Source organism: Streptomyces sp. NPDC052301, assembly GCF_044593395.1.
Classification (GTDB): domain Bacteria; phylum Actinomycetota; class Actinomycetes; order Streptomycetales; family Streptomycetaceae; genus Streptomyces.
Genome location: NZ_JBIUBE010000004.1, coordinates 598823 through 653617, shown reverse-complemented (window position 1 = coordinate 653617; position 54795 = coordinate 598823). Strand labels below are relative to the sequence as shown.

The 54795-nt window shown below is 71.6% G+C and carries 57 protein-coding genes and 1 pseudogene (1 of these 58 running past the window's edge); 23 read left to right on the top strand and 35 right to left on the bottom strand.

What is annotated here, in order from left to right:
* The 6 genes from ACIHEJ_RS13980 to ACIHEJ_RS13955 all read left to right on the top strand — a co-directional run.
* Positions 1–767, top strand: the 3' portion of a protein-coding gene (locus ACIHEJ_RS13980) for an IclR family transcriptional regulator (protein WP_400135034.1). 7 nt of this gene lie to the left of the window's left edge; the window shows 767 of its 774 coding nt (coding positions 8–774); its start codon lies beyond the left edge, outside the window; it ends in the stop codon at positions 765–767.
* 27 nt (positions 768–794) lie between these two features.
* Entirely contained in the window at positions 795–1265 is a 471-nt protein-coding gene (locus ACIHEJ_RS13975) for a GNAT family N-acetyltransferase (RefSeq protein ID WP_400135033.1), read from the top strand.
* A gap of 78 nt (positions 1266–1343) precedes the next feature.
* Entirely contained in the window at positions 1344–2303 is a 960-nt protein-coding gene (locus tag ACIHEJ_RS13970) for a hypothetical protein (protein WP_400135032.1), read from the top strand.
* A complete protein-coding gene (locus tag ACIHEJ_RS13965; RefSeq protein WP_400135031.1) occupies positions 2300–3544 on the top strand; it encodes a sensor histidine kinase in 1245 nt (414 codons plus the stop codon). The genes ACIHEJ_RS13970 and ACIHEJ_RS13965 overlap by 4 nt, the downstream gene beginning before the upstream one ends.
* Positions 3545–3558: 14 nt before the next feature.
* On the top strand, positions 3559–4221 hold the full coding sequence (locus ACIHEJ_RS13960) for a response regulator (RefSeq protein WP_400135030.1): 663 nt from the start codon (positions 3559–3561) through the stop codon (positions 4219–4221).
* A gap of 65 nt (positions 4222–4286) precedes the next feature.
* A complete protein-coding gene (locus ACIHEJ_RS13955) occupies positions 4287–5741 on the top strand; it encodes a peptidoglycan D,D-transpeptidase FtsI family protein (protein ID WP_400135029.1) in 1455 nt (484 codons plus the stop codon).
* A gap of 21 nt (positions 5742–5762) precedes the next feature.
* On the opposite strand, the gene ACIHEJ_RS13950 is transcribed toward ACIHEJ_RS13955, so the two are convergent.
* The gene (locus ACIHEJ_RS13950; RefSeq protein WP_400135028.1) at positions 5763–7214 is read right to left on the bottom strand and encodes an NCS2 family permease; all 1452 of its coding nucleotides are present in this window, start codon (positions 7212–7214) and stop codon (positions 5763–5765) included.
* A 165-nt stretch (positions 7215–7379) separates the two neighbouring features.
* On the opposite strand from ACIHEJ_RS13950, the gene ACIHEJ_RS13945 reads away from it, so the two are divergent.
* Positions 7380–7832: a sigma factor gene (locus ACIHEJ_RS13945; protein ID WP_400135027.1), complete on the top strand. Its 453-nt coding sequence runs from the start codon at positions 7380–7382 to the stop codon at positions 7830–7832.
* A 44-nt stretch (positions 7833–7876) separates the two neighbouring features.
* Here ACIHEJ_RS13945 and ACIHEJ_RS13940 read toward each other — a convergent pair whose 3' ends face one another.
* The gene (locus ACIHEJ_RS13940) at positions 7877–8674 is read right to left on the bottom strand and encodes an HAD family acid phosphatase (protein ID WP_400135026.1); all 798 of its coding nucleotides are present in this window, start codon (positions 8672–8674) and stop codon (positions 7877–7879) included.
* Positions 8675–8918: 244 nt separating this feature from the next.
* Here ACIHEJ_RS13940 and ACIHEJ_RS13935 point away from each other — a divergent pair, with 244 nt between their 5' ends.
* Both ACIHEJ_RS13935 and ACIHEJ_RS13930 read left to right on the top strand, forming a co-directional pair.
* The gene (locus ACIHEJ_RS13935; RefSeq protein WP_400135025.1) at positions 8919–9311 is read left to right on the top strand and encodes a hypothetical protein; all 393 of its coding nucleotides are present in this window, start codon (positions 8919–8921) and stop codon (positions 9309–9311) included.
* Positions 9308–9814 (top strand): hypothetical protein, encoded by a 507-nt coding sequence (locus ACIHEJ_RS13930; RefSeq protein ID WP_400135024.1) that lies wholly within the window; start codon positions 9308–9310, stop codon positions 9812–9814. The genes ACIHEJ_RS13935 and ACIHEJ_RS13930 overlap by 4 nt, the downstream gene beginning before the upstream one ends.
* A 155-nt stretch (positions 9815–9969) precedes the next feature.
* On the opposite strand, the pseudogene ACIHEJ_RS13925 reads toward ACIHEJ_RS13930, so the two are convergent.
* The 9 genes and pseudogenes from ACIHEJ_RS13925 to ACIHEJ_RS13885 form a co-directional block, all read right to left on the bottom strand.
* Positions 9970–10167, bottom strand: a pseudogene (locus tag ACIHEJ_RS13925) (sugar ABC transporter permease); the annotation flags it as partial.
* A 105-nt stretch (positions 10168–10272) separates the two neighbouring features.
* Positions 10273–11985: an L-arabinonate dehydratase gene (gene araD / locus ACIHEJ_RS13920; protein WP_400135023.1), complete on the bottom strand. Its 1713-nt coding sequence runs from the start codon at positions 11983–11985 to the stop codon at positions 10273–10275.
* Positions 11982–12893: a dihydrodipicolinate synthase family protein gene (locus ACIHEJ_RS13915; protein ID WP_400135022.1), complete on the bottom strand. Its 912-nt coding sequence runs from the start codon at positions 12891–12893 to the stop codon at positions 11982–11984. Before ACIHEJ_RS13915 ends, araD begins: the two co-directional genes overlap by 4 nt.
* Positions 12890–13546, bottom strand: coding sequence for a GntR family transcriptional regulator (locus ACIHEJ_RS13910; protein WP_400135021.1), 657 nt, complete (start codon positions 13544–13546; stop codon positions 12890–12892). Before ACIHEJ_RS13910 ends, ACIHEJ_RS13915 begins: the two co-directional genes overlap by 4 nt.
* Positions 13547–13689: 143 nt before the next feature.
* A complete protein-coding gene (locus tag ACIHEJ_RS13905) occupies positions 13690–14442 on the bottom strand; it encodes an MBL fold metallo-hydrolase (protein WP_400135020.1) in 753 nt (250 codons plus the stop codon).
* An 81-nt stretch (positions 14443–14523) separates the two neighbouring features.
* Complete coding sequence (locus ACIHEJ_RS13900) at positions 14524–14901, bottom strand: hypothetical protein (protein ID WP_400135019.1); 378 nt, start codon at positions 14899–14901, stop codon at positions 14524–14526.
* Between the two features lie 67 nt (positions 14902–14968).
* Positions 14969–15559, bottom strand: a complete 591-nt coding sequence (locus tag ACIHEJ_RS13895) for a TIGR03086 family metal-binding protein (RefSeq protein WP_400135018.1) — start codon at positions 15557–15559, stop codon at positions 14969–14971.
* Between the two features lie 82 nt (positions 15560–15641).
* Positions 15642–16805, bottom strand: a complete 1164-nt coding sequence (locus tag ACIHEJ_RS13890) for a hypothetical protein (RefSeq protein ID WP_400135017.1) — start codon at positions 16803–16805, stop codon at positions 15642–15644.
* Positions 16802–17743, bottom strand: coding sequence for a 5-dehydro-4-deoxyglucarate dehydratase (locus ACIHEJ_RS13885; protein WP_400135016.1), 942 nt, complete (start codon positions 17741–17743; stop codon positions 16802–16804). The genes ACIHEJ_RS13890 and ACIHEJ_RS13885 overlap by 4 nt, the downstream gene beginning before the upstream one ends.
* 213 nt (positions 17744–17956) lie before the next feature.
* On the opposite strand from ACIHEJ_RS13885, the gene ACIHEJ_RS13880 reads away from it, so the two are divergent.
* From ACIHEJ_RS13880 to ACIHEJ_RS13850, 7 genes are all read left to right on the top strand, one after another.
* The gene (locus ACIHEJ_RS13880) at positions 17957–18766 is read left to right on the top strand and encodes an NAD-dependent epimerase/dehydratase family protein (RefSeq protein WP_400135015.1); all 810 of its coding nucleotides are present in this window, start codon (positions 17957–17959) and stop codon (positions 18764–18766) included.
* A 273-nt stretch (positions 18767–19039) separates the two neighbouring features.
* Positions 19040–19810, top strand: coding sequence for a DeoR/GlpR family DNA-binding transcription regulator (locus ACIHEJ_RS13875; protein WP_400135150.1), 771 nt, complete (start codon positions 19040–19042; stop codon positions 19808–19810).
* Between the two features lie 77 nt (positions 19811–19887).
* Positions 19888–21258: an ABC transporter substrate-binding protein gene (locus tag ACIHEJ_RS13870; protein ID WP_400135014.1), complete on the top strand. Its 1371-nt coding sequence runs from the start codon at positions 19888–19890 to the stop codon at positions 21256–21258.
* Positions 21255–22190 (top strand): carbohydrate ABC transporter permease, encoded by a 936-nt coding sequence (locus ACIHEJ_RS13865; protein WP_400135013.1) that lies wholly within the window; start codon positions 21255–21257, stop codon positions 22188–22190. The genes ACIHEJ_RS13870 and ACIHEJ_RS13865 overlap by 4 nt, the downstream gene beginning before the upstream one ends.
* Positions 22187–23014, top strand: a complete 828-nt coding sequence (locus ACIHEJ_RS13860) for a carbohydrate ABC transporter permease (protein ID WP_400135012.1) — start codon at positions 22187–22189, stop codon at positions 23012–23014. The genes ACIHEJ_RS13865 and ACIHEJ_RS13860 overlap by 4 nt, the downstream gene beginning before the upstream one ends.
* Positions 23011–24000 carry a zinc-dependent alcohol dehydrogenase family protein gene (locus tag ACIHEJ_RS13855; protein ID WP_400135011.1) on the top strand — a complete coding sequence of 330 codons (990 nt, stop codon included), beginning with the start codon at positions 23011–23013 and terminating at the stop codon, positions 23998–24000. The genes ACIHEJ_RS13860 and ACIHEJ_RS13855 overlap by 4 nt, the downstream gene beginning before the upstream one ends.
* Before the next feature lie 112 nt (positions 24001–24112).
* Positions 24113–25285: a TerD family protein gene (locus ACIHEJ_RS13850; RefSeq protein ID WP_400135010.1), complete on the top strand. Its 1173-nt coding sequence runs from the start codon at positions 24113–24115 to the stop codon at positions 25283–25285.
* A gap of 46 nt (positions 25286–25331) precedes the next feature.
* On the opposite strand, the gene ACIHEJ_RS13845 is transcribed toward ACIHEJ_RS13850, so the two are convergent.
* Positions 25332–25898 carry a TetR/AcrR family transcriptional regulator gene (locus tag ACIHEJ_RS13845; protein WP_400135009.1) on the bottom strand — a complete coding sequence of 189 codons (567 nt, stop codon included), beginning with the start codon at positions 25896–25898 and terminating at the stop codon, positions 25332–25334.
* A gap of 108 nt (positions 25899–26006) precedes the next feature.
* On the opposite strand from ACIHEJ_RS13845, the gene ACIHEJ_RS13840 reads away from it, so the two are divergent.
* A complete protein-coding gene (locus ACIHEJ_RS13840; protein ID WP_400135008.1) occupies positions 26007–27449 on the top strand; it encodes an MFS transporter in 1443 nt (480 codons plus the stop codon).
* Positions 27450–27476: 27 nt separating this feature from the next.
* On the opposite strand, the gene ACIHEJ_RS13835 is transcribed toward ACIHEJ_RS13840, so the two are convergent.
* The 5 genes from ACIHEJ_RS13835 to ACIHEJ_RS13815 all read right to left on the bottom strand — a co-directional run bounded on the left by ACIHEJ_RS13835 (position 27477) and on the right by ACIHEJ_RS13815 (position 34233).
* Positions 27477–28496 carry a 1-aminocyclopropane-1-carboxylate deaminase gene (locus ACIHEJ_RS13835; protein ID WP_400135007.1) on the bottom strand — a complete coding sequence of 340 codons (1020 nt, stop codon included), beginning with the start codon at positions 28494–28496 and terminating at the stop codon, positions 27477–27479.
* Between the two features lie 13 nt (positions 28497–28509).
* A complete protein-coding gene (locus tag ACIHEJ_RS13830) occupies positions 28510–29157 on the bottom strand; it encodes a GntR family transcriptional regulator (RefSeq protein WP_400135006.1) in 648 nt (215 codons plus the stop codon).
* A gap of 94 nt (positions 29158–29251) precedes the next feature.
* Positions 29252–30832, bottom strand: a complete 1581-nt coding sequence (locus ACIHEJ_RS13825) for a TROVE domain-containing protein (RefSeq protein ID WP_400135005.1) — start codon at positions 30830–30832, stop codon at positions 29252–29254.
* Between the two features lie 356 nt (positions 30833–31188).
* Positions 31189–32643: an alkaline phosphatase PhoX gene (locus ACIHEJ_RS13820; RefSeq protein WP_400135004.1), complete on the bottom strand. Its 1455-nt coding sequence runs from the start codon at positions 32641–32643 to the stop codon at positions 31189–31191.
* Positions 32644–32805: 162 nt separating this feature from the next.
* Positions 32806–34233 (bottom strand): hypothetical protein, encoded by a 1428-nt coding sequence (locus ACIHEJ_RS13815; RefSeq protein ID WP_400135003.1) that lies wholly within the window; start codon positions 34231–34233, stop codon positions 32806–32808.
* Between the two features lie 265 nt (positions 34234–34498).
* On the opposite strand from ACIHEJ_RS13815, the gene ACIHEJ_RS13810 reads away from it, so the two are divergent.
* Positions 34499–36325, top strand: a complete 1827-nt coding sequence (locus tag ACIHEJ_RS13810) for an endonuclease/exonuclease/phosphatase family protein (RefSeq protein WP_400135002.1) — start codon at positions 34499–34501, stop codon at positions 36323–36325.
* Positions 36326–36379: 54 nt separating this feature from the next.
* Here the strand turns inward: ACIHEJ_RS13810 and ACIHEJ_RS13805 are convergent, their stop codons facing one another.
* The 3 genes from ACIHEJ_RS13805 to ACIHEJ_RS13795 all read right to left on the bottom strand — a co-directional run bounded on the left by ACIHEJ_RS13805 (position 36380) and on the right by ACIHEJ_RS13795 (position 37989).
* A complete protein-coding gene (locus tag ACIHEJ_RS13805) occupies positions 36380–36946 on the bottom strand; it encodes a DUF3618 domain-containing protein (RefSeq protein ID WP_400135001.1) in 567 nt (188 codons plus the stop codon).
* A gap of 210 nt (positions 36947–37156) precedes the next feature.
* The gene (locus ACIHEJ_RS13800; protein ID WP_400135000.1) at positions 37157–37852 is read right to left on the bottom strand and encodes a hypothetical protein; all 696 of its coding nucleotides are present in this window, start codon (positions 37850–37852) and stop codon (positions 37157–37159) included.
* Positions 37849–37989: a hypothetical protein gene (locus ACIHEJ_RS13795; RefSeq protein WP_400134999.1), complete on the bottom strand. Its 141-nt coding sequence runs from the start codon at positions 37987–37989 to the stop codon at positions 37849–37851. Before ACIHEJ_RS13795 ends, ACIHEJ_RS13800 begins: the two co-directional genes overlap by 4 nt.
* A gap of 164 nt (positions 37990–38153) precedes the next feature.
* Between ACIHEJ_RS13795 and dapA the strand changes: the two genes are divergently transcribed.
* Entirely contained in the window at positions 38154–39056 is a 903-nt protein-coding gene (gene dapA / locus ACIHEJ_RS13790; protein WP_400135149.1) for a 4-hydroxy-tetrahydrodipicolinate synthase, read from the top strand.
* Here the strand turns inward: dapA and ACIHEJ_RS13785 are convergent, their stop codons facing one another.
* Both ACIHEJ_RS13785 and ACIHEJ_RS13780 read right to left on the bottom strand, forming a co-directional pair.
* Positions 39057–40277, bottom strand: coding sequence for a WD40 repeat domain-containing protein (locus tag ACIHEJ_RS13785; protein WP_400134998.1), 1221 nt, complete (start codon positions 40275–40277; stop codon positions 39057–39059). It abuts the gene before it with no gap.
* On the bottom strand, positions 40274–40822 hold the full coding sequence (locus ACIHEJ_RS13780) for a SigE family RNA polymerase sigma factor (protein WP_400134997.1): 549 nt from the start codon (positions 40820–40822) through the stop codon (positions 40274–40276). Before ACIHEJ_RS13780 ends, ACIHEJ_RS13785 begins: the two co-directional genes overlap by 4 nt.
* Before the next feature lie 142 nt (positions 40823–40964).
* On the opposite strand from ACIHEJ_RS13780, the gene ACIHEJ_RS13775 reads away from it, so the two are divergent.
* A complete protein-coding gene (locus ACIHEJ_RS13775) occupies positions 40965–41471 on the top strand; it encodes a hypothetical protein (RefSeq protein WP_400134996.1) in 507 nt (168 codons plus the stop codon).
* A gap of 48 nt (positions 41472–41519) precedes the next feature.
* Here ACIHEJ_RS13775 and ACIHEJ_RS13770 read toward each other — a convergent pair whose 3' ends face one another.
* Positions 41520–41987 (bottom strand): STAS domain-containing protein, encoded by a 468-nt coding sequence (locus tag ACIHEJ_RS13770; RefSeq protein WP_400134995.1) that lies wholly within the window; start codon positions 41985–41987, stop codon positions 41520–41522.
* A gap of 129 nt (positions 41988–42116) precedes the next feature.
* Between ACIHEJ_RS13770 and ACIHEJ_RS13765 the strand changes: the two genes are divergently transcribed.
* Entirely contained in the window at positions 42117–42464 is a 348-nt protein-coding gene (locus ACIHEJ_RS13765) for a helix-turn-helix transcriptional regulator (protein ID WP_400134994.1), read from the top strand.
* Positions 42465–42890: 426 nt separating this feature from the next.
* Here ACIHEJ_RS13765 and ACIHEJ_RS13760 read toward each other — a convergent pair whose 3' ends face one another.
* From ACIHEJ_RS13760 to ACIHEJ_RS13705, 12 genes are all read right to left on the bottom strand, one after another.
* Positions 42891–43973 carry a MerR family transcriptional regulator gene (locus tag ACIHEJ_RS13760; RefSeq protein ID WP_400134993.1) on the bottom strand — a complete coding sequence of 361 codons (1083 nt, stop codon included), beginning with the start codon at positions 43971–43973 and terminating at the stop codon, positions 42891–42893.
* 222 nt (positions 43974–44195) lie between these two features.
* Complete coding sequence (gene dapD, locus ACIHEJ_RS13755; protein ID WP_400134992.1) at positions 44196–45182, bottom strand: 2,3,4,5-tetrahydropyridine-2,6-dicarboxylate N-succinyltransferase; 987 nt, start codon at positions 45180–45182, stop codon at positions 44196–44198.
* A 63-nt stretch (positions 45183–45245) separates the two neighbouring features.
* Entirely contained in the window at positions 45246–45782 is a 537-nt protein-coding gene (locus ACIHEJ_RS13750) for a TetR/AcrR family transcriptional regulator (protein WP_400134991.1), read from the bottom strand.
* Positions 45782–46105: a DMT family transporter gene (locus ACIHEJ_RS13745; RefSeq protein ID WP_400134990.1), complete on the bottom strand. Its 324-nt coding sequence runs from the start codon at positions 46103–46105 to the stop codon at positions 45782–45784. Before ACIHEJ_RS13745 ends, ACIHEJ_RS13750 begins: the two co-directional genes overlap by 1 nt.
* Before the next feature lie 118 nt (positions 46106–46223).
* Positions 46224–46556 carry a metal-sulfur cluster assembly factor gene (locus ACIHEJ_RS13740; protein WP_151783435.1) on the bottom strand — a complete coding sequence of 111 codons (333 nt, stop codon included), beginning with the start codon at positions 46554–46556 and terminating at the stop codon, positions 46224–46226.
* Positions 46553–47020 carry a Fe-S cluster assembly sulfur transfer protein SufU gene (gene sufU, locus ACIHEJ_RS13735; protein ID WP_400134989.1) on the bottom strand — a complete coding sequence of 156 codons (468 nt, stop codon included), beginning with the start codon at positions 47018–47020 and terminating at the stop codon, positions 46553–46555. Before sufU ends, ACIHEJ_RS13740 begins: the two co-directional genes overlap by 4 nt.
* A gap of 18 nt (positions 47021–47038) precedes the next feature.
* The gene (locus ACIHEJ_RS13730) at positions 47039–48295 is read right to left on the bottom strand and encodes a cysteine desulfurase (RefSeq protein WP_400134988.1); all 1257 of its coding nucleotides are present in this window, start codon (positions 48293–48295) and stop codon (positions 47039–47041) included.
* Positions 48292–49056, bottom strand: a complete 765-nt coding sequence (gene sufC, locus ACIHEJ_RS13725; RefSeq protein ID WP_400134987.1) for a Fe-S cluster assembly ATPase SufC — start codon at positions 49054–49056, stop codon at positions 48292–48294. The genes ACIHEJ_RS13730 and sufC overlap by 4 nt, the downstream gene beginning before the upstream one ends.
* 7 nt (positions 49057–49063) lie before the next feature.
* The gene (locus ACIHEJ_RS13720; RefSeq protein WP_400134986.1) at positions 49064–49384 is read right to left on the bottom strand and encodes a bifunctional 3-phenylpropionate/cinnamic acid dioxygenase ferredoxin subunit; all 321 of its coding nucleotides are present in this window, start codon (positions 49382–49384) and stop codon (positions 49064–49066) included.
* Positions 49381–50565: a Fe-S cluster assembly protein SufD gene (gene sufD, locus ACIHEJ_RS13715; protein WP_400134985.1), complete on the bottom strand. Its 1185-nt coding sequence runs from the start codon at positions 50563–50565 to the stop codon at positions 49381–49383. Before sufD ends, ACIHEJ_RS13720 begins: the two co-directional genes overlap by 4 nt.
* Before the next feature lie 62 nt (positions 50566–50627).
* Positions 50628–52049 carry a Fe-S cluster assembly protein SufB gene (gene sufB, locus ACIHEJ_RS13710; RefSeq protein ID WP_400134984.1) on the bottom strand — a complete coding sequence of 474 codons (1422 nt, stop codon included), beginning with the start codon at positions 52047–52049 and terminating at the stop codon, positions 50628–50630.
* On the bottom strand, positions 52046–52780 hold the full coding sequence (locus tag ACIHEJ_RS13705) for a helix-turn-helix transcriptional regulator (RefSeq protein ID WP_400134983.1): 735 nt from the start codon (positions 52778–52780) through the stop codon (positions 52046–52048). The genes sufB and ACIHEJ_RS13705 overlap by 4 nt, the downstream gene beginning before the upstream one ends.
* 184 nt (positions 52781–52964) lie before the next feature.
* On the opposite strand from ACIHEJ_RS13705, the gene ACIHEJ_RS13700 reads away from it, so the two are divergent.
* Together ACIHEJ_RS13700 and ACIHEJ_RS13695 are read left to right on the top strand one after the other, a co-directional pair.
* Positions 52965–53777, top strand: a complete 813-nt coding sequence (locus tag ACIHEJ_RS13700) for an aminoglycoside N(3)-acetyltransferase (RefSeq protein ID WP_400134982.1) — start codon at positions 52965–52967, stop codon at positions 53775–53777.
* A gap of 31 nt (positions 53778–53808) precedes the next feature.
* A complete protein-coding gene (locus ACIHEJ_RS13695) occupies positions 53809–54732 on the top strand; it encodes an ABC transporter ATP-binding protein (RefSeq protein ID WP_400134981.1) in 924 nt (307 codons plus the stop codon).
* Positions 54733–54795: the final 63 nt, after the last annotated feature.

Here is a 54795-nt window from a genome sequence, read left to right as displayed (position 1 = left end):
CAGGCGACGCAGGGGGCGGGGCGCAGGTCAAGTCCGCGGTACGGACCGTTGAGCTGCTGGAGTACTTCGCCGGCCGGCCCGGTATGCACTCCCTCGCGGCCGTGCAGGAGGCGGTGGGGTACCCCAAGTCCAGCCTGTACATGCTCCTGCGCACGCTCGTGGAGCTGGGCTGGGTGGAGACGGACGCGACGGGCACGCGGTACGGCATCGGGGTGCGGGCGCTGCTGGTGGGCACCTCGTACATCGACGGTGACGAGGTGGTGGCTGCGGCCCGGCCGACCCTGGACCGGCTCTCGGACGACACCACGGAGACCATCCACCTGGCCCGGCTCGACGGCACCAACGTGGTCTACCTGGCCACCCGCCAGTCCCAGCACTACCTGCGCCCCTTCACCCGGGTCGGGCGCCGGCTGCCGGCCCACTCCACCTCGCTCGGCAAGGCGATCCTCGCCACGTACACCGACGAACAGGTGCGCAAGCTGCTGCCGGAGACCCTGCCCGCGCTCACCGAGAACACCCTCACCGACCGGGAGAGGCTCATCGAGGAGCTGCACCAGGTCCGGGAGCAGGGCTTCGCGGTGGACCGCGAGGAGAACACGCTGGGTCTGCGCTGCTTCGGGGTGGCGATCCCGTACCGCACGCCCGCGCGTGACGCCATCAGCTGCTCGGTGCCGGTGGCCCGGCTCACCCCGGCCCACGAACAGATGATCAAGGACGCGCTGTTCGACGCACGGGACCGGCTGACGCTCGCGACCCGCAGACTCTGAGCCCCGGGACCCTTAGGCTCGGGTCCCATGGAGATCGCGCTGCGCACCGTGCAGGACAGTGACCTGCCGGTGTTCTTCCGGCAGATGACCGACCCGGAGGCCGTCCGGATGGCCGCGTTCGGCCCGGAGAACCCGTACGACCGGGACACCTTCGCGGCCCACTGGCAGCGCCTCCGGGACTCCTCCGACGTGCTGCGCACGGTCCTGGCCGACGGGGCCGTGGCCGGCAGCGCGGCGGTCTACGGCGTGGCCGGTGAACGTGAGGTGACGTACTGGATCGACCGCGTGCACTGGGGTCGGGGCGTGGCGACGGCCGCGTTGCGGGCCCTCCTCACCGAGGTGCCCGAGCGCCCGCTGTACGCCCGGGCCGCCGCCGACAACACCGCCTCGCTGCGGGTGCTGGAGAAGTGCGGCTTCCGGGAGAGCGCGCGGGCGCGGGGGTATGCGGGCGGGCGGGGCGAGGAGATCGCCGAGGTGGTCCTCATCCTGGAGGAGTGATCCTCCTCCCCCGGGCGGCGGAGCGGGTTCGTCGGGGCGCAGGAGGTGAACGTCCCGGCCAAGCGGGAGCGTTGGGGCATGACCTCCTCGACCGTCCCCCGCCCGGCCGCCGTTGCCGCCGTCTCCTCGCGCCGCCGGGCGCTGCGACTCGTCGCGATCGCCGCCTGCCTGCCGTACCTCTCCCTGAAGGTCGCCTGGATCTCCGGGAGTCACCTCGGCATCCCGGACGGCAGTCCGCTGCTGGAGCAGCGGCTGACCATGGCCCTCGCCAACGGGCTCACCGTGCTGATGGACGCGGCCGTCGTGGTGCTGGCCCTGCTGCTGACCCGCCCGTGGGGGGTGCGCGTGCCCGCCTGGCTGCTCGCGGTGCCGATGTGGATCGCCACCGGACTGCTCGCGCCGATCATGGTCGGGTTCCCGCTGCAGCTGCTCCTGAACCGGGGCGGGGGCGGCGGGGGCGACAAGCCCTTCCTGGACGGCTGGGTGTTCGCGCTGGTGTACGGCGGGTTCATCGTGCAGGGGCTGGCGCTGGGCACGCTGTTCGCCGGGTACGCCCGCACGCGCTGGGGGCGGCTGTGGCGGGGGCGGGTGCGGGAACTGCCCGCGCGGGCCGGGGCGTCCGCGCAGCGCCTGACGGCCGTGACGGTGATGTTCCTGGGGCTGGCCGCGGGCGCGGTGCGGCTGCTGTGGGCCTGCGGGGTCACGGCCGGCCGGAGCGGGGGCGGAGACCGGCTGATGGAGGCCGTGTACGTCCTCTTCCTCGCCGCCGCCGTCACCGGCGCCGGGCAGCTCGCCTTCCACCGGGGCCGCTCCCTGCCGGTCGCCGTGCCGCTCGCGCTGGCCTGGGTCGGCTCCGGCGCCGTGGCCTGCTGGGGCGGCTGGACTGCGCTGGCCACGCTGGTGACGGCCCACACCCTCGCCGACCGGCCGACACCGCTGCTGAGTCTCACCTACGCTGTGCAGATGATCGTCGGCTTCCTGGTGGCGAGCCTCACGGCCCACTTCCTCGCGGAGCGGTCCGTCAAGGCACCGCGGTGAGACGGGCGTTGAGCCCGCTGCTCGGCGGGCGGGCGCGGCGCCGCTGGGTCCACCTGATCCTCGGCGGCGCGCTCGCCATGCCGTACGTGCTGGTCGGCTCGGTGATCGTCGGTCCGTTGACCGGGGTGGACGACGTCTTCACCTCGCTGCCGCTGCAACTGGGGTCGTTCGCCGTGGGCCTGCCGATCGCCGCCGTCACCTCGGTGTTCCCGCTGACCCGGCCGCTGGAGTCCACCGCCGTGCGCGCCCTGTGCGGGGTCGACGGGGACGCCCTGTCCCACCGCCCGGCCCGCACCGGGGCCGAACGCGCGCGTACGGCGGCCTGGTTCACGCTGCACCTGGGGCTCGGCGCGATCGTCTCGGGGATGTCGCTGGCCGTACCGCCGTTCGCGACGGTGCTGATCGTGCTGCCCGTGTTCGCCGGGCTGCGCCACACCTCGCTCGGCCTGCCCCATGTGCTGGACCACGGCTGGGCGCCGGCGCTGTCCCCGGTGGCCGGGCTGGCGATGCTGTGCGCGCTCGCCGCGTGCGCCGCGGGCTGTGGGGCGCTGCTGGCCCACTGGGCGCCCGCCCTGCTCGGGCCCACCCCGCAGGACCGGCTGGCCGCCGCCGAGTCCCGCGCCGCCGACCTCGCCGTCCGCAACCGGCTCGCCCGCGAGCTGCACGACTCCGTCGGCCACGCCCTCAGCGCGGTCACCCTGCAGGCGAGTGCCGCCCGCCGGCTGTTCGACACCGACCCGGAGTTCGTCCGCGAGGCGCTGGCCGCCATCGAGGACACCACCCGGCGCACGGTCGGCGAACTCGACGCCGTCCTCGGGGTGTTGCGGGACGGGGACACGCCCGGCACCGCGCCCGCGCCGACCCTCGCGGCCGACCTGGACGGGCTGCTGCGCCGTACCCGGGCCGCCGGACAGCCGGTGACGGCCACGGTCGACGCCGACCCGGGCGCGCTGCCCCCGCTGGTCTCCCGGGAGGCGTACCGGATCGTGCAGGAGGGGCTCAGCAACGCCCTCAAGCACGCCGGTGAACCGGTCAGCGTCCGTATCGCCACCGCCGACGGCCACCTGGAGATCACCGTCGAGAACCCCCTGGGCGCCGCCGTCCCGGCGACCCGCCCCGGCGGCGGCCACGGCCTGCGCGGCATCGCCGACCGGGTGCGGCTGCTGGGCGGCAGCGCCCAGGCCGGAGTCGCCGGGGCTGCCTGGCGTCTGCACGTACGACTGCCGTTGACCGCCCGCTGAGCCGAGGGACCCGCATGACACAGCCCGCACCGATCCGGATCGTCCTCGCCGACGACGAGCGCATGGTCCGCACCGCTCTGCGCGCCATCCTCTCCGCCGAGCCCGGACTGGAGGTGGCCGGCGAGGCGGCGACCGGCGCCGAGGCGGTGTCCGTGGTCCGTGAACTGCGGCCCGACGTCGTCCTCATGGACGTCCGCATGCCCCAGGTCGACGGCATCCGGGCCACCGAGCAGATTCTCGCCACCACGGAACGGCCGCCGCGGGTGATCGTCGTGACCACCTTCGAGAACGACTCCTACGTGTACGACGCCCTGCGCGCCGGGGCCGCCGGCTTCCTGCTCAAGCGGTCCGACGCGGACACCCTCGTCCAGGCGGTACGGCTGGTCGCGCGCACCGACAGCCTGCTGTTCCCGTCGGCCGTACGGGCCCTCGCGGCCCGGCACGCCCGCGCCGCCGCACCGTCCGCGCCCTGGGTGAGCAAGCTCACCGGACGCGAACGCGACGTGCTGCGGCACATGGCCGACGGGCTGACCAACGCGGAGATCGCCCGGCGCCTGGACGTGGGTCCCGCCACCGTGAAGACGCACGTGGCGGCCGTCCTCGCCAAGACCGGCGCGCGGGATCGCACCCAGGCGGTGATCGCCGCGTACGAGACCGGTTTCCTGAGCGCGGGATGAGCACCCGATGAGAAATCCGGGCGTACGGGAACGATCCACCCCCGTCCGCTCGTCTTCCGAGCGGGATGAACAAGACGATCAGGCGGGCGTCCGTCTTCGCACTGCTGCTCGTGCTCGCTCTGCTGGTCAGGGCGACCTGGGTGCAGTTCTACGACGGCAAGGCCCTCGCGGACGACAACGACAACCGGCGGAACGTGATCGAGACGTACTCACGCCCGCTCGGGAACATCATCGTGGCCGGGAACGCGATCACCGGCTCCGCCCGGACGACAGGGAGCGACCTCGCGTACAAGCGGACGTACAAGAACGGCAAGCTGTACGCGGCGGTGACGGGCTTCGCCTCGCAGGCCTACGCCCCGACCCAGCTGGAGGGCATCTACCAGGACCTGCTGAACGGCACGGACAACCGTCTGAAGACGGTGATGGACACCGTCACCGGCGAGCGTGCCGAGCCGGGGAACGTGCTCACCACCATCGACCCGGACGTGCAGAAGGCGGCGTACGACGCGCTCGGTGACAACAAGGGCGCCGCCGTCGCGATCGACCCGAAGACCGGCAGGATCCTCGCGGTGGTGTCGACCCCCTCGTACGACCCTGCCTCGCTCACCGACGCGAACACGGCCGGTGGGGCGTGGAAGCGGCTCAACGCGGACAAGGACAAGCCGCTCACCAACCGCGCGCTGCGCCAGCCGCTGCCGCCGGGCTCGACGTTCAAGCTGGTCGTGGCGGCGGCCGCGCTGGAGGACGGGCTGTACAAGGACGTGGGCGAGCACACCGACAGCCCGGACCCCTACACCCCGCCGGGCACGTCGCACGTACTGGAGAACGAGAACAAGTCGGCGCCGTGCAGGAACGCCTCCATCCGCGTCGCCCTGCAGTACTCCTGCAACAACGTCTTCGGCCACATGGCCGTCCAGCTCGGCCAGGACAAGGTGCGGTCCATGGCCGAGAAGTTCGGCTTCGACGACGACGAGCAGGACGTGCCGGTCCGCTCCTACGCCAGCGTGTACCCCTCCGGCATGGACAGGGCGCAGACCGCGCTGTCCGGCATCGGCCAGTTCGACGTCACCGCGACCCCGCTGCAGATGGCCATGGTGTCGGCGGCCATTGCCAATGGCGGCAAGCTGGTCTCGCCGCACATGGTGTCCCAGATCACCGACAGTGGCGGTGATGTGTTGAAGGACTACGACTCCGACGCCGGGACCAAGGAGATCATCAGCGCCTCCACGGCCGAGCAGCTGCAGTCGGCGATGGAGACGGTGGTGAAGGACGGTACGGGCACCAATGCGCTGATCGACGGCGTGACCGTCGGCGGCAAGACCGGTACCGCCCAGCACGGCGAGAACAACAGCAAGACGCCGTATGCCTGGTTCACGTCGTACGGGAAGTCCGACAGCAGCGGCAAGGAGGTCGCGGTCGCCGTGATGGTGGAGCAGTCGGACGCGGCTCGCTCCGAGGTCAGCGGCAACGGGCTGGCGGCACCGGTGGCCAGGGCGGTGATGCGGGCGGCGCTGAAGTGAGGCGCCCGAGTCGGGCGTCCCTCACTTGACCCCGAGCACCTGCTCCAGCGGATCGATCGCGAAGTACACCAGGAACAGCGCCGACACACCCCACAGCAACCAGTTGACCTCCTTCGCCTTGCCCAGCACCGTCTTGATGACGACGTAGGACAGGAAGCCGGCGCCGATCCCGTCGGTGATGGAGTAGGTGAACGGCATCGCGGCGATGGTGAGGAACGCCGGGACGGCGATGTCGTAGCGGTCCCACTCGATGTGCTTGACCTGGGTCATCATCAGGAAGCCCACCGCGATCAGCGCGGGTGCCGCCGCCTGCAGCGGGACGATGGTGAGCAGCGGGGTCAGGAAGAGGGCGAGTCCGAACAGGCCGCCGGTGACCAGGTTGGCGAAGCCGGTGCGGGCGCCCTCGCCGACACCGGCCGCCGACTCGATGTAGGCGGTGTTGGAGGAGGCGGAGCCGAGACCGCCCGCGACGGCGGCGGCTCCGTCGATGAACAGGACTCGGCCGATGCCCGGTACCTGCCCCTGCTCGTCCAGCAGTCCGGCCTCGGCGCTGATGCCGACGATCGTGCCCATGGCGTCGAAGAAGTCGGACAGGATGAGGGTGAAGACGAGCAGGACGGCGGTGACGACACCGGCCTTGGCGAAGCCGCCGAACAGGCTGAAGTGACCGAGCAGCCCGAAGTCCGGGGTGGCGACGATCGTGTCGGGCACCTTGGGCGTGGTCAGGCCCCAGCTCTTGATGTCGGCGACGGAGTCGATGACGATCGCGACGAGGGTCGTCGTCACGATGCTGAGGAGGATCGCGCCCTTCACCTTCCGGGCGAGCAGCGCGACGGTGAGCAGCACGCCGAGGCAGAAGACGAGCACGGGCCAGCCGGTGAGCCGCCCGACGGCGCCGAGCTGAACCGGCACGGTGGTGCCGGCGGCGTCCGGGACACGGCTGACGAACCCGGCGTCCACGAACCCGATGAAGGCGATGAACAGGCCGATGCCGACGCCGATGGCCTGCTTCAGCTGGTGCGGGATCGCGTTCATGATCGCCTGCCGGAGCCCGGTGAGCACCAGCAGACAGATCACGAGGCCTTCGAGGACGACCAGGCCCATCGCATCGGACCAGCTCATCAGCGGGGCCAGCTGGAAGGCGACGACGGCGTTGAGACCGAGGCCGGCGGCGATGGCGAGCGGGAGGTTGCCGCCGACGCCCATGACGACGGTCATCACACAGGCCACCAGCGCGGTGGCGGTGACGAGTTGGCCGGTGTCGAGGGAGTGGCCGAACTTGTCCTTGGCGCTGCCCAGGATGATCGGATTCAGGACAAGGATGTAGGCCATGGTGAAGAACGTGGCGAAGCCGCCGCGTATCTCCCGGCCGAACGTCGATCCGCGTTCGGAGATCCTGAAGTACCGGTCGAGGCGGTTGCGGGCAGGTGGCGCGGCGTACGGCCGCTCGTCCACCGTCTGCGTCTCGGACATGGTCCAACTCCTCGTCGCCTGGTCGGGGGTGTGCGGATGTTGGCCGGAATGTAGCTCTGTTAAACCCGACTTCAGGTTTTCTCTGTGTTACGAATCCGAGTTCGGTCGGCCATACAGTGTTCGACCCTCCGCACAACTCGGTGCCGCGCCGAGCAGAGGTCGCCCGTGGGGCCAGTCGTCGTCGACGCCGCCTCCGTGGAGTTCCATGCCTTCTTCGAGCGGCACTACGCCGAACTCGCGCGCCTCGCATATCGGTTGACCGGCGAGACGGACGTCGCCGACGATCGGGCGGCGGACGCGCTGCTCGCCCTGCGGCACCGCTGGGGCCGGGTGGGCGCCGCCGACCACCCGGTGGCGTACGCGCGGGGCGTGGTCGCCAACCTGGCCCGTACCCGGATCCGCAGCGCGGTGCGCGAGCGCCGGCGGATCGCGCTGTTCTGGTCGCACCGCGAGGAGAGGACCGAGGGCCCGGACGTCGCCGGCACGACCGACGGCCACCCGTACGCGGTGACCGCGACTTCGCCGTGCACAGCGGCGGCCCCGGCGGCTCCCGAGGCTCCCGGCTCACCCCAGGCCGAGCGCCGCGCCCGCGGGGGCCGTGCCGGTGCCCCGCCGTGAGCCCCCGTCACGGCACGGTGCCGCCGATGACGGGGGCCGGTTCGTCAGGAGACGAAGTAGGTCGGGTTCGGCAGCTTGTACGTGCGGTCGGCGTGGCCGCCGTCGAGGTCCGAGTACTGGTCGCCGAAGTTGGCGATGATCTCGTAGCCCAGGTCGTCCTCGATGTGCTCGCGGGTGCCGCCCTTGTACTGCACGGTCGTGCAGTTCCAGGTGCCCGGGGTGGCGCAGTCGCTCAGGTAGGCCGGCGGGTTGGCCTTGTCCTTGAGGAACATGTGGTCGGCGTCGAGGTTCACATCGGCGCCCACCTTCTTCAGGTTGGCGACGGCGGCGGCGCGCTGCGCCTCGCTCAGCCCGGAGTTGTAGAAGACCTCGACGCCCTTGGACTCGGCGTACCGGACCAGCTCGGGGCTGCCGAAGACGGCCGGACGGTCGGCGCGGTTCACGTAGTCGTTCCACGTGGTGGAGTTGTACGTGTAGTTGTAGCGCTTCTCGTAGTCCAGGCTGAGCAGCAGCGTGTCGTCGATGTCGAACACGACGGCCGGCTTCTCGCCGTGACGGTGCGCCTTGCGGGCCGCCTTGTCGATGTAGCGCTTGGCGTCGGCGTCGATGCGCGCCAGGTCCTCGGCGTACGGGCTGTCCGGGGACGCCTGGTAGACGCCGTTGCCGTCGGCGGTGGTGCCGTAGTAGGTGTCGATGTCCTTCACCAACTGCCCGATGTTGTAGGGCTCGTGGGTGGAGTTCGCCGTCGACTGACCGGCGGTGGCCGCGCCCGCGCCGTACAGCGCGGCACCGGCGAGGGCACAGGCGGCACCGGCGGCGACGACTCTGTGGGACTTCCGCATGGATTCTCCGGATCTGGTGAATGTGAGTGACGTACCAGGTCACGCCTTGTCTACGCGCATAACACCCTGCGCTGCGAGGGCTGTTATCCGATCGATACGCATTTATCGCGCGGGGTATCGCCGGGGTACGGTCGCGGCACGGGGCTCCGGAACCGGTCACGTGCCCGGCCAGGGCATGACGATGTGACCTCCCTGAGGATGCGGACTCCGAGGCCGCCGCCCATGCCGAGGGAGGAGCTCCTCCGTGAGAACGCCGCCGGATACGACGATGCCCTGGCACGACTCACTCCCTGAACTGCTCACGATGCTCCTCGGAGTTGATCTGCCCGGCGTGCAGCAGCTCCGGGACCAGATCGCTGAGGTTCGTGTCACGGGGCACTGGGGAGCCCGGTCTCCCAGTGTGGACCTGGACGTGCCGTCGTGGGCTGCGGCGGCTGTGGTCGCGGGCGGGGTCCTTCCGGTCGTCGGCGCTGTGCGGGACGCATCCGGGGAGCCGGTCGGCGAGCTGCTCGTGTGGGTGAACGGCGGAAGGCTGTCCGCGCTCGAGTTCGCCTGGTACGGCGACACCCCGCCGACGGAGTTGCCGGATCCGGCTCTCGTCACGGTGGCGGTCGAGCGGAGAGGATCACAGGGGTGAGATTCGTCGATGTCCGGTGGCAGGAGCATGGGTTCTTCCTCGACCCACGCCGGTACCTGGCCGAGCTGCCCCGCCTGCGTGGTCTGCTTCCGCCGGGTGCCTGGGCCTTCGTCTCAGGCCCGGGACACTACGACATCCCCGGTGGCGTCCGGTGCGTGAAGGATCTGGAGCTGGCCGGGATCCGTCCCGCGACCGACAAGAGCGGGCGGCTCGTCCTGGAGTTCGCGCCGAACCGGTTCAAGCACGACGCCGGGCTGCGCATCAGCTACTCGGGCGTGCGGCACTTCTCCATCGACCATCACCACGCGATCGACTGGCTGCGCGTCGACACCGTGCTGCTCGACGAGATCCTCCCGGACGACGCCGGCGACGAGGACGGTGCCGAGGGCGCCGGCTGTGTGCACGAGATCGCGCTCACCGACGCCTCGATCACCGTCCGCTGTCAGGACCTCCGGGCGGAGTGGGTGGCGTGGGGGGACCACGGCGTCCAGTCCCCCAGGTGACGATCGTCGTGTCGGCGGGGACAAAGGCCTTGATGGAGGCGTCCTGCCGGGCCTGGGAGGCGCGGCGCAGGCCCTCGGGGCTGTCGTCGGGATCCCCGTCGAGGTTCTTGCCGTGGCCCCACACCGCCGGGTCGTAGGTCTGTCGAGTCCCGCGAGCCGTTCCGCCACGGCTCGGTCGGGTTGTAGTTCTGCAGGCTGTAGGAGAAGACTCTGAGCACCGGACAGGCGATGAAGCCCGGCATCAGCAGGGCCGCCGGGGCGATCAGCAGGTACGGCAGCCTGCGCGGGGTCGCGGAGGCACGGCGCCGCCAGAGTGGCACGGGTGGTTTCGTCACGGCTGCGGCCGGGGCCATGACTGTTTCTCCGTTCGCGGGGAGCGGTGTGGCGGGTGCAGCGGGTACAGGAAGCGCTTGCTCCATGGGCATGGGTGAAGCACTTCACCTCTTGCGATGCGTGGGTCAGCCGGCGTACGGGTCCGGCACCGTGCCCGGCCGGGCCAGGAACTCGAAGTCGCAGCCCGTGTCGGCCTGCGTGATCTGCTCGTCGTAGAGGGCCCCGTAGCCGCGCTCGTACCGGGCGGGCGGCGGCGTCCACGCCTCCCTGCGGCGCTCCAGCTCCGCGTCGTCCACGTGGAGACGGAGCGTGCGGGCCTCGACGTCCAGGGTGATGAGGTCCCCGGTGCGGACCAGGGCCAGCGGGCCACCGATGTACGACTCGGGCGCCACGTGCAGCACGCAGGTGCCGTAACTGGTGCCGCTCATGCGGGCGTCGGAGATCCGGACCATGTCCCGCACGCCCTGCTTGAGCAGGTGGTCGGGGAGGGGGAGCATGCCGTACTCGGGCATGCCCGGGCCGCCCTTGGGCCCGGCGTTGCGCAGCACCAGCACGCTGTCGGCGGTGATGCCGAGCGCGGGGTCGTCGATGGTGCGCTGCATGGTCCTGTAGTCGTCGAAGACGACCGCCGGGCCGGTGTGCCGGAGCAGCCGGGGCTCGGCCGCGATGTGCTTGATGACCGCGCCGTCCGGGCAGAGGTTGCCGCGCAGGACGGCGACCCCGCCCTCGCGCGCGACCGGTTTGTCGCGGGGCCGGATCACGTCGTCGTCGTGCACCCGGGCGCCGTCGATCTGCTCGCGCAGGGTGCCGTACGACACGGTCGGCCGGTCCAGGTGGAGCAGGTCCGGGATGCGGGAGAGGAAGCCGGGCAGGCCGCCCGCGAAGTGGAAGTCCTCCATCAGGTACCGCTGTCCGCCGGGGCGCACGTCGGCGAGGACGGGAACGGTGCGGGCGATGCGGTCGAAGTCGTCCAGGGTGAGCTTCACCCCGGCGCGGCCCGCCATGGCGATCAGATGGATCACGGCGTTGGTGGAGCCGCCGAGGCCGAGGACGGTGGTGACGGCGTCCTCGAAGGCCTCCCGGGTGAGTATCTGAGACAGTCTCCGGTCGTTGCGCACCAGCTCCACGGCCGTCATCCCCGCCCTGGCGGCCATCCGGTCGTGCCCGGAGTCGACGGCGGGAATGCTCGACGCGCCCGGGACGGTCACGCCGAGCGCCTCCGCGGCGGCGGTGAGCGTGGACGCCGTCCCCATGGTCATGCAGTGTCCCGGGGAACGCGCGAGGCCGCTCTCCAGCTCGCCGATCTCGCAGTCGCCGATCAGGCCCGCGCGCTTGTCGTCCCAGTACTTCCACATGTCCGTACCGGATCCCAGCACCTCGTTGCGCCAGTGCCCGGGCAGCATGGGTCCGGCCGGCACGAAGACGGCGGGCAGGTCCACGCTGGCCGCGCCCATCAGCAGCGCGGGCGTCGACTTGTCGCATCCGCCCATCAGCACGGCCCCGTCGACCGGATAGGAGCGCAGCAACTCCTCCGTCTCCATCGCCAGCAGGTTCCGGTAGAGCATCGGCGTCGGCTTCTGGAAGGTCTCGCTCAGTGTCGAGACCGGGAACTCGAGGGGGAACCCGCCGGACTGCCACACCCCCCGCTTCACCGCCTGTGCCCGGTCCCGCAGATGCACATGGCAGGGGTTGATGTCGGACCACGTGTTGAGCACGGCGATCACGGGCTTGCCCAGATGCTCCTCGGGCAGATACCCGAGCTGCCGGGTCCGGGCCCGGTGGCTGAACGACCGCAGTCCGTCGGTCCGGTACCACTGATCGCTTCGCAGCTTCTTCATATCGGCCACCCGGCGGCGACGGCGGCGACCTCGGCGCGTTCGTCCTCGGGCAGTGGCTTGCTCGGCGGGCGGACGTCCCTGCGGCACAGGCCGAGCGCGGCGAGGGCCTCCTTGACGACGGTGACGTTGTCGGCGGAGCCGTGCGCGGCGCGCAGTTCCTCGAAGCGGCGGATCTGCTCCCAGACCTTCATGGCGGCCGGGTAGTCACCGGATCGAAGCGCTTCAAGCATGTTCAGCGAGACGGCCGGGGCGACGTTCACGAGTCCTGAGGTGAACCCGGTGGCGCCCGCGGAGAAGTAGCAGGGGGCGTACGGCTCGGCGAGACCGGCGACCCAGACGAAGCGGTCCAGGCCGGCGTCGCGGGCGAAGGCGGCGAAGCGGGCCGCGTCCGGTACGGCGTACTTGACGCCGATGACGTTCGGGCAGTGGTCGGCGAGTTCGGCGAGACGGGCGCCGGGCAACCGGTCGTTGCGGATGTACGGCACCACGCCCAGCTCGGGGACGGCCTCGGCGATGGCGCGGTGGTAGTCGACCCAGCCGGCCGCCGAGACGTACGGGTGCACGGGCTGGTGGACCATGACCATCCGGGCGCCGAGGTCGCGGGCGTGCCGTGCGGAGGCGACGGCGGTGGGCAGGTCGTGCCCGACGCCCACCAGGATCGTGGCGCGGTCGCCGGCCTCGTCGACCGTCAGCTCGGTGACGAGGCGGCGCTCCTCGGGAGTGAGGGCGTAGAACTCGCCGGTGTTGCCGCACGGCGTGAGCGTGCGGATCCCGCCGTCGAGGAGCCGGCGCAGCAGGGCCCGGTGGGCGGACGGGTCGACGCTGCCGTCCTCGGCGAAGGGGGTCACCGGGATGGCCACCACGTCGGCCAGGGCCGCCCGTTGGGTCTCGAATGCCACGGTGCTCATTCCTGGCCTCCCTCTGCCCAGGCTTCGGGGTAGGCGCGCTCGACGAAGGACGCGATGTGGGCGTGCAGGGCGCGGGCCGCGCCGTCCGCGTCGCCTTCCAGGGCGAGCCGGAGGATCTCGCGGTGTTCGTCGGCCTCACGCTCCCAGGAGGGGGAAGCCGCCCAGGCGACGGCGGAGACGAGGGCGGCCTGGTCGCGGACCTCGTCGAGCATCCGGCCGAGCAGCGGATTGCCGCAGGGCAGGTAGAGGGCGCGGTGGAACTCGCGGTTGGCGAGGGAGCGTTCGGCGGTGTCGGTGGCGTCGTCGGCGCGGGTCAGCGCGGAGCGGGCGGCGTCCAGGGAGGCGCCTCTGCGCACCGCCCGGCGCAGGGCCTCCGGCTCCAGCAGCAGGCGCACGTCGTAGACCTCGCGCGCCATGTCCGCGTCCACCATGCGCACCGTGACGCCCTTGTACTGGCTCATCACGACCAGCCCGGTCCCGGCGAGGGTCTTCAGCGCCTCCCGCACCGGGGTCTTGGACACCCCGAACTGTGCGGCCAGCTCCGTCTCGACCAAGGCCTGGCCGGGCGTCAACCGCCCCGTCAGGATGCGGTGTTTGATCGCGTCCAGCACGTACTGCGTGCGGGACGGGATCGGCGTGGGCACAGAGGTCATGCGGCCCTCTCGGATCTCACGTATCGCGTCTCATATATGACGTACGAAGTACGACGTGTTGAAGGTAGGAGGGGGCCCGGGTGTCGTCAATGCTTCTGACAAAGAAGGCGGATGACGTCCCGCGAAGCAGGCGGGCGGCGTCCTCAGACGGTGTGGATGTCGCCCTCGACGGCGGTGTAGGTGGGCCGGCCCGCGGTCTCGGCCGCCCGCGCGGTGGCCGCCTCCCGGTCGAGGGTGGGCCCGACATGGGTGACGAGCAGCTCGCGCACATGGGCGGCACGAGCGATGCGGCCGGCGTCCTCCGGAGTCAGATGGACCTGTTCGCCATCGCGATGGACGTCGATGTCGGCCTCGCACAGGAACAGGTCGGCCCGAGCGGCGAGTTCGACGAGCGCCGGGCAGGGTCCACTGTCGCCCGAGTACGCGAGCACGCTGCCCTGGCACTCGGCGCGCAGCCCGTAGGCCTCGGTGCCGTGGGCGACGGCGCGGGCGCTCAGGCGGAGGTTCCAGTGCCGGACGTCGTGCCCGTCGTACAGGTCACGGAAGTCGAAGACGCCCTTGAGGAAGTCGACGTCCGGGCGCCCGAGGAATCCGGCCAGCCGGCGGGCGCAGTCCTGCGGGGCGTACACCGGGATCGGGGCGGGCGGGGCCGTCCCGCCGAAGGCGAACGCGTAGGCCGCGGCCAGCAGGTCGGCGCTGTGGTCGGCGTGCAGGTGCGAGATCCAGATCGCGGTGAGCCGCGCCGGATCCGTGTGCCGCTGCAACGTGGCGAACGTGCCGGGCCCGGCGTCCACCCACACCTCGGCGCCCCCGCCGGAGAGCAGATACCCCGAGCAGGGCCGGTCGGGGCCCGGGTGCGGGGAGGCGGTGCCGAGGACGGTGAGCGTGAGAGGCATGGGGCGAGAGTACGACGGCGGGGCGGCCGTTCCGGCCCACTCGGGCAACCGGAGGGCACCGCCCGGCCCCGCCGTGCCCCGCTACGGCGCGGGCAGCGTGAACACGAGGTACAGCACGCTCAGGGGCGGCAGCAGGGCGAGGGCCGCCACCCAGGCCCGCGTCACCGACCAGCGGCGCTTCCAGGGCAGCAGCCATGCCGTGAGCAGGGCCGCGAGGGCGAGCGGGCCGCCGTAGGAGAGCAGGCCGTAGATCCAGGCCAGCGCGGTGTTCAGCGCGTCCGAGCAGTCTTCGGGGCCGCAGCTGTCCGTAGCCATCGCGGACAGCGCGCCGAACAGGAGGGCGGCCGGTCCGGACACGAGCATCAGGGCCGTCGCGACCGTCGGCGCCACCCAGGCCCTGGGGTCCCGTTCGCCCCGGTCGGCCGGTTCCGGAAGCGTCGCGAAGTGCTGTGTGGTCATGCGAGCAGTGAACCGGCGCGGAGGACGCGGCCGCACCGGTCCACGTACTCATCCCGGACCGGTCGGCCTACTCAGTCACCGGCCGCCACCCCGGGTCCCGGCCGCTCAGTCCCACCGCACGGTCCAGCCGGGACCCGGTCCCGGGGACCTCGACCACCGGGCCGAACAGGCCGCCCCCGCGGTCCGGGTCGCCGGCGGCGGCCTCCAGGAAGACGAACGCCGAGTCCAGGGCGGCCGGGTCGGGCGTGTAGTCCTGGCCGGTCGCGCGGGCCAGGTCCCAGCCGTGGATCACCAGTTCGTCGGCGACGACGGCGCCCGCGACCGCGCCCGGCAGGTCCACCCCGCCGGCCCGGGTGTTCCCGGTCCAGGCGGCCGGGTCGCGCCAGGCGTCGGCCAGCTCGTCCAGCACCTTGGGCAGCTCCTCGCGCCAGCCGGGACCGATGTCCGGCACGACGGTGTCCGGGCTGGTGTCGGTCGTCGCGCCGAGGTCCTTGCGGGCCGCGTCACGGAAGGCCACGGACAGCATCAGGAGGTGGCCCAGCAGGTTCCGCACGGCGAGGTCCGGGCAGGGTGTGGGGCCCGTCAGCCGTTCCTCGGGGACCGCCTCGGCGAGCCGCGCCAGGATGCGGGTCTGGGGGCCCAGGTCGACCATGGTCATGCCGTGCTCCTTCGGGGTCGGGTCACCCGTACGGAGGGATGACCGTCCCGCCTCCGGAAACTCATCGGTGCCGGGACGCCTTTCAGCGCGTGGACAGCGCCTCGCGCACCGTCACGAGGTCGTCGTCCGACGCGAGGCCCGCGTGGTAGAGCCGCAGTTCGGTGGCGCCCTCCGCGCGGGCGCGGGCCGCGTCCGCCGCGAGGGTGCCGGGGCTGCCGCCCATCCCGGTGACGACCGTGAAGTTGGCGGCCAGGACCGTCCGCTCGCCCGCGTGTCCGGCGAAGGGTGCCAGCAGGGCCGTACCGCCCGCGCAGGGCACCACCACGCCGTCGGCCACGGACAGGATGCGGGCGGGGTCGACGCCCGCGTTGGCACCGCAGTGGTAGGGGACCGGGTCGGCGTGCAGCAGGACCTGGAAGCCGGCCGGGGCGGCGGCCCGTACGGCGGCGACGGCCTCCTCCTGGAGGGTGCGGGCGGTGTCCTCCCGCCACGCGCGCGTGCGGGCCGCCGTCTCCTCGCCGAGCAGCTTCTCGATCGTCGGCCGGCCCTCGTCCTGCGCCGTGCCCCGCCACAGGGGCTCCAGCGCGCTGCGCACGGAGGCCGTCAGCGCGTCGGCGTCCAGGCCCTGTTCGTCGTAGCCGGTACGGCAGGAGGGGCAGAAGCACAGCGACATCAGGTACTGCCCGGCCTCCCCGAGGCCGACGCCGGAGGTCTTGTCGTGGGCGTGCAGGTGCTGCAGCCCGTACCAGCCGAGGGACTCCAGCTCGGTGCCCTGTGCGCCGGGCCGTACGGCGGCCTCGGCGGCCAGGTCGACGAGGTACGCGCGCGTGGCGGGCTGGGCGATGCAGGGCGCCCACGGGTAGCGGTCGCCGTAGGCGTTGACGACCGAGGTGTCCGGATGCTCGGCACCCATCCGGGAGTTGTGGGCGAGGACGACCCAGGTGTGCACCTCGAGTCCGGCCGCCGAGAGCGCCCGCGCGGCCTCGCCGTAGGCGTCGCCGGGGGCCCAGCGGCCGGCGGGGTAGGGGCGCAGGCCGCGGCCCGACCAGCGGTCGCCCGGCGGGTAGAGGACGGCCGCGTACTCGGCGGTGACGATGCGCCGGCGGGGGTGGCGGGGGGTCAGGGCGCGGGTGGAGTGGTAGGCGGCGGCGAGTGTCACCTGCTCGACGCCGAGTCCCGCGATCCGCGCGGGGGCCGCCGGATCGCCGTTGACGTCCCAGGGATAGACGAACGCCGAGGCCTTCACGCGTCCTCCTCCAGCAGTGCGCAGCCACGCTCGATCAGTCGGGCGAGCTGTTTCACATGGTCCTCCGTCGGCTCCTGCAGCGGGGGCCGGACCTCGCCGACGTCCAGGCCGCGCAGCCGTACCCCGGCCTTGACCAGCGAGACGGCGTAGCCCGGGCCCTGGGTGCGCAGTTCGACGAACGGCCGGTAGAAGCCGTCCAGGAGGCGCCGCACGGTGGTCCGGTCGCCGTCCTCCAGGGCCCGGTGGTGGGCGAGGGCGATCTCCGGGGCGAAACAGAAGACGGCCGAGGAGTACAGGGTGATGCCGAGGGCACGGTAGGCGAGCTGGGTCTGTTCGGCGGTGGGCAGGCCGTTGAAGTAGAGGAAGTCGCCGGGGACCTCGGTGCGGACGGCGCTGACGATCCGCTGCATGAGGTCGAGGTCGCCGAGGCCGTCCTTGAGGCCGATGACACCGTCGGTGCGGGCGAGTTCGACGACCGTCCCAGGGGTGAGGACCGCGTTGTCGCGCTGGTAGACGATCACCGGCAGCGCGGTGGCCGAGGCGATCTCGCGGTAGTGCCGCAGCAGGCCCTCCTGGCCGGCGAGCACGAGGTAGGGGGGCAGGGCGAGGAGGCCGTCGGCGCCCGCCGTCTCGGCGAGGCGCGCGTAGCGCTGGGCGAGCGCGGTGCCGTAGCCGACGCCCGCGACGACCGGGACGCGGCCCTCGGCGGCCTCCACGGCCACCCGGACGCAGGCCTCGAACTCCTCCGGCAGCAGGGCGTGGAACTCGCCGGTGCCGCAGCAGGCGAACACCGCGGCGGCCCCGGCCTCGACGCCCCGGCGCACATGGGTGCGGTAGGTGTCGAGGTCGAGTGAGCCGTCGGGGCCGTAGGCCGTGACGGGGAAGAACAGCGGCCCGCGCGGATCGCTGAGCCGTTCGGCGAGAGGGGCTGGCGTCACGGGCGCTCCCTTGGGACTTGCGGGTGCATGTTTCTGATCCACGTCTACGTTTCTGAACGCGGCCACGCTACGGGGCCTTCTTATGGCAGGTCAAGCAGGCAAACGCGCGACATCATGCGTGAATTCACCGGCGTCACGCGACACTTGACGGTGCACGGCGTGACTCTTTAGCGTGTCCACGTATGTGAATATCGGCCACAAGGAGAACCGAGGATGCCCGCTCCCCGCACCGTTCTGCTCACCGGCGCCGCCGGCGGCCTCGGCACCCTGATGCGGTCCCTGCTGCCGGAGTACGGCTACACACTGCGCCTGTTCGACATGCGCCCCGTCGACGGCGAGCCGGACGCGATCACCGCGGACCTCGGGGACCCGCGGGCGGTGCGCGAGGCGGTACGCGGCGTGGACGCGATCATCCATCTCGCGGGCATCTCCCTGGAGGCGCCCTTCGAGAAGATCCTCAAGGCGAACATCGAGGGCACCTACCACCTGTACGAGGCCGCCCGCCAGGAGGGCGTGCCCCGGATCGTGTTCGCCTCCTCCAACCACGCCGTCGGCTTCACCCCGGCCCCGCGCCCGGGCGAGGCGCTGATCCCCCTGGACACCCCGCGCCGCCCGGACACCTTCTACGGCCTGTCCAAGTCCTTCGGTGAGGACCTGGCCCAGCTGTACTGGGACAGGCACGGCCTGGAGACCGTCTCGGTGCGCATCGGCTCCTGCTTCCCGGAGCCGACCAGCGTGCGCATGCTCTCGGTGTGGATGAGCCCGGCCGACGGCGCACGCCTCTTCCACGCGGCCCTGACCGCCGAGGAGGTGGGTCACACGGTCGTCTACGGCTCCTCCGCGAACACCCGGCTGTGGTGGGACCTGACCTCCGCGCGGGCGCTCGGCTACGCGCCGCAGGACGACTCCGAGCCGTACGCCGAGAAGCTGATCGCCGAGCAGGGCGAGCTGGACCCCGAGAACCCGGCCCAGAGCCACCTGGGCGGGCACTTCGTGAACGACCCGCCGATCTGGCCGTACTGATCGTTCCGCAGACCCCGGGCGGCGGAAGACGACCGCCCACGCGCGCGGGCGGGCACCGAACGGGCCCGCCCGGCACCGTATCCGGGCATCTGGGCCGCCCGCTCCCACCTCACGGGCCACGGCCTCGCAGGTCCGCGCCGGGCACGCCGCTCGGCGAACGGGCACACACGGGCAGTATCGGACCCGCAACAAGCCTGGTCAGCGCCGTGCACCCGCTGTAGAAATTCCCCCATGAGCCCGAACGGGCAGTTCCGCGGGGAAGTGGGTGACGACATGGGCACGAGGACGGCGGAGGAACGCCGGCGCGAGATCGTGCGGACCGCGCGCGCCACGGGCTCGGTCGACGTCACCGCGCTCGCCGCCGAGCTGGGCGTGGCCAGGGAGACCGTCCGGCGCGACCTGCGCGTCCTGGAGGACCACGGCCTGGTCCGCCGGACGCACGGCGGAGCCTGTCCGGTGGAGAGCGCCGGCTTCGAGACGACGCTCGCCTTCCGCGCCACCAGCCATGTGCCCGAGAAGCGCCGGATCGCGGCCGCCGCGGCCGAGCTGCTCGGGGACGCGGAGACGGTCTTCGTGGACGAGGGCTTCACCCCGCAGCTCATCGCCCAGTCCCTGCCCGCGGACCGGCCGCTGACCGTGGTCACCGCCTCCCTGCCGGTCGCGGGCGCCCTCGCCGAGGCCGAGCACGTCTCGGTACTGCTGCTCGGCGGCCGGGTCCGGGCCGGCACCCTCGCCACCGTCGACCACTGGACGACGAAGATGCTCGCCGGGTTCGTCGTCGACCTCGCCTACATCGGCGCCAACGGCATCTCCCGCGAGCACGGTCTGACCACGCCCGACCCGGCGGTCGGTGAGGTCAAGGCGCAGGCCGTCAGGGTCGCGCGCCGGACCGTCTTCGCGGGCGTGCCCACCAAGTTCGGCGCGGTCAGCTTCTGCCGGTTCGCGGAGGTCGGCGCGCTGGAGGCGATCGTGACGAGCACCCAGCTCCCGGCCGCCGAGGCCCACCGCTACTCCCTGCTGGGACCCCAGGTCATCCGGGTCTGATCCGCCGGCCCGCCCGCCCTGCCGGGAACCCCAGCCCGTACATGTCCACTACCTCCTCATACGTCCAGGAGCGATCCATGCGAACCCAGAGCCGACGGAGGCCGCGAGCCACGCTCGCCACGGCCGCCGCAGGGACGCTGCTCGCCCCGCTGCTCTCCGGCTGCTGGGTCGGCGCGGGCGGGACCGGTTCCGGCGGCGACTCCATCAACGTCCTGATGGTCAACAACCCGCAGATGACCGAGCTGCAGAAGCTGACCGCCGCCCACTTCACCAAGGAGACCGGCATCAAGGTCAACTTCACGGTCCTGCCCGAGAACGACGTCCGCGACAAGATCAGCCAGGACTTCGCCAACCAGGCCGGGCAGTACGACGTGGCCACCCTCTCCAACTACGAGATCCCGATCTATGCCCGCAACGGCTGGCTGCACGAGATGAACTCGTACGTCGCCGAGGACCCCGGGTACGACGAGCAGGACGTCCTGGCACCCATGCGCCAGTCCCTGACCGCCGCCGACGGCAAGCTGTACGGCCAGCCCTTCTACGGCGAGTCGTCCTTCCTGATGTACCGCAAGGACGTGTTCGCGGCGAAGGGCCTGACCATGCCGGCGCATCCGACGTGGACGCAGGTCGCCGGCCTCGCCGCGAAGGCGGACGGCGCACGGCCCGGGATGAAGGGCATCTGCCTGCGCGGCCTGCCCGGCTGGGGCGAGATGACGGCGCCCCTGACCACGGTGGTGAACACCTTCGGCGGCACCTGGTTCGACAAGAACTGGAACGCGCGCCTCGACTCCCCCGCGTTCGAGAAGGCGACGAAGTTCTACGTCGACCTGGTCCGTGGCCACGGCGAGTCCGGCGCCGCCCAGTCCGGCTTCGCCGAGTGCCTCAACGACATGACCCAGGGCAAGGTCGCCATGTGGTACGACGCCACGAGCGCCGCGGGGCTGCTGGAGGCGGCGGACTCGCCGGTCAGGGGCAAGCTCGGCTACGTCCCCGCCCCCGTCGAGAAGACCCCTTCCTCCGGCTGGCTCTACACCTGGGCCTGGGGCATCCAGCAGTCCTCCCGCAACCCGGACAAGGCCTGGAAGTTCGTGTCCTGGGCGTCCGGCAAGCAGTACGAGCAGCTGGTCGGCGAGACCAGCGGCTGGGCCGACGTCCCCGCGGGCAAGCGGGCGTCGACGTACACGAACGCCGACTACCGCAAGACGGCCGGCGCCTTCCAGGAGATGACCCGGCAGGCCATCGAGAGCACCCGCCCGAACGACCCCGGCGTCCAGCCGCGCCCCGCGCCCGGCATCCAGTTCGTCGGCATCCCCGAGTTCACCGACCTCGGCACCAAGGTCTCCCAGGAGATCAGTTCGGCCGTCGCCGGACGCCAGTCCGTCGAGTCGGCCCTGAGGAAGTCCCAGCAGCTCGCCGAGCGGATCTCGAAGGAGTACCAGGGACGATGACCGCGACGACCGCCCCGTTGACCGCGACACCGGTACGCGCCACCCGGCCGCCCTCCGCCCGGCTGCGCGCCTGGGCCACCCGGGCCCCCCTCCTGCCCGCCCTCGTCTTCATGATCGTGGTGACCCAGCTGCCGTTCGTGGCCACGCTGGTGATCTCCTTCTTCAACTGGAACGCCCTCTATCCCAAGGCCCGCCGCTTCACCGGCCTCGACAACTACCACCAGGTCCTGACCGACCCGGACCTGCGCCACTCGGTCTGGACGACGGTGCTGCTCACGGTGACGGTGGTGCTGGTCAGCCTGGTGCTGGGCCTCGCGCTGGCGCTGCTGCTCAACCGCCGGTTCCGCGGCCGGGGCGTCGTCCGCACCCTGCTGATCGCCCCGTTCCTGGTGGTCCCGGTGGCCGCGGCCCTGCTCTGGAAGCACGTCCTGTTCAACCCCGAGTACGGGCTGCTCAACGGCCTGTTGCACTACGTCGGCGGCCCCCAGCCCGACTGGATCTCCCGCACCCCGCTGCTCGCGGTGGAGGCCTCCCTGGTGTGGCAGTGGACGCCGTTCATGATGCTGATCCTGCTCGCCGGGCTGCAGAGCCGTGACCCCGAGCAGATCGAGGCCGCGCGGGTGGACGGCGCGAGCGACTGGCAGATCTTCCGCCATCTGACCCTTCCGCACCTGCGCCGCTACCTCGAACTCGGCGCCCTGCTGGGCTCGATCTACATCGTCCAGAACTTCGACGCGGTCTTCACGATCACCTCCGGCGGCCTCGGCACCGCCAACCTGCCCTACACCGTCTACCAGAGCTTCTACCAGGCCCATGAGAACGGCCTCGCCTCGGCCGCCGGCGTCCTGGTCGTCATCGGCTCGATCGTCATCGCGACCTTCGCCCTGCGCGTGGTGTCGTCCCTGTTCCGCGAGGAGGTGGCCCGCGCATGAGCGCCGTACTGCGCCGAGGCGGGCTCGGCCTGGTGGCCTGGCTGACCGGCATCGTCTTCTTCCTGCCCATCGCCTGGATGGCACTGACGTCCTTCCACTCCGAGGCGGACGCGGCGACCAACCCGCCGTCCTTCGCCGCCTCGCTGACCCTCGACGGCTACCGCGAGTTCTTCGGGTCGGGCGGCGGCGCGAGCCCCTGGCCGGCCCTGGCCAACTCGGTCGTGGCGTCGCTGGTGTCGACGGCCCTCGTCCTGGTCCTCGCCCTGCCGGCGGCGTACGCGCTGTCGATCCGGCGGGTGCGGAAGTGGACGGACGTCCTGTTCTTCTTCCTGTCCACGAAGATGCTGCCGGTGGTGGCCGGGCTGCTGCCGATCTACCTGTTCGCGAAGCACACCGGGACGCTCGACGACATCTGGCTCCTGGTCGTCCTCCACACCTCCATGAACCTGCCGATCGCGGTGTGGATGATGCAGTCGTTCCTGGCGGAGGTCCCGGTGGCGGTGATCGAGGCGGCGCAGATCGACGGCGCCCGGCTGCCGACGATCCTCGCGCGCGTGGTCGCCCCCATCGCCCTGCCGGGCATCGCCGCCACGGCCCTGATCTGCTTCATCTTCAGCTGGAACGAGCTGTTGTTCGCCCGGGTCCTCACGGGCGTGGTCGCCGAGACCGCCCCCGTCTTCCTGACCGGCTTCATCACCAGCCAGGGCCTGTTCCTGGCGAAGGTGTGCGCCGCGTCGCTCGTCATCTCCCTGCCGGTGCTCGCCGCGGGGTTCGCCGCCCAGGACAAGCTCGTCCAGGGCCTGTCGTTGGGAGCCGTGAAATGAAGGCCGCCGTCATCGAGTCCGTGGGCCGCGCCGTCGTCACCGAGGTGCCCGACCCGACGCCGGGACCCCGCGAGGTCGTCGTCGAGGTCGCCGCGTGCGGCCTGTGCGGCACCGACCTCCACATCCTCCAGGGTGAGTTCGCGCCCGAGCTGCCGATCGTCCCCGGGCACGAGTTCGCGGGCGAGGTGGTCGGGGTCGGCGGCCAGGTCACCGAGGTCGCGGTCGGCGACCGGGTGGCCGTGGACCCGTCCCTGTACTGCTACGAGTGCCGCTACTGCCGTACCGGCCACAACAACCTGTGCGAGCGGTGGGCGGCGATCGGCGTGACGACGGCGGGCGGGGCGGCACAGTACGCCGTCGCACCCGTGGCGAACTGCGTGAAACTGCCCGAGCACGTCCGCACCGAGGACGCGGCCCTGGTGGAGCCCCTGTCCTGCGCGGTGCGCGGCTACGACGTCCTGCGGTCCCGCCTCGGCGCGCATGTGCTGATCTACGGCTCCGGGACCATGGGTCTGATGATGCTGGAGCTGGCCAAGCGGACCGGCGCGGCCGGCGTGGACGTGGTGGACGTCAACCCGGCCCGCCTGGAGACGGCCCGCCGGCTCGGCGTCTCGGCGTCCGCCGCGAGCGCCGACGAACTGGACCGGCCGCGGGGCTGGGACGTGGTCGTGGACGCGACCGGCAACGCGGCGGCGATCCAGGACGGCCTGGACCGGGTGGCGAAGGCGGGCACGTTCCTGCAGTTCGGGGTGGCCGACTACGCGACCCGCGTGACGATCGACCCGTACCGGATCTACAACCAGGAGATCACCATCACCGGCTCCATGGCGGTGCTCCACAGCTTCGAGCGGGCGGCCGAGCTGTTCGCGAACGGGGTACTGGACCCGGAGGTTTTCATCAGCGACCGGATCCCGCTCGCGCGGTACCCGCAGGCACTGGAGCAGTTCGCGGCGGGCGTGGGACGGAAGATCGTCGTGGTGCCGTAGGACGTGCGGCCGCCGACCCGTGCGGTCGAGGCGTGCGGTTGGGCCGTTGGAAGGGTTTCGGCTGGTAAGGGAACGGTAAAGCGGTGTCGTTCGTTCACCCGGCATGACAGCTATGACCCCTGGCTCGAACATCCCTCTCTCCACCGTGCGCGTCACGGTGGACGTCGCCGCTCCCGTGCGGCTCGACGTGTCGGGCCTGCTGCTCACCGCCGACGGCAAGGTGCGCTCGGACGACGACTTCATCTTCTACAACCAGCCGGTGGGCCCGGGCGTGTCGTATGCCTCCGGCGGCGGCGCGGCGCCCGACGCGATCACGGTCGACACCGCCGCCGTCCCGCCGGACATCGAGAAGATCGTGGTCACGGCCAGCCCGGACGCGGCCGGCCAGACCTTCCAGGGCATCGAGCCGACGGCCACCGTGCGCGACGCGGACGGCGGCGAGGTGCTGGCCACGTTCACACCGCCGCAGCTCGGCACGGAGACCGCGCTGGTCGTCGTGGAGATCTACCGCCGGGGCGGCCAGTGGAAGGCCCGCGCGGTCGGCCAGGGGTACGCCGACGGACTGGCGGGCATCGCGACGGACTTCGGGGTGACGGTGGAGGAGCCGGCCGCGGCGGCACCGGCACCTGTGGCACCGGCGCCGCAGGTGGCCGCCCCGCCGGCTCCCGCGGCTCCCCCGGCACCGCCCGCTCCGGTGCCGGGTGCCGGGAAGATCAACCTGGACAAGGGCCGGGTCAGCCTGCAGAAGAACCAGACCGTGTCCCTGGTCAAGGGCGGCCGGCCGCTGCTCTCCCAGGTGAAGATGGGCCTCGGCTGGGAGCCGGCGTTCCGCGGCGCGGACATCGACCTGGACGCGTCGGTCATCGCGTACGGGCCGCAGCGCAACCACATCGACAGCTGCTACTTCGGCAAGCTGACGATCCTGAACGGCGCGGTCAAGCACTCCGGGGACAACCTGACGGGTGAGGGCGGGGGTGACGACGAGGTGATCGTGGTCGACCTCGGCCGGCTCCCGCAGGAGGTCACCGGCCTGGTCTTCACGGTCAACTCCTTCTCCGGCCAGAAGTTCACGGAGGTCGCCAAGGCCTACTGCCGTCTGCTGGACGGCACCACCGGCGAGGAACTGGTCCGCTTCGACCTCACCCACGCCGAGCCGCAGACGGGCGTGATGATGGCGAAGCTGATCCGCCAGTTCTCGGGCGAGTGGGACATGACGGCGCTGGGCGAGTTCGTGAAGGCCCGCACCGTGCGGAACATGGTGGAGCCGGGGGCTCGGGCGCTGTAGCTCGTCGGGGGACCGTGCCGGGGACGAGGCTCCCCCCGGCACGGCCCTACGGCCGCAACCCCTCCACCAGCAGCCTCAAGTACCGTCCGATCTCCCGCCCCTGGCCGTTCGCCAGCTCCGACGCCGTGGACACCCCGTGCGCCAGTCGCAGCAGCTCGATCGGCTCGAGATCCTCCCGTAGCGCGCCCTCCGCCTGCGCCGCCTCCACCAGCCGGCTCGCCGCGCCCTTCACCACCGTGCCGCACGCCGTCAGCGCCGCCGAGCTGCCGTCGGTCACCGCCGACCCCAGCAGCGCCTTCATCCCGCGCACCTGGATCGTGGCGACGCACAGCTCGTGCAGCCACTCCATCAGGGCCTCGCCCGGCGGCAGCTCCTTCGCCAGCTCCTCGGCCCGCACCCCGAGCGCCTCGATGCGGTCCACGTACGCCGCCTCCAGCAGCGCCTGCCGGGTCGGGAAGTGCCGGTAGAGCGTGCCCGAGCCGACGCCCGCCCGCTTGGCGATGTCGTCGAGTGACGCGTTCTCCCCATGCTCGGCGAAGGCCTCGGCCGCCACCTTCAGCAACCGCTCGTAGTTGCGCCGAGCGTCCGCACGCATGGGCCTGACCTGCGTCATCCAGTAACTCCTTGCAAACCGGGGACCCTCTCCGTATCTTAGCGGGCATTAAACGGAGACAGTCCCCGCTTATCGCCGCCCCGGGGACGCCCAGACCGGGAGACCGCCATGTCCACCCCGTCCGCACCGTCCGCCGCCACCGACGCGCCCACCGCACCCTCGCCGCCCGCGAGGCTCGGTACCACCCTTCTCGTCATCGTCACCGCCTACCTGATGGTCGGCGTGGACTCCACCGTCGTCAACGTAGCGCTGCCCGACATCCAGCGGGGCCTGCACTTCAGCCGCACCGGCCTGTCCTGGGTCCTCAACGCCTACACCCTCGCCTTCGGCGGGCTGCTGCTGCTCGGCGGCCGCGTCGGCGACCTCCTCGGCCGTCGCCGCACGCTCACCGCCGGCGTCCTGCTGTTCGCGCTGTCCTCCCTGCTCGGCGGGCTGGCCACCGACGGGACCTGGCTCCTCGCCGCCCGCGCGCTGCAGGGTCTGGGCGGTGCCCTGATCGCCCCGAGCACCCTCGCCCTGATCACCACGAGCTTCCCCGAAGGGCCGCCCCGGCACCGCGCACTGAGCGTCTACTCCTCCATGGCCGGCATCGGCGGCTCCGTCGGCCTGGTCCTCGGCGGCATGCTGACCTCCTGGGCGTCCTGGCGCTGGGCCCTGCTCATCAACGTGCCCATAGGCATCGCCCTCGCGCTCGCCCTGCCCCGCTTCGTCACCGAGACCCCGCGCCACGCGGGCCGGTTCGACCTGGCGGGCGCGCTCACCGGGACGGCCGGCACGACCTCGCTGGTGTACGCGTTCATCCGGGTCTCCGGGTCCGGCTGGAGCGACACCCGGGCCCAGCTCGGCTTCACCGTGGCCGCGGCCCTGCTGGCCGCCTTCGTCCTGGTCGAGGCGCGGGCCGGCCAACCGGTCCTGCCGCTGCGCCTGTTCGCCGACCGCAACCGGGCGGCCGGCTACGCCACCATCCTGCTGCTGCCCGCGGGCATGTTCGGCGCCTTCTACTTCCTCACCCTGATCTGCCAACAGGTGCTGCGCTACAGCCCGTTGCGCGCGGGTTTCGCGTTCCTGCCGATGACCCTGGTGATGTTCACGACCGTACGGCTGGTGCCCCGCCTGCTGGCCCGGTTCGGCACCAAGCCGGTGCTGCTGACGGGCATGTCGCTGGTCGCCGTGGGCACCGGCCTGCTGTGGCGGCTGCACACCGGGGACGGCTATGCGGCCGGACTGCTCGGCCCGCTGCTGCTGTTGGGGCTGGGCGTGGGGCTGAGCTTCATGCCGCTGAACGCCACGATCCTCGCCGCCGTGGCGCCGAGGGAGGCGGGCGCCGCCTCCGGGCTCCTGCAGGCCCTGCAGTGGCTCGGCGGGACCGTCGGCCTGTCCGTCCTGGTCACCGTGTACGGCACGGCGACCCGGCACGCCACCGGATCGCCGGACGCCGTCCTCACCCACGGCGCGGCCGACGCGTTCGGCGTGGGTGCGCTGATCGCCCTGGCGGCGCTGCTGGTGGCGGGGACGGCACTCACCGGCAGGAAACCCCGCTCCGGCGCCTAGGATCCGCCGTCCGGCGGCCCCGCCCCGTCAGAACAACGCGCTGTACGCGTTCAGCGCCGGCTGGCCGCCGAGGTGTGCGTAGAGCACGGTGGAGTCCTTGCCGATCTCCCCGCCCCGGACGAGATCGACGAGTCCGGCCATCGACTTCCCCTCGTACACCGGGTCGGTCACCATGCCCTCGGTCCGCGCGGCCAGTCGCATGGCTTCGAGGGTGGCCTCGTCCGGGACGCCGTAGGTCCCCGCGTGGTACCGCTCGTCCAGCTCGACGGCCGGCTCGCCCTCGAGCCCGAGCAGTCGACCGGTGGCGGTCGCGATGCGGGTGATCTGGTCCTTGGTGGCGGCGGGGTCGGCGGAGGCGTCGATCCCGATCACCCGGCGGGGCCGTCCACCCGCCTCCTCCAGCGCCCGGAACCCGGCGACCATGCCGGCCTGCGTGGACCCGGTCACCGAGCACACGACCACCGTGTCGAAGAAGACGCCCGTCTCCCGCTCCTGCCGCGCGACTTCGTCGGCCCATCCGGCGAAGCCGAGGCCGCCGAGCGGGTGGTCGGAGGCCCCGGCCGGGATGGCGTACGGCTTCCCGCCCGCCGTCTCGACGTCCCGCAGCGCCTGCTCCCAGCTCTCCTTGACCCCGATCCCGAACCCGGCCCGCACCAGCCGCACCTCGGCCCCGGCGAGCCGGCTGATCAGGATGTTGCCGACCTTGTCGTACACGGCGTCCGGCCAGTCCACCCAGCTCTCCTGCACCAGGACGCAGGACAGCCCCGCCCGGGCGGCGACGGCGGCGACCTGGCGAGTGTGGTTGGACTGCACCCCGCCGATCGACACGAGCGTGTCACACCCCTGCGCGAGCGCGTCGGCGACCAGGTACTCCAGTTTGCGTGTCTTGTTGCCGCCGTAGGCGATCCCTGAGTTGCAGTCCTCCCGCTTGGCCCAGAGCGAGGCACCACCGAGGTGCGCGGTCAGACGCTCCAGGGGGTGCACCGGGGAGGGGCCGAAGAGGAGGGGGTAGCGCTCGTACGATGCCAGGGCGGCGGACAGGGACACGGGACCTCCGGGGTCAGTCGGCGTCGGCCAGGTCGGCGAGCGTGCGCCAGATGCCGGCCGTGACCTGGACGGCACCGTCCGGGTCGGCGGCGGCGCAGGCCTCGATCAGCCGTTCGTGCAGTCCGGCGGAGCGGCAGGAGCCGCCCTCGCCGAAGCGTTGCCGCTCCAGGCGGCGGATGAGCGGGGTGTAGCGGGCGACGGTGGCGGCGGCGGCGCGGTTGCCGCTCACCCGGACCAGCACGTGGTGCAGGTCGTCGTCGGCGCGCAGGGCCTCGTCCACGTCACCGGTGCGCACGGCGGTGGCGAAGCGCTCATTGGCCGCGCGCATCTCGGCCAGGTCCCGCTCCCGCAGGCGGGGGACGGCGACCCGGGTGACCAGCTCGTGCATCGCACCGACCACCGCCGCCGCGTCCCGCACGTCGGCGGCGACGAGCGCGGTGACCCGGGTGTAGCTCTGCGGCTTGCTCTCCAGCAGCCCCTCGTCCACGAGCCGCGCGAACGCCTCGCGCACCGGCGCCCGCGACAGCCCCAGCCGCTCCGCCAGTTCGGCGTCGCGGACCACGGTGCCGGGCTCGATCTCCCCGGCCACGATGGCGTCCCGGATCGCGGCACAGGCGCGGTCCCGGAGGAGCGTGCGGGGCACGGGTCGTAGGGCCTGCATGACTGAAATGTTAGATGTCAGAGGCGGGGATGAAAAGAGGTGTGGCCCGCACCCCCCGTAGAAGTGCGGGCCACGTCTCAGGGCCGGCCGTGGTTCACTCCTGCCACGGCCAGTGGGCGTCGTGCGCCGCCTCGAGCAGCGGCACCATGCGGAAGGCGGAGTCCGACAGGCCGCAGAAGGTGTGGCGGTTCGCCGTGCCCGACGGGCCGTGACCCGCCCGGTAGCCCTCCAGGTTCCAGGTGTAGACCGGCACGTCGGCCGGGATCTGCTCCGTCGGGTCGCCGTGCCGGTGCGGGGCGTACTGCTCGTCCGTGACGATCAGCACCCGGTCGTGCCTGCGGTAGTGCCGGCGCACCGCCTCGGTGGTGTCGGTGCCGCCCAGGTTGCCGAAGCGCTCCAGGACCTTCAGCACCGACTCCCCCTTGCGGAACGCCACCCGGCCGCTGGTCGACCCGAACTGCACCAGGTCGGCCTCGGCCGCCCGCAGCGCGAGCGCGGTGCCGAAGATCGCCGCCGCGTCGGCCCGGGTGAGCTGCGAACGGTCGGACGACTGCGCCCAGAACATCGAGCCCGAGCGGTCGACCAGCACCAGCGTCCGGCCCGGCAGCGCGGGCACGTTGGCCAGCGAGTGGCCGAGCGCCCGCTCCAGCGGGTGGGCCCAGCGCAGCGAGGGCGCGTGCCGGTAGGCGGCCAGGTAGCGGAAGGGGAACTGCCGCGAGCGCGCCACCTGCTCCGGGTCGCTGATCCTCGCCGCGACCCGCGCGGCCACCTCGTCCGAGACCCCGGCCTCGTCGAAGTTGCGCAGGTTCCTGACCAGAGCCATCGGGCCCATGGACGGGATCACGGCCTCCCACGCCGCCTTGTCCATCGGGCCCTGGAGCCAGCCGGCCAGCGCCTCCCAGGTGATGCCGGCCGCCGCGAGCCGCTCCGCACCGCCGGGCGAGGTGACGACCGCCCGCCGCTCCTCCACCGGCAGCGCCATCAGCTCGCGGTGCGCGGCGAGCACCGGCAGCGAGGCCGGCGGTACGGCGGTGTCCGGGTGGTGCCGGCGGTCGAGGGCGTAGCGGAACAGGTCGCCCTGCCGCGGCTTGTCCGGGTCCGGTGCCGCGTGCACCAGGTTGAGGATGTCGCCGAAGCGGTAGCCCTTGGACGCGGTGTCGTACTTCAGCAGCGACTTGGCGTGGTAGAGCCGCCGTACCGCGTCGGCGACCCCGCGCTTGACCGGCTTGGGGACGGCACGGCCGTACGTCGACGTCCAGTAGGCGAGCAACTCGCCGGGCTCGTCCGGGCGCTGCAGCACGCGGTCCACGACCTGCCGGCCCGTGGGACCGTCGGTCGCGCCCGCCGTGAGCCGTGCCCGCACGTACTCGGCGGCGCCGACGATCGAGGCCGTGCGCATGTTGCCGTCGCCGCGCAGCCAGCGCAGCAGGCCGGCCGTCCAGGCCGGGTCGCTGACGGCGAGGTCGCGGACGAGCCGGGCGAACCGGTCGTCGCGGTCCTCGGCGCTCTCGTAGAAGGTGTTCCCGAGGAAGTGGGACACCGCGAGCAGGAAGAGCTCCGAGCGCGCGTCGCGCTCCTGGCCCCGGCCGCCCTGGTGCGTCCGCAGGGTCCGGCCGGTGGTGGCGACCGGCGAGGCGGGCTGCGCCTTCGCCGCGCGCGTGTTGAACCGCGCCATGGTGAATTCCCCCGAATTCGTTGCCGTTTCGGAGGGAGGCACAGCAAATGGAAGGTGTCCGAGATCAGGAGTCGGCGGCGGACTTAGTCAGATGCTCTATCCGTTGAGCTACACCGACCCGAAGTCGATGACGGGATTCGAACCCGCAACCGTCCGATCCGGAGAAGTAACCGCTGCCTGCGCACCGGGCACCCACCATGAGCTGCGCCTCCCGAGATCAGGTCGGCTGCGGCTGATGTGCATTCCGTGAAAGGGAAGTAGCCGCTGCCCTCGCACCGGGAGGTGCGTGACGTTGTGATCTCACTGTAGGAGGCGCAGCTGACGGGGTGCGAGCGAATTAACGACCGCTGCGGCGGTTACCGCTTGTGCCGCTTCCACGGCCCGGTGATGGCGAGCATGATCCCGGGCGTCTGGATGTTGGCGAACAGGGTGCGGCCGTCGGGTGAGAAGGTGACGCCGGTGAACTCGCTGTACTCCGGCTCCGCTTCGGTCCCGATGTTGAGCTCGTTGCGGGCGATCGGGTACGTACGTCCGCTCTCGGTGGCGCCGAACAGGTGCTGGACGCCCTCGCCGTCCTCGGCGATGACCAGGCCGCCGTACGGGGAGACGGTGATGTTGTCCGGACCGTCGAAGGCGCCGTCCTGGGCGGGATCGGGGTTGACGCCGAGCAGCACCTTCAGGGTGAGGGTGCGGCGCTTGGGGTCGTAGAACCAGACCTGGCCGTCGTGCTGGACCGGGCTCTCCGCGCGGGCGAAGGAGGAGACGATGTAGGTGCCGCCGTCACCCCACCACATGCCCTCCAGCTTGCGGGCGCGGGTGATCTGGCCGTCGGTGAACTGCTTGCGGGTGGACACCGTCCTGGCGTCCCGGTCGGGCACGTCCACCCAGTCGACGCCGTAGACCGTGCCGGTCTTCGTGGCGCGGGAGAGGTCGTCGACGAACTTGCCGCCGGAGTCGAAGCACTTGAAGGCCTGGAGCACGCCGGCGTCGTCGGCGAGGCTGCGCAGCCTGCCGCGGCCGTGGCGGAAACCCTCCGGCGGGGTCCAGCGGTAGAGCAGGCCGTTGGGGCCGGCCGCGTCCTCGGTCAGGTACGCGTGGCCGCGCTTGGGGTCGACGACGACGGCCTCGTGGGCGTAGCGGCCGAGGGCCTTGATCGGCTTGGGGTCGCGGTTGGCCCGGCGGTCCTCGGGGTCGACCTCGAAGACGTAGCCGTGGTCCTTGGTGAACCCGTTCTTGCCGGCCTTGTCCTCGGTCTCCTCGCAGGTCAGCCAGGTGCCCCACGGGGTGCTGCCGCCCGCGCAGTTGGTGGCGGTGCCGGCGATGCCCACCCACTCGGCGACCTCGCCGCCGCGGCGGACCTCGACGACGGTGCAGCCGCCGGCCGCCGCCGGGTCGTAGACCAGGCCCTCGGTGAGCGGGACCGGGTGCGGCCACTGGGCGCGGGCACCGGCCAGCTCGTGGTTGTTGACCAGGAGGGTGGTGCCGCGGGGGCCCTCGAAGGTGGCGGTGCCGTCGTGGTTGGACGGCGTGAATTCACCGGACTCCAGCTTGGTCCGGCCGCTGTAGGTGATGATCTTGTACGTGAAGCCCGCGGGCAGGGCGAGGAGACCGTTCGGGTCGGGGAGCAGCGGGCCGTAGCCGACGCCGTGGTGGTGGCCGTCGTGCGCGGAGTCCGCGTCCTCGACGATGTCGACGTCCGTCGCGGCGAGGGCGTTCGGGGCGGTGGCGAGGGCGCCGACGCTGCCCGCCAGGGCGACCCCGGCACCGGTGATCGCGGATTTTCTGGCGAAGTCCCTGCGGGTGAGCGACATGGTGTGTCTCCTGAGACGGTGGGAGTGCCGTGGAGGGTGGCGGACCTCGGTTCGGCGCACACGCTCTCGCCACACCTTGAACGGGAGTTGAACAAAGGCCTACTTCGGAGGCCCTTGTTCAAGAATCCGTATGCACCGGCCCATGACCGGCCCAAGGGGCTGTCAACCTCCCTGCTGGGAACGCGCCTTGAAAGCCGCCTTCCGCGCCAGCTTCGCCACCTTCTTGTCCGGGTGCAGCCGCCCCATCGCCTCCAGCACCTCCGCGGTGGCCGGATGGTCCACCCGCCAGGCCGCGGCGAAGAACCCGCTGTGCTGTGCGGCCAGCCCCTCGACCAGCGCCTGGAGTTCCTCCGAGTTGCCCTCGGCCTGGAGCTGCGCGGCCACCGTGTCGATGGTCAGCCAGAACACCATTCCCTCGGAGGGCGCCGGCACCCCGGCGGCGCCCCGCTCGCTCAGCCACACCCGGGCGAGCCCGCCCAGTGCGGGGTCGTCGAGGACCTCCCGCAGCGCCGGTTCGGCGTCCGGGCCCACCAGCGACAGCGCCTGCTGGCAGCGCAGCCTGCGCAGCGGCGCGCCCGCGTCGGCGCCCCGTGCCGCCGCCAGCAACTCCCGGGCGGCCGCGAGCGGTTCCCGCCGGGTGAGCCACTGCTCCGTCTCGGCGCGGGCGGCGGACTGCCCGAAGCGGGCCGTGCCGTCGAGCAGCGCGTCCGCGCCCTTGTCGGCGAGTTCACCGACCGCGGGCGCATCGAACCCGGCCTCCAGCAGCCGCGCGCGCAGCCCGTACGCGCCGAGCGGGGTGAGCCGGACCATGCCGTAGCGGGAGACGTCGTCCTCGTCCACCGGCGCGGCGGGCTCCTCGTCGCCGTCGGCCATCAGCGCCTCGTCCACCGGCTGGTACTCCACGAGGCCGATCGGCTCCAGCATCCGGAACTGGTCGTCGAGCCGCATCATCGCGTCGGAGACCTGCTCCAGCACGTCGTTGGTGGGCTCGCCCATGTCGTCGGGCACGATCATCGAGGCCGCGAGGGCGGGCAGCGGGACCGGGCTCTCGCCGGGGCCGTCCTCACCGACGGTCAGCAGGTAGAGGTTGCCGAGGACGCCGTCGAGGAATTCGGCCTCGGCCTCCGGGTCCCAGTCGAGTGACGAGAAATCGACCTCGCCGCCCTCCTCCAGCGCGTCGACGAGGCCATCCAGGTCGGGCACGCTCGCATCGGCCAGGACCGTGTCCAGGGCGGCGAGCCACACGGCGAGGACGTCGTGCGGGGAGCCGCCGGTGAGCCGCTTCAGCTCCTCCGCGGCCCGGACCGTCCCGGCCTCCTCGTCCACGATCTCGACCAGGCCGGCGTCCACGGCGACCCGCCAGGCCTCACTGGCGTACGCGGCGGCGTCGTCACCGCCGAGTCCGAGCTCGGCGGCGGCGGCGGGAAGCTGCTCCTCGACCAGTCCGCCACCCGCGTCCACCCGGGTGTCGGGGCCGGCCCAGCGGGCGAGGCGGGCGGCGCGGGAGAGCACCGGCGTGGACAGCGCGGCGCGCGCCAGCTCCGCTTCGGGGTGCAGCCGTACGGGCGGCAGGGGGGAGCTGTCTGACATCGGCTGGTTCTCCTCGGACCGTTAACGGGCTCAGCCGCTCAGCCTAGACGGATTTCCACCCATGCCGCCCGGTTCATCTCCCCGTCGGTAGGCGTACATGGCCGAAACCTTGACAACTCCCCACGCCAGGCAGGAGATTGACGCGCGTAGAAGTTGGGGGGACAACTGTTCACTCGGCTCTACGCGTGTCACGGAGGGCTACGAGCCCCACACGCTCCCGTTCCACCCTCGTCCCGGCGTTCACGTATGTCCCCGGAGGGAACCCTTGCCGAGCAGGTCTTCCGCGCGCCTCGCCGCGCTCACCGTCGCCGCCGTCTGCAGCGCCGCGTCCGCCGTCGTCCTCACCTCGCCCGCGCACGCCGACTCGGTGCGCATCCACGACATCCAGGGCACGACCCGGATATCCCCGTTCGCCGGGCAGAAGGTGACGGACGTGCCCGGCATCGTCACGGCCACGCGCACCTACGGCTCCTCCAGAGGCTTCTGGATCCAGGATGCGACCCCGGACGACAACCCGGCCACCAGTGAGGGCGTGTTCGTCTTCACCAGCTCCACGCCGAAGGTCGCGGTCGGCGACTCGGTGACGGTGACCGGCACGGTCTCCGAGTACGTCCCGGGCGGTGCCTCCACCGGCAACCAGTCGCTGACGGAGATCACCAAGCCCACCGTCACCACCGTCTCCACCGGCAACGCGGTCCCGGCGCCGGTCGTGATCGGCGCCGAGTCGGTCCCGCGCGCGTACACCCCGGCCGGCGACACCGCCGCGAACGGCTCGATCAACGGCCTGACCCTGGACCCCTCGAAGTACGCCCTGGACTACTACGAGTCCCTCGAGGGCATGAACGTCCAGGTCGAGGACGTCCGCGTGGTCACCGGCACCGACCCCTACGCCGAGCTGTGGGTCACGGTGAAGCCGCACGAGCACAAGAGCCGCCGCGGCGGCACGGTCTACGGCTCCTACGACTCCCAGAACACCGGCCGGCTGCAGATCCAGTCGCTGGGCTCGACCGCCGACTTCCCGAAGGCGAACGTCGGCGACACGCTGGAGGGTGCCACCACGGGCCCGATGGACTTCAACCAGTACGGCGGCTACACCCTCGTCGCGGGCAAGCTCGGCACGCTGAAGAGCGCCGGCCTGGAGCGCGAGACGACGCAGAAGCAGTCGAGCCGCGAACTGGCGACGGCGACCTACAACGTCGAGAACCTCGACCCGTCGGACAACACCTTCGACAAGCACGCCGCCGCGATCGTGAACAACCTGCAGTCCCCGGACATCGTGTCCCTGGAGGAGATCCAGGACAACAACGGCGCCAAGGACGACGGCACGGTCGACGCGAGCGTCACCGTGAACAAGCTGATCGACGCGATCGTGGCGGCCGGCGGCCCCAAGTACGACTGGCGCTCGATCAACCCGGTCAACGACCAGGACGGCGGCGAGCCGGGCGGCAACATCCGCCAGGTGTTCCTGTTCAACCCGGAGCGGGTGACCTTCGTGGACCGTGCGGGCGGCGACTCCACCACCGCGGTCGGCGTCACCAAGGAGCACGGCAAGGCCGAGCTGACGGCCTCACCGGGCCGGATCGACCCGGCGAACGCGGCCTGGCACGCCAGCCGCAAGCCGCTGGTCGGCCAGTTCGTCTTCCGCGGCAAGACCGTCTTCGTGATCGCCAACCACCTGATCTCCAAGGGCGGTGACCAGCCGCTGACCGCGCAGTACCAGCCGGTGACCCGCAGCTCGGAGATCCAGCGCCACGCGCAGGCGACCGCGGTGAACACGTTCGTCAAGGACATCCTGAAGATCCAGAAGAACGCGGACGTCATCGCGCTCGGCGACATGAACGACTTCGAGTTCTCCGACACCGCCAAGATCATGGAGGGTGACGGCGAGCTGTGGTCGGCGATCAAGTCGCTGCCGAGGAACGAGCGGTACACCTATGACTACCAGGGCAACGAGCAGGTCCTGGACCAGATCCTGATCAGCCCGGCGATCCGGCGCGGCTGTGACTTCGAGTACGACAGCGTGCACATCAACTCGGAGTTCAACGACCAGATCAGCGACCACGACCCGCAGGTGCTGCGGTTCCGTCCGTGACACGGGGCGGGACCGGCCGGACGGCGACGTCCGGCCGGTCCCGCCGTCCTGTGCTCACTGCTGCCGGTCGATCCTTCGCCAGATCACGGCCGCCGCGACGAGGGCGGCGCCCGCCGCGCCGGCGATCAGCGCAGGCTTCGGGCGGCGCAGCGCGGCGCCCCAGGCGGAACGCACCGGCCCGGGCACGCGCGTGTCGTGCCGGACGGCCTGCCCGGCGTGCGCCGCGCGGTCCTGCAGGGCGTGCCCCGCCTGCGCCGCCCGGTCCTGCAGGGCGTGTCCGCCCCGGCCGGCCTGCTCCTGCATCAGATGGCCGGCCTTCGCCATCCGCTCCTGCGCGGTGTGCCCGGCCTTCAGGGCCCGGTCCTGCATCAGGTGGCCGGCCTTCGCCGCCCGGTCCTGCATGCCGTGACCCGCGTGGGCGGCGCCCGCCCGCAGCTGGACGGTCATGGCGCCGGCCTTGTCCCTCAGGTCGGCGGCCCGGACCCGGGCCCGGCCCTTCACATCGGCCCTGCCCACCAAGTGGGCGAGGGTGTCGCCGAGCTGATGCCTGGTGTGCTCGATCTGCTGCCGCAGCTCGTCGGGGCCCTTGGCGCCCGAGCGGTGCGGGATCCTGTGCGTCATCGGTGTGCCCTTTCCCTGATCACGTCGACATCCGCCCCGACGCTGCCGAGCGTCTCCTCGGGGAAGGCGGCGGTGGCCAGAGGGCGGCGGTGGCCGCTCCGGCCAGGGGTGCCCGTCGCCGCGGGCCGTGCGTGCGGAGTCGCGGTCACGGTGTTCCGCCTCCTCTCTGTACGGAACCTCCGGGTACCCGGGCCGAAGACCGTTAGACCGTCAGCCCTGTCCTCCTCCCTGATTCCCGCGCTCGCCGAGGCGCGCGAGTTGGGCCTGGAACCAGTCGAGGCGCGCCTGCAACAGCGCGGCCTCGGCGGCGAGTTCCGGTACACCCGGCGCGCCGCCGGCCGTCAACTCGGCGGACGGGGCCGTCGTACCACCGCCGCCCGCGACCACCCGCAGCCCCAGTCCCGCCAGCCGCGCGAAGGAGGCGAGCGAGACGGACGTACGGGCGCGCGCACAGCCCGCGCAGGCGGGGGCGAGGGCCCGCCAGCCGGGTCTGCCCCAGCCGGCGTCGGCCAGGGCGACGGCGGTGGTGCCGCAGACGCAGGGGCCGACGGTGGCGGTGCGGACCCGCTGCCGGGCGCAGCGGAAACCGCGCTCGAAGCGGATGTAGGCGCCGAGCACGGAGACCTCCAGCAGGACCGCCTCCCGGTGCTCGGCCGTGCACAGCAGGGCCTCGGCGGCCGCGCGCTCGTGGACGCAGTGGAACCCGCAGTCGCACAGGCGCGCGGGCGGGCGGTGCCGCCTGCCGTAGACGCAGGAGGCCTCGTCCAGGACGGCGTACGGCAGTGCGCCGCCCAGGGAGACGCCGGTGAACCCGGCCCGGGTGCCGTCCTGGGACAGCAGCGGGTGGGCGATCTTGTATCCGGTCGGCGGCTCCGTCGGGCGTTCCACCGGGAGCCGGAGTCTCATCGGACGGCCGGGACCTCTTCGCGGGCCGGCTCGGCCGGTTCGGTGCGGATGCGCTCCTCGAGGAGCTCGATCTCCTGCTCGTGGACGAGCGGCCGCTCCTCGGCGACCCCGGTGGCCAGTGCCTTGCCGAGCTTCATGGTGCCTCCCATGACGACGTCGGTGACCCTCCGGCCATAGTGACCCATGAGGTGCCGAGTTGGACATAGGATCTCGGGACAGTGAAGCAATACTTACCGATAGATCGTAGTAGATTTAAGTTGAGCTACATCGGTGCTCCGCAGAAACTACCCCCATGACGACCATGACGACCTCACGCAGACCCGCCCGCCCCTTCGGCCGCACGCTCTGCGCGATGGTCACCCCGTTCACCCCGTCGGGCACCCTCGACCTCGACGGCGCCGGACGGCTGGCGGAACGCCTGGTGGCGGAGGGCTGCGACGGTCTGGTCCTGAACGGCACGACCGGCGAGTCACCGACGACGACGGACGCGGAGAAGGCGGAGCTGGTCACGGCCGTCCGGAACGCGGTCGGCGACCGGGCGCGGCTGGTCGCGGGCGTCGGCAGCTCCGACACCCGGCACACCGTCGAGCTGGCCCTGGCCGCCGGGAAGGCGGGCGCCGACGGGGTGCTGGTGGTGACGCCGTACTACAGCAGGCCACCGCAGGAGGCGGTGGAGGCGCACTTCCGCGCGGTGGCCGACGCGAGCGGGCTGCCCGTGATGCTCTACGACATCCCGGGCCGCACCGGCACCCGGATCGAGCCGGAGACGATGATCAGCCTGGCCGGACATCCCCGGATCGTGGCCGTCAAGGACTGCTCGTACGACTTCCTCGGCACCCAGAAGGTGCTGGCCCGCACGGACCTGGCGTACTACGCGGGCTGCGACGAGCACGTGCTCGCGCTGTACGCGGTCGGCGCGGCGGGCTGCGTCAGCACCGTCGCCAACGCGGTCCCCGGGCACATCGCCGCGATCCTCGACGCCTTCGACGCCGGCGACACCGCCCGTGCCACCGAACTCCAACTGCGCGCCATGCCGTTGATCGAGGCGATGGCGGGCGCGGGCCTGCCCGGCACGGTCACCGCGAAGGCCCTCCTGGCCCGCCTCGGACTGCCCGCGGGCCCGGTGCGCGCACCGCTGCTGCCCGCCGGCCGGGAGCCGGCCGACGGGCTGCTGGCGCGCTACGAGGAGCTCCTGGCGGTCTGATCAGCGGTCGGCGAACACCGGCTGCCAGTCCCGTGTGCCGTAGCCGTCGTTCGGCTCCTGGAAGCCGCTCAGCGGGACGACCTCGGTACTGCCGATCGTGACCAGCACCAGCCGGGGGCGGTACCGCTCCATGTCCGGGTCCCGTTCCCAGGCGATGAGCCGCTTGTCATCCGCCCAGGCGAGCAGGTGGGAGCCGCGCACCCGGGTGATCTCCTTGCCGGTCAGCGGATCGAGGATCGAGGAGTACGACGTGTGGTGCGGCTCCGCCACCAGGCCCCAGGCGGCGAGCCGTCCGTCCGGGGACAGCCGGGCACTCACGTCCGACCGCAGCCGGCGCTCGTTCGCGGGCGGGGCGACCTTCCTGCCGGTGAGGTCGTAGAACTGCTGCATGCCGTCGCGCGACCCCACGACCTGCGCGTACAGCAGGTCACCGGTGCGGCTGAAGGAGAAGTCCTCCCGGCCCAGGAACTCCCGGCCCGGTGGGACCGCGGCCCAGCTCCCCCTGCCGGAGGCCACGTCCACGACCTCGAAGCCGGTCCGGGACGTGGATCCGAACCGCGGTCCCCAGCCGTAGCGGCCGGTCCGCGCGTCCATCGCCTTCGCGAACCCGTCGGGGTTCTCCGTGTACGCCGTGGCGACCAGTCTGCGGCCGTCCCGCGAGAAGGCGAGCCCGGCGACACCGTGCGACACCGGGATCCACCGCTCGACCTTGCCCGTCGCGAGGTCGAGCAGTCCGATCCGGGGGGCGGGCAGGTCCCGCTCCAGCACGGCGGCCGTCCGCAGGCCGGGGGCGACCGCGACGAACGACCAGCGGTCGTCCTTCTCGTAGCGGCCGGTCCTCGGGTTCAACAGCCAGTACGTGCGCTCACCGGCCGCGACGTCGGCGTTCCGCGGCACCACCTTCAGGGTGTAGTACGCGGCCAGCACCGACCGCCCCGCCGCGATCAGCTCGCGCGGCGGTCCCTGGTCCGGGTGCGCCGTGACGTCACGGGAGCCGAGCACACCGGACGGACGTACGTCCTTCCCGCCGCCGGAGTCCAGCAGGGGCACCCCGACGCCGACGGCGACCACCGCCGCGGTGGCGACGGCGACGGACACCAGCCGGCGGGTACGGCGGCGCCGGCGCGCGCCCAGTACCCGGTCGGCGAATCCCGGCGCCGCCGGCGGCTGCTGCGCGGCCTGCTCCCGCAGTGCGTCACGCACGAGTTCCTCGACGTTCACGGGCGCACCTCCAGGGGCGAGAAGTCACGGGACGGCCGCTGCTCGCCGCCGAGCGCGGACAGTTCGGGCGCGAGGACGCGCAGCCGGGCCAGGGAGCGGTGCGTGGTGGACCGTACGGTGCCCACGGAGCAGCCCAGGATCCGGGCCACGTCGGCCTCGGGCAGGTCCTCGAAGTAGCGCAGTACCAGGACGGTGCGCTGGCGGGCGGTGAGCCGGGACAGCGCCGTGCGCAGCACGAGCCGCAGCTCGGCGGCGCCCGAGGCGTCCGGGGCGTGGCCGGTGTCCGGGGGCTCGGCGACGGTGACCTCCCGCCGCCACCACTTCAGCCGCCAGCGGCTGACCTGCTGCCGGTACAGGATCCGCCGTACGTACGCCTCCGGCTCGTCGATCCGCTGCCAGCGCCCGGCCGCCTTCACCAGCGCGTTCTGCAGCAGGTCCTCGGCGGCGTGCCGGTCCCCGCCGGTCAGCAGCACGGCGGTCTTCAGCAGCGCGGTCGACCGGCCGGCCACGAACTCCCGGAAACTCTCCTGCGCTTCGGCATCCATCGTCACCTTCTCTTTCCCCCGGGCCCCCGGCTGTCCGGGCCCTGCACTCCTTGTGACGCGTGGAACGGAGCGCCGCTATGCCTGTCCCGCGGCGACAAAAACCCCGGTGGCCGCGGGCGCCCGCTGCCGTACCGTGTCCCCCGTGAGCCGCCCCCTGCTGTTCCTGGACGTCGACGGCCCCCTCAACCCGTACGCGGCCAAGGCCCAGCGCCGTCCCGAGGGTTATACGACCATCCGGCCGACCGTGGAGGCCTTCCGGCGTCCCCTGCGGGTCTGGCTGAACCCGGCCCACGGCCCGGCGCTGCTCGGTCTCGGCTACGACCTGTGCTGGGCGACCACGTGGATGGCCGAGGCCAACCGCTGGATCGCCCCGGTCCTGGGCCTGCCCGAGCTGCCGTACGTCGACTTCGGCACCGGCCTGTTCGCGTTCCGGCCCGACGGGGTGCACTGGAAGACGGAGGCGATCGTGGCGTACGCGGAGGGCCGCCCGTTCGCCTGGGTGGACGACGAGCAGGCCCCGGAGGACACCCGGTACGTCGGGACCCACCACCCAGGTCCCGCCCTGCTCCAGCACGTCGATCCGAGGGTCGGACTGCGGGAGGGCGACTTCACGGCGCTGGCGCGGTTCGCGTCCGCCCTGCCCCGCTAGGGCGCTGGTCGGAGCGGGGCCGCGGTCACTGTCGCGGTCCGCCCTCGTTCAGCGGCGGACCCCACCGTTCAGCGGAACGACGGCCGGCGCAGGGCGGCGCGGTTCCGTGCACCGCGGCCGCGGAGGGGAAAACAGGTCCTGCGCTCCGACGAGTTCGAGCAACCTGTCGATCGCGGGGCTGGTGTCCTGGATGGCGACGGTCTTGTTCTGGCTCAGGGCCCGCCGGCGAAGCTCCAGGAGAACGCTCAGGCCGGCGCAGTCGCAGAAGCTGAGCCCGCTCAGGTCCAGGTCGAGTCCGCTGGACGAAGCGGCAAGCGCAGCACTCAGTCGGTCACGGAGCCGGTCGCCCGAGACGAGGTCGAGTTCACCGCGCACGGTGACATGCACCCGCTCGCCGCTCGACGCGTACGACGTGGCTATCCGGCCGGGCGGAAGGGGCTTGGCAACGACTCTTCTGCCCGGCCGGGGGAAGCCCGACGCCGTGACGGACCGTGCCCGGTGGGAAGGGTGCTGCATGGCTCACTCCCGATGCGCTCGCCGTGGTCCGCTACAACGTTCCCCCACGAGAGGAACGTACGTCAACATATACACGAACCATCGTGCATGCTTTTGGATACGTGCATGCTCGTTCAGTAGACTCGGGGCATGGATGAGGTGCCCGAGCCCCACAACGGATGGACGTTCCTGACGAACCACGCTCGCGTCCTTGCGGCCATCGCGGACAACCAGAGCGCACGCGTCCGCGACATCGCCGCCCGCTGCCGGCTCACCGAGCGCGCAGTGCAAAAGATCATCGCCGACCTGGAACAGGCCGGTTACCTCTCCCACACCCGCCAGGGGCGCGGCAACAGCTACCGGATCGACCCCGCCAGGATCCTGCGCCACCCGACCGAAGCCGGCCAGGGCCTGACGGTGGCCTCGCTCCTTGCCCTGCTCGTCCAGGACGAAGCCCATCGCGTGGCGCCGGACGCCGACACCGCGCGCCCGCTCTGACCTCGAAACCGGTGCGCCGGGGCAGCTGTCGCACCGTCGGTCGACGACACGGCGGGGCGGGGACGGTTTGTGGTGATCAGCAGGTCCCCGCTGCCGTCGGGCCGGCCGATGCTCACCGCGCCGTCGGCGGTGTCGAGGACGTCGAGCCGATCGAGGTCGTCGGAGTCGTCCGACGCGGTCATGGCCGGCAGCGGCAGGGTGTGGAGCAGGTGCCCACGTCGACGACGATGGCGACGAGCTTCCCGTCGGTGGAGCGGGCCACCACGGTGCGTTCCGACGCCCCGCACGACCACACGGCAGTGTCCTTCGAGTCCCGGCGCTCGCAGCGCCGGCACTCCTCACCGGTCCGCAAATTCATCGCTGCCGCACGTCCGCACGGCTCGGAACAGGCCTGCACCGACCGCAGCCCGGTGACGGTCGGGACCGTCAGTGTTCCAGACGCACCGGCATCAGTAGCGAGAACGTCTCCTCGTCATCGGGCCGACGGATCGCGATGGGCGCCGTCGGGACGCCGAACTCGAGGACCAGTCGGTCCCGGCCCCCGGCAGCGATCGCGTCCAGCAGGAACTCGCGGTTGACGGCCACCTGGTTCTGGTCGTCGTCGCCGTCGTCGCAGACGACCACGGTGCCGTCGTGTGCCACCTTCAGCACACTGAGGTCGTAGGACGCTCCGTCCTGATGGCGCACCTCGCTCGTGCGGACGGGACCGCTCTCCACCGCCTTCCGGAAAACCGCCACATCGACAAGGGCGCGGCGTCCGGTCGGCAGGTGGACGAGGCGACGGTAATCGGGGAAGTCGTGGTCGAGGCGCCGGCCCGACGCCTGGCCGTCCCCCGTTTCCAGTGTCACTCGATCACCGTCCGCTGAGAGCCGTACGGGTTCCTCGCCGTTCACCAACGCCCGCATCGCGTCGACGAGCGGGGCAGGCACGACGACCTGCACAGCGGGTCCGCCGTGCCCGGTGGCACCGGCTCGCGCGACAGCCATCCGGTACCGGTCGGTGGCCACGACGCGCAGTGCGGCCTCTTCGATGTCGAACAGGACGCCGCCCAGCATCGGCAGCTCCGGATCGGTACTGCACGCGAAACGGACCGCGTCCAGTGCGGCTGCCAGCTCAGGAGCCGAGGCGGTCAGCCGGACGGTGGTGACCAGACGAGAGGTCAAGGTGTTCTCCCTGTACGCGAGTAGTTCCTGGAGCGTGGAGAACTCATCGCGGGCATCGGACAGATCCCGTTCGAGACGGCGCAGGTGCGCCTGAAGCAGTTCACCGACCAGGTCTTTGTCCGCACCGGACCAGCCGGCCAGGACCAGTCGAACGTCCGCCAACGGCATGCCGGCCCGGCGCAACCGCGCCAGCAGACGCGCCTCCTCGAGCTGGGCGGGGTCGTACCAGCGATAGCCGCTCACCGGGTCCACCCGGGCCGGGACGAGCACACCGGTACGGTCGTAGAACCGCAGGGCACTCACGCCCAGTCCGCTCTCCCGGGCCATCTCACCAATGCTGCGCATCTCGCTCTCCACACCTGGAACTCTGAGCCCTGCACAAGGTCGAGGGTCAACCTCGGCTCCGGAACCCGACGGACAGGGAGGAGGCCGCGCCCGCCACGCGCATCCGGCGGAGGTACGACAGCCTCTGCGAGCGGGACCCACGCACGAGCGCCCTCCCGGCCGTCCTGGGGCCGTGGAAGGGCGCTCGAGGGTGCAGCGGCCGCATGTCACGGCCTCGGTGCGTCAGTTGTGGCTGTGCAGGATGTCGTTCAGGCCGCCCCAGACCGCGTTGTTCGGGCGGGCCTCGACCGTGCCGGTGACCGAGTTGCGGCGGAAGAGGATGTTGGAGGCGCCGTTCAGCTCGCGGGCCTTGACGATCTGGCCGTCGGGCATGGTGACCCGGGTGCCCGCCGTGACGTACAGACCGGCCTCGACCACGCACTCGTCGCCGAGCGCGATGCCCACGCCCGCCTCCGCGCCGATCAGGCAGCGCTCTCCGACGGAGATGATCACGTTGCCGCCCCCGGACAGCGTGCCCATGGTGGAGGCGCCGCCGCCGATGTCCGAACCGTCGCCGATCACGACGCCCGCGGAGATCCGGCCCTCGACCATCGAGGTGCCGAGCGTGCCCGCGTTGAAGTTCACGAAGCCCTCGTGCATGACCGTGGTGCCCTCGGCCAGGTGCGCACCCAGCCGGACCCGGTCGGCGTCGGCGATGCGCACGCCCTTGGGGGCGACGTAGTCCGTCATCCGCGGGAACTTGTCGATCGAGGTCACCTGGAGGTGCAGGCCCTCGGCGCGGGCGTTCAGCCGCACCTTCTCCACGTCGTCCACGGCGACCGGGCCGAGCGAGGTCCAGGCGACGTTGGCGAGGTGGCCGAAGATGCCGTCCAGGCTCTGCCCGTGCGGCTTCACCAGCCGGTGCGAAAGCAGGTGCAGACGCAGGTAGACGTCGTGCGCGTCGATCGGCTTCTCGTCCAGCGAGGCGATGACCGTGCGGACCGCGACCACCTCCACGCCCCGGCGGGCATCCGGGCCGGTCGCCGCGGTCGCGCCACCGCCCAGCAGCTGCGCCGCCTGCTCGGCGGACAGCCGCTCGGTGCCGGCCGGACCCGGCTGCTCGACCAGCTCGGGGGCCGGGAACCAGGTGTCGAGAACGGTGCCGTCGGAGGCGATCGTGGCGAGGCCGGCGGCCACGGCGCCGGTGGTACGGGAAGCAGTGTCGGTCATGGGGAAAACCTAACGTGGGGCGGGGTGCGGGAGCGAACCGTGTCTCACGTGCCGGGCGCCGGTTCAGGGGATCACCCGAGCCAGCACGGCCCGGGCGTACTCCTCGTCGTACGAACCGCCCGTGAGCAGTACCTGCAGACAGATTCCGTCCAGCAGCGCGACCAGCGCCCGCGCCGTCACCGGGTCCACCCGCGCGCTCAGTCGCCGGACGGTCTCCTCCGTCCATTGGGCGGCGACCGGGCGCAGGGCGGGGCGGCGCAGGGCCGCGAGGTACAGCTCGTACTCCAGCTCCACGCCCGGCCGGTCGCGTCCGAGCCATTCGCCGAGGACGCGGGCGAGACCGGCCGCGAGGTCGCCGCCGGTGCCGGCCAGGACCCCGCTCGCGTCGAGCACCTGCGCGAAGCCCTCGTTGGCCTGGCAGAGCGCGGCCACCAGCAGGTCGTCGAGGGTGGCGAAGTGGTAGGTCGTGGAGCCGAGCGGGACGTCCGCCTCGGCGGCGACCGTACGGTGGCTCAGCCCGGCGATGCCGTCGCGGCCGGCCACCCGGATCGCCGCGTCGATGATCCGCCGGCGCCGCTCGGGGTCGTAGCGCCGCGGCATCAGTGGCTCGCCCCACCGAGGTTCAGCACCACCACTCCCCCGATGATCAGCAGGATCCCGGCGAGCTTGGCCGGGTTCAGTCCCTCGCCGAACAGCAGCAGACCGAGGACGGCGATGGTGGCGGTGCCCACCCCGGACCAGATCGCGTACGCCGTGCCGATCTGCACGCTCTTCAGCGTCTGGGCGAGCAGCGCGAAGGAGACGAGGTAACCGAGAGCCGTCACGAGCGAGGGCCCCAGTCGGCTGAACCCCTCGCTGTACTTCATCGCCGTCGTCGCGGCGACCTCGGCGGCTATGGCGCCGGCGAGCAACAGGTATCCCATGTGTACGAGCGTACACATGGATGTGTACGGCCGTACACAACGGTGGTTGACGGCGGGGTCCGGGCATGCGAAAGGGGTCATGGTCCATGGCCATGACCCCTTGTCGCGGGCTGATGTCTCAGACGTTGAAGCCGAGCGCCCGAAGCTGCTCGCGGCCGTCGTCCGTGATCTTGTCCGGACCCCACGGCGGCATCCAGACCCAGTTGATGCGCAGTTCGCTGACCAGGCCGTCCGTGGCGGACTTGGCCTGGTCCTCGATGACGTCCGTCAGCGGGCAGGCCGCGGAGGTCAGGGTCATGTCGACGGTCGCGATGTTGGACTCGTCGACGTGGATGCCGTAGATCAGACCGAGGTTGACGACGTCGATGCCCAGCTCGGGGTCGACCACGTCCATCAGGGCCTCGCGGAGTTCCTCCTCGGAGGCCGGCTTCATCTCGACGGTGTCGCTCATGCGGTCTTCCTTTCGGCGTCGGCGCCGTCCAGCGCCTGGGCCGTCGCGTCCTTCCACGCCATCCAGCTCAGGAGGGCGCACTTGACCCGCGCGGGGTACTTGGAGACCCCGGCGAACGCGACCGCGTCCTCCAGGATGTCCTCCATCGCGTCGTCGGGCTCGACCCGGCCCTTGGACTGCATCAGCTCCAGGAAGGTTTCCTGGACCTTCTGCGCGTCGGCCAGCTCCTTGCCGACCAGCAGCTCGTTCAGCACGGAGGCCGAGGCCTGGCTGATCGAGCAGCCCTGGCCCTCGTACGAGACGTCCGCGATCTTGGTGCCGTCGTACTTCACGCGGAGGGTGATCTCGTCGCCGCACGTCGGGTTCACATGGTGCACCTCGGCGTCGCCATCCCTCAGACCACGCCCGTGCGGGTTCTTGTAGTGGTCCAGGATGACTTCCTGGTACATCGAGTCCAGCTTCACGGTTTCAGCTCACGCCTCTCAGCCGAAGAAGTTCCGTACGTGCTCCAGGCCGTCGACCAGTGCGTCGATCTCAGCCGGCGTGGAGTACAGATAGAACGACGCTCGCGTGGTCGCAGGAATTCCGTAACGGAGGCAGACGGGCCGCGCGCAGTGGTGGCCGACGCGGACCGCGATGCCCTGCTCGTCCAGAACCTGGCCCACGTCGTGCGGGTGGATGTCACCGAGCGTGAAGGAGATCGCGGCGCCCCGGTCCTCGGCCGTCGTCGGGCCGATGATCCGCAGGTCCGGCACCTCGGCCAGACGCTGCACCGCGTACTCCGTGAGCGCGTGCTCGTGGGCGAGGATCTTCTCCATGCCGATCGACTGCAGGTAGTCGATCGCCGCGCCCAGACCGACCGCCTGCGCGATCGGCGGGGTGCCGGCCTCGAACTTGTGCGGCGCCGGGGCGTACGTCGAGGAGTGCATCGAGACGGTCTCGATCATCTCGCCGCCCCCCAGGAACGGGGGCAGGTCCTCGAGCAGCTCCTGACGGCCCCACAGGACGCCGATGCCGGTCGGGCCGCACATCTTGTGGCCGGTGAAGGCCACGAAGTCGGCCTGGAGTGCCTGCACGTCCATCGGCATGTGCGGGGCGGCCTGGGAGGCGTCGATGCAGACCAGCGCGCCGACCTCCTGGGCGCGGCGCACTATCGCCTCGACCGGGTTGACCGTGCCCAGGATGTTCGACACCAGCACGAAGGAGACGATCTTCGTCTTCTCCGTGATGATCTCGTCGATGTTGGACAGGTCGAGCCGGCCGTCCTCGGTCAGGCCGAACCACTTCAGCTTCGCGCCCGTGCGCTGCGCCAGCAGCTGCCACGGCACGATGTTGGAGTGGTGCTCCATCTCCGTGATGACGATCTCGGTCTCGTGGTCCACCCGGTAGGGCTCGTCGGCCCAGCCCAGCATGTTCGCCACGAGGTTCAGCGACTCGGAGGCGTTCTTGGTGAAGATCACCTCGTCGCGACTCGGCGCGTTGATGAACGCCGCGACCTTGTCGCGCGCGCCCTCGTACAGCGCCGTGGCCTCCTCGGCGAGCACATGCACACCGCGGTGGACGTTGGCGTTGTAGCGCTCGTAGTACTCGCTCAGGGCGTCCAGTACCTGGCGCGGCTTCTGCGAGGTCGCCGCGTTGTCCAGGTACACGAGCTTCTTGCCGTCGTGGACCAGCCGGTCCAGGACGGGGAAGTCCTTGCGGATCGCCTCGGTGTCGAGGAGGCCCGGCAGCTGTGTCACGCGGATACGCCACCCTTCGTGTATGCCTCGTAGCCCTCGTCCTCCAGCTTGTCGGCGAGCTCGGCGCCGCCGGACTCCACGATCCGGCCGGCGGAGAAGACGTGGACGAAGTCGGGCTTGATGTAGCGCAGGATGCGCGTGTAGTGCGTGATCAGCAGGGTGCCGACCTCGCCGGTCTCGCGGACGCGGTTGACGCCCTCGGAGACGATGCGCAGGGCGTCGACGTCCAGACCCGAGTCGGTCTCGTCCAGGATCGCCACCTTCGGCTTGAGCAGCTCGAGCTGGAGGATCTCGTGGCGCTTCTTCTCACCGCCGGAGAAGCCCTCGTTCACGTTGCGCTCGGCGAAGGCCGGGTCCATGTTGAGGCGCTCCATGGCCTCCTTGACCTCCTTCACCCAGGTGCGCAGCTTCGGGGCCTCGCCGCGGATGGCGGTGGCGGAGGTGCGCAGGAAGTTGGAGACCGAGACGCCGGGGACCTCGACCGGGTACTGCATCGCCAGGAACAGGCCGGCGCGGGCACGCTCGTCGACGGACATCTCCAGGACGTCCTCGCCGTCCAGGGTGACGGTACCGGCGGTGATCGTGTACTTCGGGTGACCCGCGAGGGAGTAGGCGAGGGTCGACTTGCCCGAGCCGTTGGGGCCCATGATGGCGTGCGTCTCGCCCTGCTTCACGGTGAGGTCGACGCCCTTGAGGATCTCCTTCGTGGCGTTGTCGGCCTCGACGGTGACGTGCAGGTCTCGGATTTCAAGCGTTGCCATGGGTGCCTCAGGACTCCTGGGTGAGGGAGACGAGCACGTCGTCCCCTTCGATCTTTACGGGGTATACGGGGACGGGGCGCGTGGCCGGGAGGCCGGACGGCTTGCCGGTGCGCAGGTCGAAGGCGGAGCCGTGCAGCCAGCACTCGATCTGGCAGTCCTCCACCTCGCCCTCGGAGAGGGAGACGTTCGCGTGGGAGCAGATGTCGTTGATCGCGAACACCTCGCCCTCGGTCTTCACCAGCGAGATCGGCGTGCCGTCGAGTTCCACCCGCTTCGGGGTGTCCTCTTCCAGTTCACTCAGCCCACAGGCGCGTACGAAGGTCGTCATGCGACCGAAGCCTCCAGCTCTTCCTCGATCTTGGCGAGCAGACGTTCCTCGATGTCCGCGACGCCGATCTGCTGGACCAGCTCGGCGAAGAAGCCACGGACCACCAGGCGGCGGGCCTCGTGCTCCGGGATGCCGCGGGCCATCAGGTAGAAGAGCTGCTCGTCGTCGAAGCGGCCGGTGGCGGAGGCGTGGCCGGCGCCGACGATCTCGCCGGTCTCGATCTCCAGGTTCGGCACCGAGTCGACGCGCGCACCGTCCGTGAGGACCAGGTTGCGGTTCATCTCGTACGTGTCCGTGCCCTCGGCCTTGGCCTCGATGAGCACGTCACCGATCCAGACCGCGTGCGCGGCCTCGCCCTGGAGGGCGCCCTTGTAGACGACGTTCGACTTGCAGTGCGGGGTGTTGTGGGTGACCAGCAGGCGGTGCTCCTGGTGCTGCCCGGCGTCGGTGAAGTACAGGCCGAACAGCTCGGCCTCGCCGCCGGGGCCGGCGTACTCCACGCGCGGGTGCAGGCGGACCACGTCACCGCCGAAGGTGACGACCACGGACTTGAAGGAGGCGTCCCGGCCGACCAGCGCGTTGTGCTGGGCGACGTGGACGGCCTTGTCGTCCCAGTCCTGGACGGACACGACGGTCAGCTTGGCGCCGTCACCGAGGACGTAGTCGACGTTGGCGGCGAGCACCGCGTCACCGGTGTGGTCGATGACCACGACGGCCTCGGCGAAGTTGCCCAGCTCGATCACCTGGTGCCCGAAGGCGGTGCCGCCCTGGCCGTGCACCCCGATCCGGATCGGCTCGGTGAGGACGGTCTCCTTCGGGACGGTCACGACGGAGGCCTTCTCGAAGGCGGAGTACGCCTGCGCGGCCACGCGGTCCACCGGGGTGCCCGCCCTGCCGAGCCGCGCGTCGTCACGGCCGACGGTCTCGACGGTGACGCCCTCGGGGGCCTGCACGTCGACCTTCACACCGTCGCCGTTCGCGACGGCGGTGCCGTCGTGCAGCCCGCGCAGCCGCTCCAGCGGGGTGAACCGCCACTCCTCCTCGCGGCCGATCGGGACCGGGAAGTCCGCGACGTCGAAGGACGGGGGCGCGCTCATGCGCGAGACGACGGTCGACTCCGCGGCGACCGCGATCGAGCCGGCGGTGGTGGAACCCACCGGGATGTTCTGGGCCTCAGCCATGGCTGTCGTAATGCTCGCTTTCCGTTACGTATGGGCTTGACGGGGGGTGTCGCGGTGGGCGATCAGCCGACCGCGCCCTCCATCTGCAGCTCGATCAGCCGGTTGAGCTCCAGCGCGTACTCCATGGGCAGCTCCTTGGCGATCGGCTCGACGAAGCCGCGCACGATCATCGCCATCGCCTCGTCCTCGGACAGACCTCGGCTCATCAGGTAGAAGAGCTGGTCCTCGGAGACCTTGGAGACGGTGGCCTCGTGGCCCATGGACACGTCGTCCTCGCGGACGTCGACGTACGGGTACGTGTCCGACCGGGAGACGGTGTCGACCAGCAGCGCGTCGCACAGCACGTTGGACTTCGACCCGGCGGCGCCCTCGCCGATCTCGATCAGACCGCGGTAGGAGGTACGGCCACCACCGCGCGCGACCGACTTGGAGACGATGTTGGACGACGTGTTCGGCGCCATGTGGACCATCTTGGCGCCGGCGTCCTGGTGCTGGCCCTCGCCCGCGAAGGCGATGGACAGGGTCTCGCCCTTGGCGTGCTCGCCCATCAGGTAGACGGCCGGGTACTTCATCGTCACCTTGGAGCCGATGTTGCCGTCGACCCACTCCATGGTCGCGCCCTCGTAGGCCACGGCACGCTTGGTGACCAGGTTGTAGACGTTGTTCGACCAGTTCTGGATGGTCGTGTAGCGGCAGCGGGCGTTCTTCTTGACGATGATCTCGACGACCGCGGAGTGCAGCGAGTCCGACTTGTAGATCGGGGCGGTGCAGCCCTCGACGTAGTGCACGTAGGCACCCTCGTCGACGATGATCAGGGTCCGCTCGAACTGGCCCATGTTCTCCGTGTTGATACGGAAGTAGGCCTGCAGCGGGATCTCGACGTGGACGCCCTTGGGCACGTAGATGAAGGAGCCGCCGGACCACACGGCCGTGTTCAGCGAGGCGAACTTGTTGTCACCCGCGGGGATGACCGTGCCGAAGTACTCCTTGAAGAGCTCCGGGTGCTCCTTCAGGGCGGTGTCGGTGTCGAGGAAGATGACGCCCTGCTCCTCCAGGTCCTCGCGGATCTGGTGGTAGACGACCTCCGACTCGTACTGGGCGGCGACACCGGCGACCAGGCGCTGCTTCTCCGCCTCCGGGATGCCCAGCTTGTCGTAGGTGTTCTTGATGTCCTCGGGCAGGTCCTCCCAGGACTCCGCCTGCTTCTCCGTGGAGCGCACGAAGTACTTGATGTTGTCGAAGTCGATGCCCGAGAGGTCGGAGCCCCAGTTCGGCATCGGCTTCTTCTCGAAGAGCTTCAGGCCCTTCAGGCGCAGCTTCGTCATCCACTCCGGCTCGGACTTCTTGTCCGAGATGTCGCGGACGACGTCCTCGTTCAGGCCGCGCCTGGCGGAGGCACCGGCGACGTCGGAGTCGGCCCAGCCGTATTCGTACTTGCCCAGGCCCTCGAGTTCGGGGTGAGCAGTCTCCGTGGGGAGAGTCATGCGGGGTTCCTCCCGGCCGTGCTTGCAGGTGCGTCAGTGGAAATCTTGGGGATGAACGTCGTGCAGACGCCGTCGCCGTGCGCGATGGTCGCCAGTCGCTGGACATGGGTACCCAGCAGCTCGGCGAAGATCTCCGTCTCCGCCTCGCACAGCTGCGGGAACTGCTCCGCGACGTGTGCGACCGGGCAGTGGTGCTGGCACAGCTGCTCGCCGACCGGTGCGCTGCGCGCCGTAGCAGCGTACCCGTCCGTGCTCAAGGCCCTGGCCAGCGCTTCGGCCCGCTTGTCCGGCGTGACGGCCTCGATCGCCTCGCGGTACGCGCGCGCCTGGGCGGCGATCCGGGCGCGGGCGAAGGCGACGACCGCCTCGGGGCCGCCCCCCTGCTCGGCGATCCAGCGGAGCGCGTCCACGGCGAGCTTGTCGTACGACTGGTCGAAGGCGTCCCGGCCGCAGTCGGTCAGCGCGAAGACCTTGGCGGGACGGCCGCGCGTGCGCGTGCCGTACACCCGCTGCTCGCGCGCCTCCACCACGTCGTCCGCGACCAGCGCGTCCAGGTGACGCCGGACGGCCGCCTGGGTCAGTCCCAGCCGGCCGGCGAGTTCGGCGACGGTCGACGGGCCGTGGTCCAGGATCGACCGCGCGACCCGGTTGCGCGTCGAGCGCTCCCCGGTCGCGAACTCCTCCTGCGGGGTCCCCCTGGGGGTCTCCCGAGCCTCGCCGACGTTTTTCACAACGCCATTGTTGCGTAATTCCTCGGAGCCTGACAAGCGCCGTCCGGATCACCGACCGGTGCCCTGTGTCACTTAGGCATACCTAAGCTGACCTGCGGAAACGATCTTCTGATCGATCATCCGGGGCCGCTGACGTGCACAATTCGGTGGCGTCGGCGAGCCCCGCCCGGGAGACTCCCGAACCATGCCCACACCCCCTCCGACCGGCCCTCTTGTCACCCGGGACGGCATCTGCGCCCAGCTGCGCCGACTGGGTGTCGAGACCGGTGAGACCCTGCTCGTGCACGCGTCGCTCAGTTCCCTCGGCTGGGTCAACGGAGGCGCCGTCGCCGTCGTCCAGGCGCTCCTCGACGCCCTCGGCCCGTCCGGCACGCTCGTGGTGCCCACGCAGACCGCCGACCAGTCCGACCCGGCCGTGTGGGGGAAGCCGCCGGTCCCCGAGGAGTGGTGGGACCGGATCCGCGCCACCATGCCCGCCTACGACCCGCTGATCACCCCCTCGCGCGGGGTCGGCGTCATCCCGGAGACCGTGCGGACCTGGCCGGGCGCCCTGCGCAGCGCCCATCCGCAGACCTCCTTCGCCGCCCTGGGCGCCCGCGCGCGGGAGATCACCGACGGCCACGCCACCGACTGCCGGCTCGGCGAGCTCAGCCCCCTGGCCCGGCTGGAGAGGCGGGGCGCCCGGGTGCTGCTGCTCGGCGCGGGCTACGACTCCTGCACGGCCTTCCACCTGGCCGAGTACCGGATACCCGCCCCCCGCGTCCGGGTCGGCCGGCCCGGCCCCGGCGGCTGGGAGACGGTGATCGAGGTGTCGATCGACTCGGACCGGTTCGACGAACTGGGCCACGACTTCGAACGGGACCGGCCCGTCGTCCGCGGCCGGGTGGGCGCGGCGGAGGTACGGCTGTTCCCGGTGTCGGACGCCGTCGCCTACGCCGAGCGGTGGCTGCCGCTGCACAGGCCCCGTACGGAGGAGTTCCTGCACCCCCGCGTCTGAACCGCGAGCGGTCTCCCTAGACTCTTGAGCCATGCGAAGTAACCCCGTGGTCCAGGTCCAGGCCCTGGTGAAGCGGTACGGCGCGAAGACCGCGGTGGACGGCCTCGACCTGGAGGCCCGGGCGGGGGTCACCGCCGTCCTCGGCCCCAACGGCGCGGGGAAGACGACCACGGTGGAGACCTGCGAGGGGTACCGGAAGCCGGATTCCGGCACGGTACGCGTCCTGGGCCTCGACCCGGTGCGGCAGTCCGCCGAGCTGCGTCCCCGTATCGGCGTGATGCTCCAGTCCGGCGGCGTCTACTCGGGCGCCCGCGCCGACGAGATGCTGCGGCACGTGGCAAAGCTGCACGCGCACCCGCTCGACGTGGACGCGCTCATCGAACGCCTCGGCCTCGGCTCGTGCGGCCGGACCGGCTACCGCCGGCTCTCCGGCGGCCAGCAGCAGCGGCTCGCGCTCGCCATGGCCGTGGTGGGCCGCCCGGAGCTGGTGTTCCTGGACGAGCCGACCGCCGGCCTCGACCCGCAGGCCCGCCGGGCCACCTGGGACCTGGTGCGGGACCTGCGCGCCGACGGCGTCTCGGTGATCCTCACCACGCACTACATGGAAGAGGCCGAGCAGCTCGCCGACGACGTGGCGATCATCGACGGCGGCCGGGTCATCGCCCAGGGCTCCCCGGAGGAGCTGTGCAAGGGCGGCGCCGAGAACACGCTGCGCTTCACCGGCCGCCCGGGCCTGGACGTCGGCTCCCTGCTCAAGGCCCTCCCGGCCGACTGCACGGCCGCCGAGCTGACCCCGGGCGCCTACCGGGTCGTCGGCAAGGTCGACCCGCAGCTGCTGGCCACGGTGACCTCGTGGTGCGCCCAGCACGGGGTGATGCCGGACCGGATCTCGGTGGAGCGGCACACGCTGGAGGACGTTTTTCTGGAGCTCACGGGCAAGGAGTTGCGGTCGTGATTGCGGCTCACACAGAGATCGGCCGGGGGTCCGGGGGTTGCCCCCCGGAAGGACACAGCCTGG

Coding starts and splice junctions, on each gene's coding strand:
- ACIHEJ_RS13975 (WP_400135033.1), top strand. CDS start 795: ATGGAGATCGCGCTGCGCACCGTGCAGGACAGTGACCTGCCGGTGTTC.
- ACIHEJ_RS13970 (WP_400135032.1), top strand. CDS start 1,344: ATGACCTCCTCGACCGTCCCCCGCCCGGCCGCCGTTGCCGCCGTCTCC.
- ACIHEJ_RS13960 (WP_400135030.1), top strand. CDS start 3,559: ATGACACAGCCCGCACCGATCCGGATCGTCCTCGCCGACGACGAGCGC.
- ACIHEJ_RS13955 (WP_400135029.1), top strand. CDS start 4,287: ATGAACAAGACGATCAGGCGGGCGTCCGTCTTCGCACTGCTGCTCGTG.
- ACIHEJ_RS13950 (WP_400135028.1), bottom strand. CDS start 7,214: ATGTCCGAGACGCAGACGGTGGACGAGCGGCCGTACGCCGCGCCACCT.
- ACIHEJ_RS13940 (WP_400135026.1), bottom strand. CDS start 8,674: ATGCGGAAGTCCCACAGAGTCGTCGCCGCCGGTGCCGCCTGTGCCCTC.
- araD (WP_400135023.1), bottom strand. CDS start 11,985: ATGAAGAAGCTGCGAAGCGATCAGTGGTACCGGACCGACGGACTGCGG.
- ACIHEJ_RS13915 (WP_400135022.1), bottom strand. CDS start 12,893: ATGAGCACCGTGGCATTCGAGACCCAACGGGCGGCCCTGGCCGACGTG.
- ACIHEJ_RS13910 (WP_400135021.1), bottom strand. CDS start 13,546: ATGACCTCTGTGCCCACGCCGATCCCGTCCCGCACGCAGTACGTGCTG.
- ACIHEJ_RS13905 (WP_400135020.1), bottom strand. CDS start 14,442: ATGCCTCTCACGCTCACCGTCCTCGGCACCGCCTCCCCGCACCCGGGC.
- ACIHEJ_RS13900 (WP_400135019.1), bottom strand. CDS start 14,901: ATGACCACACAGCACTTCGCGACGCTTCCGGAACCGGCCGACCGGGGC.
- ACIHEJ_RS13895 (WP_400135018.1), bottom strand. CDS start 15,559: ATGACCATGGTCGACCTGGGCCCCCAGACCCGCATCCTGGCGCGGCTC.
- ACIHEJ_RS13880 (WP_400135015.1), top strand. CDS start 17,957: ATGCCCGCTCCCCGCACCGTTCTGCTCACCGGCGCCGCCGGCGGCCTC.
- ACIHEJ_RS13875 (WP_400135150.1), top strand. CDS start 19,040: ATGGGCACGAGGACGGCGGAGGAACGCCGGCGCGAGATCGTGCGGACC.
- ACIHEJ_RS13870 (WP_400135014.1), top strand. CDS start 19,888: ATGCGAACCCAGAGCCGACGGAGGCCGCGAGCCACGCTCGCCACGGCC.
- ACIHEJ_RS13865 (WP_400135013.1), top strand. CDS start 21,255: ATGACCGCGACGACCGCCCCGTTGACCGCGACACCGGTACGCGCCACC.
- ACIHEJ_RS13860 (WP_400135012.1), top strand. CDS start 22,187: ATGAGCGCCGTACTGCGCCGAGGCGGGCTCGGCCTGGTGGCCTGGCTG.
- ACIHEJ_RS13855 (WP_400135011.1), top strand. CDS start 23,011: ATGAAGGCCGCCGTCATCGAGTCCGTGGGCCGCGCCGTCGTCACCGAG.
- ACIHEJ_RS13850 (WP_400135010.1), top strand. CDS start 24,113: ATGACCCCTGGCTCGAACATCCCTCTCTCCACCGTGCGCGTCACGGTG.
- ACIHEJ_RS13845 (WP_400135009.1), bottom strand. CDS start 25,898: ATGACGCAGGTCAGGCCCATGCGTGCGGACGCTCGGCGCAACTACGAG.
- ACIHEJ_RS13840 (WP_400135008.1), top strand. CDS start 26,007: ATGTCCACCCCGTCCGCACCGTCCGCCGCCACCGACGCGCCCACCGCA.
- ACIHEJ_RS13830 (WP_400135006.1), bottom strand. CDS start 29,157: ATGCAGGCCCTACGACCCGTGCCCCGCACGCTCCTCCGGGACCGCGCC.
- ACIHEJ_RS13825 (WP_400135005.1), bottom strand. CDS start 30,832: ATGGCGCGGTTCAACACGCGCGCGGCGAAGGCGCAGCCCGCCTCGCCG.
- ACIHEJ_RS13820 (WP_400135004.1), bottom strand. CDS start 32,643: ATGTCGCTCACCCGCAGGGACTTCGCCAGAAAATCCGCGATCACCGGT.
- ACIHEJ_RS13815 (WP_400135003.1), bottom strand. CDS start 34,233: ATGTCAGACAGCTCCCCCCTGCCGCCCGTACGGCTGCACCCCGAAGCG.
- ACIHEJ_RS13805 (WP_400135001.1), bottom strand. CDS start 36,946: ATGACGCACAGGATCCCGCACCGCTCGGGCGCCAAGGGCCCCGACGAG.
- ACIHEJ_RS13800 (WP_400135000.1), bottom strand. CDS start 37,852: ATGAGACTCCGGCTCCCGGTGGAACGCCCGACGGAGCCGCCGACCGGA.
- ACIHEJ_RS13795 (WP_400134999.1), bottom strand. CDS start 37,989: ATGAAGCTCGGCAAGGCACTGGCCACCGGGGTCGCCGAGGAGCGGCCG.
- dapA (WP_400135149.1), top strand. CDS start 38,154: ATGACGACCTCACGCAGACCCGCCCGCCCCTTCGGCCGCACGCTCTGC.
- ACIHEJ_RS13780 (WP_400134997.1), bottom strand. CDS start 40,822: ATGGATGCCGAAGCGCAGGAGAGTTTCCGGGAGTTCGTGGCCGGCCGG.
- ACIHEJ_RS13770 (WP_400134995.1), bottom strand. CDS start 41,987: ATGCAGCACCCTTCCCACCGGGCACGGTCCGTCACGGCGTCGGGCTTC.
- ACIHEJ_RS13765 (WP_400134994.1), top strand. CDS start 42,117: ATGGATGAGGTGCCCGAGCCCCACAACGGATGGACGTTCCTGACGAAC.
- ACIHEJ_RS13760 (WP_400134993.1), bottom strand. CDS start 43,973: ATGCGCAGCATTGGTGAGATGGCCCGGGAGAGCGGACTGGGCGTGAGT.
- dapD (WP_400134992.1), bottom strand. CDS start 45,182: ATGACCGACACTGCTTCCCGTACCACCGGCGCCGTGGCCGCCGGCCTC.
- ACIHEJ_RS13750 (WP_400134991.1), bottom strand. CDS start 45,782: ATGCCGCGGCGCTACGACCCCGAGCGGCGCCGGCGGATCATCGACGCG.
- ACIHEJ_RS13745 (WP_400134990.1), bottom strand. CDS start 46,105: ATGGGATACCTGTTGCTCGCCGGCGCCATAGCCGCCGAGGTCGCCGCG.
- ACIHEJ_RS13740 (WP_151783435.1), bottom strand. CDS start 46,556: ATGAGCGACACCGTCGAGATGAAGCCGGCCTCCGAGGAGGAACTCCGC.
- sufC (WP_400134987.1), bottom strand. CDS start 49,056: ATGGCAACGCTTGAAATCCGAGACCTGCACGTCACCGTCGAGGCCGAC.
- ACIHEJ_RS13720 (WP_400134986.1), bottom strand. CDS start 49,384: ATGACGACCTTCGTACGCGCCTGTGGGCTGAGTGAACTGGAAGAGGAC.
- sufD (WP_400134985.1), bottom strand. CDS start 50,565: ATGGCTGAGGCCCAGAACATCCCGGTGGGTTCCACCACCGCCGGCTCG.
- sufB (WP_400134984.1), bottom strand. CDS start 52,049: ATGACTCTCCCCACGGAGACTGCTCACCCCGAACTCGAGGGCCTGGGC.
- ACIHEJ_RS13700 (WP_400134982.1), top strand. CDS start 52,965: ATGCCCACACCCCCTCCGACCGGCCCTCTTGTCACCCGGGACGGCATC.
- ACIHEJ_RS13695 (WP_400134981.1), top strand. CDS start 53,809: ATGCGAAGTAACCCCGTGGTCCAGGTCCAGGCCCTGGTGAAGCGGTAC.